The sequence below is a fragment of the Massilia putida genome (assembly GCF_001941825.1).
Lineage (GTDB): Bacteria > Pseudomonadota > Gammaproteobacteria > Burkholderiales > Burkholderiaceae_D > Telluria > Telluria putida.
On the sequence record NZ_CP019038.1, the window covers coordinates 1,150,423 to 1,208,093 of the forward strand.

45 protein-coding genes, 3 pseudogenes and 1 other annotated feature (2 of these 49 only partly in view) are annotated in these 57,671 nt (G+C 59.8%); of the genes and pseudogenes, 20 read left to right on the forward strand and 28 right to left on the reverse strand.

Features of this window, described 5'->3' with window-relative positions:
* On the reverse strand, positions 1–1,276 hold the 5' portion of the coding sequence (locus BVG12_RS07385; protein WP_075791872.1) for an EAL domain-containing protein. The gene continues 1,997 nt to the left of window position 1, outside the view; the window shows 1,276 of its 3,273 coding nt (coding positions 1–1,276); its start codon is at positions 1,274–1,276; its stop codon lies beyond the left edge, outside the window.
* A 270-nt stretch (positions 1,277–1,546) separates the two neighbouring features.
* Between BVG12_RS07385 and BVG12_RS07390 the strand changes: the two genes are divergently transcribed.
* From BVG12_RS07390 to BVG12_RS07400, 3 genes are read left to right on the forward strand one after another with little or no spacing between them, the layout of a single operon-like run.
* A complete protein-coding gene (locus BVG12_RS07390; protein ID WP_075791873.1) occupies positions 1,547–2,377 on the forward strand; it encodes an alpha/beta hydrolase in 831 nt (276 codons plus the stop codon).
* Between the two features lie 2 nt (positions 2,378–2,379).
* Positions 2,380–2,619, forward strand: a complete 240-nt coding sequence (locus tag BVG12_RS07395) for an acyl carrier protein (RefSeq protein WP_075791874.1) — start codon at positions 2,380–2,382, stop codon at positions 2,617–2,619.
* The gene (locus tag BVG12_RS07400) at positions 2,616–3,824 is read left to right on the forward strand and encodes a beta-ketoacyl-[acyl-carrier-protein] synthase family protein (RefSeq protein WP_075791875.1); all 1,209 of its coding nucleotides are present in this window, start codon (positions 2,616–2,618) and stop codon (positions 3,822–3,824) included. Before BVG12_RS07395 ends, BVG12_RS07400 begins: the two co-directional genes overlap by 4 nt.
* 152 nt (positions 3,825–3,976) lie before the next feature.
* Here BVG12_RS07400 and BVG12_RS35775 read toward each other — a convergent pair whose 3' ends face one another.
* The 4 genes from BVG12_RS35775 to BVG12_RS07420 form a co-directional block, all read right to left on the reverse strand.
* Entirely contained in the window at positions 3,977–4,216 is a 240-nt protein-coding gene (locus tag BVG12_RS35775) for a hypothetical protein (RefSeq protein ID WP_370662827.1), read from the reverse strand.
* A 154-nt stretch (positions 4,217–4,370) separates the two neighbouring features.
* Complete coding sequence (locus BVG12_RS07410) at positions 4,371–4,991, reverse strand: TadE/TadG family type IV pilus assembly protein (RefSeq protein ID WP_229503831.1); 621 nt, start codon at positions 4,989–4,991, stop codon at positions 4,371–4,373.
* Positions 4,978–5,457 carry a TadE/TadG family type IV pilus assembly protein gene (locus BVG12_RS07415; RefSeq protein WP_075791877.1) on the reverse strand — a complete coding sequence of 160 codons (480 nt, stop codon included), beginning with the start codon at positions 5,455–5,457 and terminating at the stop codon, positions 4,978–4,980. Before BVG12_RS07415 ends, BVG12_RS07410 begins: the two co-directional genes overlap by 14 nt.
* A complete protein-coding gene (locus BVG12_RS07420) occupies positions 5,454–6,863 on the reverse strand; it encodes a pilus assembly protein TadG-related protein (protein WP_229503832.1) in 1,410 nt (469 codons plus the stop codon). Before BVG12_RS07420 ends, BVG12_RS07415 begins: the two co-directional genes overlap by 4 nt.
* Before the next feature lie 958 nt (positions 6,864–7,821).
* Here BVG12_RS07420 and BVG12_RS07425 point away from each other — a divergent pair.
* The 5 genes from BVG12_RS07425 (at position 7,822) to BVG12_RS07445 (ending at position 14,868) form a co-directional block, all read left to right on the forward strand.
* Complete coding sequence (locus tag BVG12_RS07425; protein WP_083684737.1) at positions 7,822–9,009, forward strand: ATP-binding protein; 1,188 nt, start codon at positions 7,822–7,824, stop codon at positions 9,007–9,009.
* A gap of 160 nt (positions 9,010–9,169) precedes the next feature.
* Entirely contained in the window at positions 9,170–10,699 is a 1,530-nt protein-coding gene (istA, locus tag BVG12_RS07430; RefSeq protein WP_075791334.1) for an IS21 family transposase, read from the forward strand.
* Positions 10,700–10,788: 89 nt separating this feature from the next.
* Positions 10,789–11,541 (forward strand): IS21-like element helper ATPase IstB, encoded by a 753-nt coding sequence (gene istB / locus BVG12_RS07435; protein WP_075791880.1) that lies wholly within the window; start codon positions 10,789–10,791, stop codon positions 11,539–11,541.
* 81 nt (positions 11,542–11,622) lie between these two features.
* Positions 11,623–12,726, forward strand: coding sequence for an MFS transporter (locus BVG12_RS07440; RefSeq protein WP_267877478.1), 1,104 nt, complete (start codon positions 11,623–11,625; stop codon positions 12,724–12,726).
* Positions 12,727–13,503: 777 nt separating this feature from the next.
* The gene (locus BVG12_RS07445; RefSeq protein WP_075791882.1) at positions 13,504–14,868 is read left to right on the forward strand and encodes a porin; all 1,365 of its coding nucleotides are present in this window, start codon (positions 13,504–13,506) and stop codon (positions 14,866–14,868) included.
* 922 nt (positions 14,869–15,790) lie between these two features.
* Here BVG12_RS07445 and BVG12_RS07455 read toward each other — a convergent pair.
* The gene (locus BVG12_RS07455; RefSeq protein WP_075791884.1) at positions 15,791–16,072 is read right to left on the reverse strand and encodes a hypothetical protein; all 282 of its coding nucleotides are present in this window, start codon (positions 16,070–16,072) and stop codon (positions 15,791–15,793) included.
* A gap of 384 nt (positions 16,073–16,456) precedes the next feature.
* Here BVG12_RS07455 and BVG12_RS07460 point away from each other — a divergent pair, with 384 nt between their 5' ends.
* Together BVG12_RS07460 and BVG12_RS07465 are read left to right on the forward strand one after the other, a co-directional pair.
* Complete coding sequence (locus tag BVG12_RS07460; protein WP_075791885.1) at positions 16,457–17,038, forward strand: IlvD/Edd family dehydratase; 582 nt, start codon at positions 16,457–16,459, stop codon at positions 17,036–17,038.
* 21 nt (positions 17,039–17,059) lie between these two features.
* Entirely contained in the window at positions 17,060–18,493 is a 1,434-nt protein-coding gene (locus BVG12_RS07465) for a sugar porter family MFS transporter (protein WP_075791886.1), read from the forward strand.
* 472 nt (positions 18,494–18,965) lie between these two features.
* Here the strand turns inward: BVG12_RS07465 and BVG12_RS07470 are convergent, their stop codons facing one another.
* Positions 18,966–19,916, reverse strand: a complete 951-nt coding sequence (locus tag BVG12_RS07470; RefSeq protein WP_075791887.1) for an extracellular catalytic domain type 1 short-chain-length polyhydroxyalkanoate depolymerase — start codon at positions 19,914–19,916, stop codon at positions 18,966–18,968.
* A 105-nt stretch (positions 19,917–20,021) separates the two neighbouring features.
* On the opposite strand from BVG12_RS07470, the gene BVG12_RS07475 reads away from it, so the two are divergent.
* Positions 20,022–20,327 carry a hypothetical protein gene (locus BVG12_RS07475; protein ID WP_075791888.1) on the forward strand — a complete coding sequence of 102 codons (306 nt, stop codon included), beginning with the start codon at positions 20,022–20,024 and terminating at the stop codon, positions 20,325–20,327.
* 243 nt (positions 20,328–20,570) lie between these two features.
* Here the strand turns inward: BVG12_RS07475 and BVG12_RS07480 are convergent, their stop codons facing one another.
* The 6 genes and pseudogenes from BVG12_RS07480 to BVG12_RS07505 form a co-directional block, all read right to left on the reverse strand.
* Positions 20,571–20,918 (reverse strand): hypothetical protein, encoded by a 348-nt coding sequence (locus tag BVG12_RS07480; RefSeq protein ID WP_169926779.1) that lies wholly within the window; start codon positions 20,916–20,918, stop codon positions 20,571–20,573.
* A 233-nt stretch (positions 20,919–21,151) separates the two neighbouring features.
* Positions 21,152–21,238: pseudogene (locus BVG12_RS35780) on the reverse strand (IS3 family transposase); the annotation flags it as partial.
* A 53-nt stretch (positions 21,239–21,291) separates the two neighbouring features.
* Positions 21,292–21,536 (reverse strand): annotated as a pseudogene (locus BVG12_RS07490) (transposase); the annotation flags it as partial.
* Positions 21,537–22,144: 608 nt separating this feature from the next.
* A complete protein-coding gene (locus tag BVG12_RS07495; RefSeq protein WP_075791891.1) occupies positions 22,145–23,140 on the reverse strand; it encodes an MBL fold metallo-hydrolase in 996 nt (331 codons plus the stop codon).
* Positions 23,141–23,169: 29 nt separating this feature from the next.
* The gene (locus BVG12_RS07500; protein WP_075791892.1) at positions 23,170–24,168 is read right to left on the reverse strand and encodes an MBL fold metallo-hydrolase; all 999 of its coding nucleotides are present in this window, start codon (positions 24,166–24,168) and stop codon (positions 23,170–23,172) included.
* A gap of 24 nt (positions 24,169–24,192) precedes the next feature.
* Entirely contained in the window at positions 24,193–25,302 is a 1,110-nt protein-coding gene (locus tag BVG12_RS07505; RefSeq protein WP_075791893.1) for a porin, read from the reverse strand.
* A 110-nt stretch (positions 25,303–25,412) separates the two neighbouring features.
* Between BVG12_RS07505 and BVG12_RS07510 the strand changes: the two genes are divergently transcribed.
* The 3 genes from BVG12_RS07510 (at position 25,413) to BVG12_RS07525 (ending at position 29,690) form a co-directional block, all read left to right on the forward strand.
* Complete coding sequence (locus tag BVG12_RS07510; protein ID WP_156895568.1) at positions 25,413–27,293, forward strand: ATP-binding protein; 1,881 nt, start codon at positions 25,413–25,415, stop codon at positions 27,291–27,293.
* Positions 27,290–27,886: a response regulator transcription factor gene (locus BVG12_RS07515; RefSeq protein ID WP_075791895.1), complete on the forward strand. Its 597-nt coding sequence runs from the start codon at positions 27,290–27,292 to the stop codon at positions 27,884–27,886. Before BVG12_RS07510 ends, BVG12_RS07515 begins: the two co-directional genes overlap by 4 nt.
* Before the next feature lie 653 nt (positions 27,887–28,539).
* Positions 28,540–29,690, forward strand: a protein-coding gene (locus tag BVG12_RS07525) for an IS3 family transposase (protein ID WP_156895569.1) whose coding sequence is annotated in 2 segments (ribosomal slippage) — positions 28,540–28,804 and positions 28,804–29,690 — 1,152 coding nt in all. Because the reading frame shifts where the segments join, the coding sequence is not laid out codon by codon here.
* Between the two features lie 324 nt (positions 29,691–30,014).
* Here the strand turns inward: BVG12_RS07525 and BVG12_RS07530 are convergent.
* From BVG12_RS07530 to BVG12_RS07545, 3 genes and pseudogenes are all read right to left on the reverse strand, one after another.
* The gene (locus BVG12_RS07530) at positions 30,015–30,311 is read right to left on the reverse strand and encodes a hypothetical protein (protein ID WP_075791898.1); all 297 of its coding nucleotides are present in this window, start codon (positions 30,309–30,311) and stop codon (positions 30,015–30,017) included.
* A gap of 527 nt (positions 30,312–30,838) precedes the next feature.
* Positions 30,839–32,037, reverse strand: a protein-coding gene (locus BVG12_RS07535) for an IS3 family transposase (protein WP_156895493.1) whose coding sequence is annotated in 2 segments (ribosomal slippage) — positions 30,839–31,746 and positions 31,746–32,037 — 1,200 coding nt in all. Because the reading frame shifts where the segments join, the coding sequence is not laid out codon by codon here.
* Positions 31,640–31,756, reverse strand: a sequence feature (AL1L pseudoknot). (Overlaps the previous gene by 117 nt.)
* Positions 32,038–32,068: 31 nt before the next feature.
* Positions 32,069–32,296 (reverse strand): annotated as a pseudogene (locus tag BVG12_RS07545) (IS30 family transposase); the annotation flags it as partial.
* Positions 32,297–32,449: 153 nt separating this feature from the next.
* Between BVG12_RS07545 and BVG12_RS07555 the strand changes: the two are divergent.
* Positions 32,450–33,546 (forward strand): IS3 family transposase gene (locus BVG12_RS07555; protein WP_156895539.1). Its coding sequence is split into 2 segments (ribosomal slippage): positions 32,450–32,702 and positions 32,702–33,546, totalling 1,098 coding nucleotides; the frame shifts between segments, so codons are not numbered across the junction.
* Between the two features lie 386 nt (positions 33,547–33,932).
* Here BVG12_RS07555 and BVG12_RS33880 read toward each other — a convergent pair.
* Positions 33,933–34,274 carry a hypothetical protein gene (locus tag BVG12_RS33880; RefSeq protein WP_156895570.1) on the reverse strand — a complete coding sequence of 114 codons (342 nt, stop codon included), beginning with the start codon at positions 34,272–34,274 and terminating at the stop codon, positions 33,933–33,935.
* 231 nt (positions 34,275–34,505) lie between these two features.
* Here BVG12_RS33880 and BVG12_RS07560 point away from each other — a divergent pair, with 231 nt between their 5' ends.
* Positions 34,506–36,224: a DUF1800 domain-containing protein gene (locus BVG12_RS07560; RefSeq protein WP_083684746.1), complete on the forward strand. Its 1,719-nt coding sequence runs from the start codon at positions 34,506–34,508 to the stop codon at positions 36,222–36,224.
* Positions 36,225–36,235: 11 nt separating this feature from the next.
* Positions 36,236–37,621, forward strand: coding sequence for a DUF1501 domain-containing protein (locus BVG12_RS07565; protein WP_075791899.1), 1,386 nt, complete (start codon positions 36,236–36,238; stop codon positions 37,619–37,621).
* Positions 37,622–37,835: 214 nt separating this feature from the next.
* Here BVG12_RS07565 and BVG12_RS07570 read toward each other — a convergent pair whose 3' ends face one another.
* Positions 37,836–38,831, reverse strand: coding sequence for an alpha/beta fold hydrolase (locus BVG12_RS07570; RefSeq protein WP_075796250.1), 996 nt, complete (start codon positions 38,829–38,831; stop codon positions 37,836–37,838).
* A 134-nt stretch (positions 38,832–38,965) separates the two neighbouring features.
* Between BVG12_RS07570 and BVG12_RS07575 the strand changes: the two genes are divergently transcribed.
* Positions 38,966–39,355, forward strand: coding sequence for an Rrf2 family transcriptional regulator (locus BVG12_RS07575; protein WP_307189106.1), 390 nt, complete (start codon positions 38,966–38,968; stop codon positions 39,353–39,355).
* A 321-nt stretch (positions 39,356–39,676) separates the two neighbouring features.
* Here the strand turns inward: BVG12_RS07575 and BVG12_RS07580 are convergent, their stop codons facing one another.
* The 9 genes from BVG12_RS07580 to BVG12_RS07615 form a co-directional block, all read right to left on the reverse strand.
* Positions 39,677–40,927, reverse strand: coding sequence for an IS256 family transposase (locus BVG12_RS07580; protein WP_075791135.1), 1,251 nt, complete (start codon positions 40,925–40,927; stop codon positions 39,677–39,679).
* A gap of 179 nt (positions 40,928–41,106) precedes the next feature.
* Positions 41,107–42,129, reverse strand: a complete 1,023-nt coding sequence (locus BVG12_RS07585) for an IS110 family RNA-guided transposase (RefSeq protein ID WP_075791901.1) — start codon at positions 42,127–42,129, stop codon at positions 41,107–41,109.
* A gap of 111 nt (positions 42,130–42,240) precedes the next feature.
* Positions 42,241–43,389: an IS5 family transposase gene (locus BVG12_RS07590; RefSeq protein WP_075791902.1), complete on the reverse strand. Its 1,149-nt coding sequence runs from the start codon at positions 43,387–43,389 to the stop codon at positions 42,241–42,243.
* A 64-nt stretch (positions 43,390–43,453) separates the two neighbouring features.
* Positions 43,454–45,595: a peptidase domain-containing ABC transporter gene (locus BVG12_RS07595; RefSeq protein ID WP_075791903.1), complete on the reverse strand. Its 2,142-nt coding sequence runs from the start codon at positions 45,593–45,595 to the stop codon at positions 43,454–43,456.
* A 19-nt stretch (positions 45,596–45,614) separates the two neighbouring features.
* Positions 45,615–46,754 (reverse strand): HlyD family secretion protein, encoded by a 1,140-nt coding sequence (locus BVG12_RS07600; RefSeq protein ID WP_229503833.1) that lies wholly within the window; start codon positions 46,752–46,754, stop codon positions 45,615–45,617.
* Positions 46,755–47,416: 662 nt separating this feature from the next.
* Positions 47,417–48,799 carry a hypothetical protein gene (locus tag BVG12_RS33885; protein WP_156895571.1) on the reverse strand — a complete coding sequence of 461 codons (1,383 nt, stop codon included), beginning with the start codon at positions 48,797–48,799 and terminating at the stop codon, positions 47,417–47,419.
* Positions 48,799–49,536, reverse strand: a complete 738-nt coding sequence (locus BVG12_RS07605) for an ABC transporter ATP-binding protein (RefSeq protein WP_229503834.1) — start codon at positions 49,534–49,536, stop codon at positions 48,799–48,801. The genes BVG12_RS33885 and BVG12_RS07605 overlap by 1 nt, the downstream gene beginning before the upstream one ends.
* Before the next feature lie 61 nt (positions 49,537–49,597).
* On the reverse strand, positions 49,598–49,777 hold the full coding sequence (locus BVG12_RS07610) for a hypothetical protein (RefSeq protein ID WP_075791905.1): 180 nt from the start codon (positions 49,775–49,777) through the stop codon (positions 49,598–49,600).
* Positions 49,778–50,085: 308 nt separating this feature from the next.
* Positions 50,086–51,236, reverse strand: a protein-coding gene (locus BVG12_RS07615) for an IS3 family transposase (RefSeq protein ID WP_156895572.1) whose coding sequence is annotated in 2 segments (ribosomal slippage) — positions 50,086–50,972 and positions 50,972–51,236 — 1,152 coding nt in all. Because the reading frame shifts where the segments join, the coding sequence is not laid out codon by codon here.
* Positions 51,237–52,081: 845 nt separating this feature from the next.
* Here BVG12_RS07615 and BVG12_RS33425 point away from each other — a divergent pair.
* Positions 52,082–54,352: an AAA family ATPase gene (locus BVG12_RS33425; RefSeq protein ID WP_156895573.1), complete on the forward strand. Its 2,271-nt coding sequence runs from the start codon at positions 52,082–52,084 to the stop codon at positions 54,350–54,352.
* A gap of 1 nt (position 54,353) precedes the next feature.
* A complete protein-coding gene (locus BVG12_RS07635; RefSeq protein ID WP_075791907.1) occupies positions 54,354–55,469 on the forward strand; it encodes an HNH endonuclease family protein in 1,116 nt (371 codons plus the stop codon).
* A gap of 671 nt (positions 55,470–56,140) precedes the next feature.
* Here the strand turns inward: BVG12_RS07635 and guaA are convergent.
* Positions 56,141–57,671, reverse strand: the 3' portion of a protein-coding gene (guaA, locus tag BVG12_RS07645) for a glutamine-hydrolyzing GMP synthase (RefSeq protein WP_075791909.1). It continues 80 nt past the right edge of the window; only the last 1,531 of its 1,611 coding nucleotides appear in the window; the start codon falls outside the window, past its right edge; it ends in the stop codon at positions 56,141–56,143.

Genomic DNA, 57,671 nt, shown 5'->3' on the forward strand with positions numbered 1-57,671 from the left:
TCTGCGCCAGCGTGCTCATTTCCTTGAGCAGCCGGTCCTGCTCGCGGATCTTCCGTTCATGCGCCTTGCGGTCGGTGATGTCGCGCGCCACGCCGAGCACGCCCAGCACGGTACCGTCCGGCTTGATGATCGGCGTCTTGAGGGTTTCGAACACGCGCGAGTCCGGCATGCCGGGCGCGATCACCCGGTCCTCGACCATGATCGGACGTTTGGCCTGCAATGCGGCCTCGTCGTCGTGCCGGTAGCCCTCCGCGAATGCCGGACCGAACAGATCGATGTCGGTCTTGCCGATGATGTCGCCGCGCGGCCGTCCGAGCACCGCCGCCGTCTGCGCGTTGCAGGCTTGGTAGACACCGGCGGTATCCTTCAGCCAGATCAGGTCCGGGCTGCTTTCCACCAGCGTGTGCAACAGGGTCTTCTCGCGTTCCAGTTCCGCGGTGCGCATCCGTACCGCGCGCCGCACCGACGCCAGCCAGACCAGCAGCAGCGCCACCAGTCCGCCGAGCGCCAGCATGACGTCGCCCATGCGCTGGGAGTAGCGCGCAAATTGCAGCGGCCGGCCCATCCACTTCGCGCGCAGGGCATCCATCTCGGCCGGCGTGATCTGCGCCATGCCGTGCTCGACCAGCGCGAGCGTGGCCGTATCCCCTTTTCTGACCGCGCGGCGCAGTTCGCTGCGCGTGACTTCGAACGCCCTCACATACCGGCGATGCAGGCCGAGCCGGTACAACTGGTACTCGGCCGTGTTTTCGTCGATGCAGAGCAGCTTGACGCTGTGGTTCGCAACGGCGGCGAACAGCGCGCGGACGGTCGGGAAATAGCGCACGCCCGTGACGCCGGCGCGCTGCAGGCGTTCGCCACAGGCGTCGCTGGCCTGCACCGCCACTTCGAAACCCTTCAGGCTTTCCAGGTCGTGAATGCCGCCGATCGACGCATCCGCATAGATCGACGTGTGGAGTGTGGCGTAAGGCCTGGAAAAATCAAAATGGGAAACGCGCGACTCGGTGAGGAAAATATCATCGACCACGTCCGCCTCGCCCCGCTCCAGCAGCGGCTGGGCGTCCGGCCAGTCGACCCCGCGCAGTACGACCTGCACACCCGTCTTTTGCTGCCACAAGCGCCACAGGTCGACCGAATAGCCTTCCAGTTCGCCGCTGGAGTTGCGGAGTGCGAAAGGTGGATAATTCTGGTCCACCACCACGCGCAATGGTGCCGCCGATGCGAGAACGGGCAGGATGAGCAGGACTGCCAGCAGGGCACGGACGAACGCGAACATATCGCCTCTATGACAAACCGGATAGCAGGCGATATGCGCCGCTACACCAGTTGCAATATGAAGATATCACAATACCTCTTGCACCGAATAACATGTCGTGCCCACGTGCACGTCACTCGGAAAAGCGTCCCGAACGGTCCTGCGCCGCCTCCCAACATTACAGAAATGTAATGATAAAGCGAACAAGTGTGTAATTCATGCGCTACGTGATCTGCGATACTGTATGAACAAATGTTGGCATCTGGCCAACACGATATAAAGCCTCATTGCATGAGATCGCCGCACAATCCTTCGCTTGCCAAAATCCTGCTGTTTCACGGTTTGCTGTCGTCGCCGCAAGAGTTCGGGCTGATCGCGCCTTCGATACGTAGCAAAGGTCTGTCACATGAAGCGGTGACGGTTCCCGGTTACACGCTCGCCGGTGGCCTTGCGCCCGATTGGCGGCGCTGGCGTGCGGCAGGGGCCGACGTCATCGACACCCGGGCGCCCGGCGACGCACCGGTGATAGTCGGCGGGCTGTGCATGGGCGGCGTGCTGGCCGCTGCGCTGGCGCTCCAGGCGCCCGACCGGGTCGCGGGGCTGGTCTTGATGTCGCCCAGCTTCGACTTCGACGGGTGGGGCCTGTCGCCCGTTCGTCACTTGCGCCACATCGGCTACTGGACCGGCCTTGACCGTTTTTTCTCCGTGGCCGAGCGTGACCCGTACGGTGTGAAGAACGCGCGCATCCGCGAGTGGATCGCGCGGGAACTGCGTGAACGGAGCCAATCGGCCGCGGGCCCCGCGCGCGTGCCGCTACGCGCATTGCGCGAGGCCGAGCGCATGATGAAGGACGTCAGGGCGCGCTTGCACGAGCTGACCTGTCCGATATTGATGATCCATGCGCGCGAGGACGAAATCAGCAGCCTCGGCAGTGTTGTGCGCCTGTTCGACGCATTGCCGCAGGTCGACAAGGAACTGGTCGTCCTGGAAAACAGTTATCACATGATCACGATCGACAATGAGCGTCAGCAAATCCCCGCGCTGCTCGACCGCTTTTGCCGGCGTATCTCGGCCGGCGCCGTTGCGCCGGACCGTAACGTCATAGCATCCCTTCCAATTTGAATATGAAGACCATAGAACAACTCACGCAGCTGCTTCACGACAAGTTCGACATCGACACGGCGTCGCTGCAGCCCGACCTTCCGCTGGCCGAATATGGGCTGGACTCGCTGGCGCTGGCTGAACTCCTGTTCACGATCGAGGAAGAATTCGATGTCAAGTTTCCGGATCGGCCGGAGAACATCAATACGCTGACAGAACTTGCGGCGGCAATCGACGAACTGCGCTTGCCCCAACAAGCATGAAGCGCAGGGTCGCGATCACCGGTATCGGACTGGTCTCGCCACACGGCGATACCCCGATGGATGTGTTCGACGCCTTGCTTGCCGGCCGCTCGGCGGTCACCCTGTGGAATGAAGGGGACGCCCCGGCGGCCGCCGTGGCACGGGCGCCGTTCGACGCGGCACGCTGGTTCACGCGACTCCAGCTGGCAGGCGTGGACAGGGTCAGCCAGATCGCCGTCGCGGCCGCGCAGATGGCCCGCGAGGACGCGGGCATCGGTGTCCTGGACGCGTCGACCGGCGTGTATGTCGGCACCGGCATGGGTGGCGCCACGGCGGTCGAAGAGTCGTACCGCGGTCATTATGGATCCGGACGGGTGCCGCCCCTGTCCGTGCCCGCCTTCATGCCGAACGCGCCCGCGGCGCACGTGGCCATGCGCGAAAAGCTGCACGGTCCGGTGTACACCTACTCCATCGCCTGCGCGTCGTCCGCCGTGGCGCTTGCCGAAGCGGCCAAGGCGGTGGCGTATGGCGAGATCGATTGCGCGCTTGCCGGCGGCAGCGAAGCGTTGCTGGTGCCGGGCGCGATACGTGCCTGGCACGCCTTGCAGACCCTGGCGCGCGTCGACGACGAACCTTGGCGGGCGAGCCGTCCCTTCAGCGCCGACCGGACCGGCCTCGTCCTCGGCGAGGGCGCGGCGTTCGTGGTGCTCGAGGCCTACGACGCCGCACTTGCCCGGGGCGCACGCATCTATGCCGAATTCGCCGGGAGCGGGGTGTCGTGCGACGCGACCCACCTCACCAAACCCGACGCCGCCGGGCAAGTCAGCGCCCTGACGACCGCTTTGCGCAACAGCGGCCTGACGCCCGGCGATATCGGCTACTGCAATGCGCACGGCACCGCCACGCGCATCGGCGACACCGTGGAATGCGCGGCGCTGGAACGCGTCTGGGGCGAAGCGCTCGGCCAGCTGGCGGTGAGCTCGACGAAGTCCATGCATGGCCACCTGCTGGGCGCGGCGGGCGCGCTCGAGGCGGTCGTCACCATCCTGGCGATCTACCGTGGCGCCATTCCGCCCAATATGCATTGCGACCGGCAGGACGCCGACTGCAAGGTCGCGCTCGTGCGCGATCCCGGCCACGCGGCGCCGGCGCTGCATGCCGCGATCAGCAACTCGTTCGCGTTTGGCGGAACGAACACGACGTTGGTGTTCAAGCGGGCCGGGTAGCGCGGAAGCGCGTCGCCGTCGCGTCAAGTACACCGCGCCGGATACCAGGCCGACGCGTGCGCGGGATCGAGCAGCTGGCACCGGCCCGGCCTGCCGGCCGTGCCGGCCGTGCCGGCGTCCGGCATGGCCTGCTTTTTGTCCAGGATGACGGGTCAGATGGTCGTGTAGTAGACGTTGAGGGCGACGAACGCCTTCTGTTCCAGCGGCACGTTCGCTTCAAAAAAAATCGCGTCCACCGGGCAGACTTCCACGCAATCGGCATGTTTGCAGTTGATGCAGCTTTCGGTGACCACGTACGTCATTACGTTGCTTCCGTCCGCGATCGAACCGGCCAACATCTCGAGGTAGCGGATCATCTGGCGCTGGGCGCGCCGCGCCGCCTCCGCGGGCACGGCTTCGTCGTCATGGAGCAGTACGTGGGAACGCGCGAAACCGGCTGCCAGAAAATACGCACCGGCGTTGATGTCGTTCCTGAGCTTCGGCCGTGACGTGCGCCGCCCCGGGATGAGGCCGATGTGCCGGCCCGCCCCGTCAAGTGGCGATGAATCAAGGACACCCGCAAGTATCCGGAGGCAGTCCGCCAGGCAGCCCTAATGTCTCGGCGTTGACGATGGTCGTCGACTCGGGCAGGCCAAAGGAGAGTGGGATCATCGAGACCAGCGACTGATAGGGAACCGGCGTACACGTCTGGCTTCCGTCCGGCTGGCATATACGAGCCCGCACGAGGCGGATACAGTTACTGCCGTATGGATCTTTCAGGCAATTCGCATAATTTGCTGCCGGACTACTTGGCAGCGAGCCCGTCGGGATTGGCGACATCGTCAACGTGGTTCCGCTCTTTTGAATCGACATATAGTCGATCTTGACGTAATCGTCGGTCACCGGCTGAGCGAACATGAGCAGTCCCGACGATTCCCGGAACACCGCCTGCTGGCGTACCAATTGCATTGCCGAAGTACTGCTGAAATCTGCCGTTGCCGCCAGCGCCGCCCCGCGCCGCGTCACCTCCTGCAAGGTATTGCAGATGTACATCGCGCGCGCAATTTCAACGATGCCGAAGACAAACAGGAAAAAGAGCACGGCGACCAGCGCAAATTCGACCGCTGCGACGCCCTGCTCCCTAGATCGTGCCATCCGGACACGGAACAGTGATTTATTTGCCCGCATAGCTCATCGTCGTGTCGGCAGTCAGGTTCACGCCTTGGCCATTGGTGAAGTCGTCCGTGAACGCGCTGAAGATCCTGTCGCTGATTCTTAGCCGTACCTGAACGCGCACCGTCTGCGGAACGGCCCACCCGCACTGGGACAGATCGCATTGGACGACGATCGACCATGCATCGAACATTGGCTCGGTTTGGGCGATCTCGGCGTCCGCGATGGACTTGGCGAGGATGGCGACCGGTGCGTCACCGCCGGCCGTGACTTGTGTCGTCATCTCGATGCGGGACGCCGTGGCGAGGAAGCGTGTCGCGTCATGGGCCGCCTTCTGGGCCACGCTGTAGAACCAGAAGATCTCGGCAAAAAACAGGGGCACAGCCAGAAATAGAATCAGGATTGTGAGGGAAACTGCCATCTCCACGGCAACACTCCCTCGCTCGGCGTAGCGCCGCGGGACAATGAATAAGGTTCTCATGGGAAGAGCTTTACTTGAGCGCGCAAGGTTTGTTCGTCGACCAGGCCGGCGAACTCGGCGTATAGGTGAGTGCTGTCCGCAGGCACGGTCATGAAGAAGCGTCCGATGCCGCTCACGGTCGCCGAGTTGCCCGAGACCGGGCAGGCAAGCAGCGGAACATTCAGTACCCGCCGATCCGCCAGCCCCGGGTGGGATGGCGATTTCGTATATCCGGTCTTGAAGTACGGGGGCATCGATGGATAGGAACTCGCCGCACTCGGCTGTCCAGGGTTGTACAGGGTCTTCCAGCTCGCCGCACTAAAGACCGTGTAGCCCCCCGGTGGCGGCGAGGCGGCATAGTTGACCGCCTTCGCGTACGACCAGAGCACGCCATATTGGCCCGCCGTCGTTCCGTTCGGCGACGGGTCCGGGCCTGCTACTGTCCAGCGCTTGTTGTCGACCGTGGAAAGCGCCGCGGTCTGACCACTCGGTATCGCCGACATCCACGTGACCGTGTTAAACGTGTAGGCCTTGATATTCGTGTCGGGCGGCGCGGAGTCCGGGCTGCACGGGGCGGTCGCCGCGTTGTATGAGTCGAACCGCGAATTCAGGTGCTGGTACAGGTCGACCAGCGGGAACGGCGACGAGACGCTGACGGCCCCGCCCGTCACTCGTGCGACGGCCATCGTTCCAGTGCAGACAAAAGGCGCGACAGTTGCAATATCGTTCGCAGCGTTTCCTGTTGCGCCCGGACCCAGAAGCGGGTTGACCAGGAACGTCCGCCCAGAGCTCGTAGCCTGGGGATTCAGTTGCATGAGATCGTAAGCGACGCCCCGTCGGAAGCCGTACTCTTCGAGTTCGCCACTACGGTTCCGGCTGGCTTCAGGGCGCATGGTGCAAATTCCCAGCGGCGCCGCCGCGATCCCCACACGTCCAGCGACGGCGCGTGCGCTGACAGAAACTGTCGCCAGGGACGTCGAGACAACCCGCATGAACAGCGTCCGCACTTGCCCGTACGCCGGATCAAGCCCTCCTGTATCGACTTTCACGTAGAGGAGACCATTCGGACCGGATTTTGCTGCCGCGCTGGCGTATGGGATCCATGGCCCGCCGGGAGACCTGCCGAACTCGATCGCGCTATCGGCCCAAGTCATGCTTTGCTTCCCGTATTGATAAGTCAGTTCGCTCGGCGCGGATGCGTTAAACCTGGCCGACGCCTTCTGTTCGGCCCTGTTAATCCCGGCCGGCGTGCCATCGAGTTCGTACGCGGCGGCCACGGCAGCAGTATCGGCCACCGTCTGGAGCTCCATCTTGCGGTTGTAGACCTGGGAAAGCTCCAGTGCCAAGCCGCAGAACCCACAGATGATGATCAAGGCGCCGGCGAGCATTATCGCAATGGCGCCGCTGTCGCGTCCCAGCCGTTGCAAACCTCTTCGGCCGGTAACACATATGCGCGGGCCGAATGTGTTTGTCCTCATGCCGCCTCCCGTGAAAGCTGGTCTGGCTTTAACGCACTTGTCAGAACGATTCTAGCTATGGTTTATCCGGGTTAATTGATTTTGAATAATTTTCGGAAGCATTTTATGGTTGAGCCAAGGACTGACATTGCAGCGGACCGCTGACGAGTTCATGGTGCATTTGAACAGCGCGGAGCAATGACGGCAGCGCGGGATAAGCTTGGACTACCCCGGTCGTAATGGAAGGCCGGCATACCGGCCGGCCAAGAAAGTGGACGTCGCAGCAGAAACGATCTCGGCCCCAGTACCATTCGCGATACCATGCTGAATTCTCGATTCTCGACCCGGCAATCGGAGGCGTTCGAAGGTCACTTTCCTTAAGCGCGTACGTCGTCTCCATCTTGAGCCTTTACCGAAAGAGTGTCGTCCAGGGATGGCAAGACAGATGGAGGCGAGGACTGGATCGAACCCGCACGAACGGCATTGCAGCCATTTCAGCATCTAAGAGTTTGCGAGCAGCTTGAAATCACGCGTTGCACCACATGAGTTCGCTTTAACCCGCGTCCACGATAGCCAGGGCAGTTCAAGTCGACCGGCGCGGTGAATATCGAGATGTTCTACGATCCCGAGCGCCCGATCCCGAGCGCCGGCACAGCTTCAGCAACGGTATGGAACTCGCCGACTACGCAAGACAATATTTTCAACGGCTGTCGAGTCTCTAGAAAGGCCGTGGAGATCCATAGCAGCAATGCCTATCATTTGCGAATTTGGCCCCGGCCGACTCCACTGATGCCAGACGTGGTCTCAGTTAGGAATCAGGCACAAAGTGTCGTATTATCGTCGGCACATTAGCCGCATTGCGATGCCGGTTGAATGGTAACGAAACCGTCATTGGCCGCGTCCCGCAAGGTCACCCGACAGGTTTGTCATGGAAGCGCCCCGCCCTAACGAAATCCCCCCGGCAGATGGCGTGCACTCGGCCTTGATTCCGGACGACGTCGCTGGCGAATCCCTCGAAAGCGTTCTGCGCGAGCGCCGCCTGGACGTGCCGACCTGCCTGCGCCTGGGCAGTGAACTGGCCCGATGGTTGGATGATTTGCACAGTAAGCACCTCATTCACCGCGATCTTCGCCCCGCGAATGTCGTGCTCGACACGCGGCACGAACTACGCTTGCTCCGAGTGAACGGAGATTTGTCTGGGACTGACGCAACAGCCCGGCCGAGCGGCGATTTGCCGCGCGACTGGGCTTACGCGTCGCCCGAGCAAACCGGACGCCTGAATCGCGTATTGGATTACCGCACCGATTTCTACTCGTTGGGGATCGTGCTGTACCGGATGCTTACCGGCCAACTGCCATTTGCCGCAGGCGATCCCGTGGAATGGACGCATTGCCACATCGCATGCAGCCCGCCGGCACCGCAGAGCATCGCGCCGGAAGTCCCGCGAATCGTGGCAGACATCGTGCTGCGGTTGCTCGCCAAGTTGCCGGAAGACCGCTACCAAAGTGCGCACGGGCTACGAGCCGATCTCGACCGTTGTCTGGCGCAATGGCAGACGACGGGGCGGATCGAGCCGTTCCCGCTCGGCTTGGACGACGTATCGGAGCGTTTTCTCATCCCCCATAAATTGTACGGGCGTGACCAGGAGCTGGCGACGCTGTTGGATGCGTTTGACCGCATGGCGACTGGCGGCGTACCAGCGCTGGTGAGCGTGGCGGGATATTCGGGAATCGGTAAGTCGGCATTGGTGCACGAGTTGCAAAGGCCGATCGTGCGCGCCAACGGCTATTTCATTGCCGGGAAGTTCGACCAGCACCAGCGCGACATTCCATACGCTACCGTTACCCAGGCGTTCCGGACCCTGGTTCAGCAGCTGCTGACAGAAAGCGAAGAGCGCATCGCAGACTGGCGCCAGCGGATTGCCGAAGCGGTCGGCAGCAACGGCCAGCTTATCGTGGATGTGCTGCCCCAGGTCGAGCTGATTATCGGAAAACAGGCGCCGGTCCCGCCACTGCCGCCGACCGAGGCGCAACACCGGTTCCGGATGGTGTTCCGACAATTCATTGCGTATTCCAGACCAAACTGGACACCCATTCCACGGCAAACTGGACACTGATTCCGCGGCAAACTGGACACCCGTTCCAGCGCAAACTGGACACTGATTCCGCTCCAAACTGGACAGTTTGAAGCGGGCCGAAGGGGCTGGCGGCAAGGGATAACTGTGGCACTCTCGCGGATTTTTCCGGGAGGGTTGCTTGACCAACAAAAGGTTATCCATGCGCAAAATCCATGAAGTCCTGCGGCTGCATTTCGAGCACGGCCGCTCCAAGCGGGAGATCGCCCGCATCATCAACGCCTCGCCGACCACCGTGTCGGACTACCTGGCCCGCGCCAAGGTGGCAGGCTTGCCGTATCCGATGCCGGCGGATCTTGACGACGCCGCGCTTGAGTGGCGGCTGTTTCCGCCGAGCGAGCCATCGTCAGTGAAGCGTCCGGCGCCGAACTGGCTGACGGTGCACAACGAGCTGCGCCGCAAGGGCGTCACGCTCGAGCTGCTGTGGCAGGAGTACAAGGTCGAGCAGGCCGACGGCCTGCAGTACAGCGCCTTCTGCGACCACTACCGCCGCTGGCGCCAGCAGCTGACGCTGTCGATGCGCCAGACCCACACGCCGGGCGAACGGCTGTTCGTCGACTATGCCGGCCAGACCGTCGGCGTCACCGACGGCGCCACCGGCGAAATCCGCGACGCGCAGATCTTTGTCGCCGTACTGGGCGCGTCGAACTACACCTATCTCGAAGCCACCTGGAGCCAGCAGCTGCCTGACTGGATTGGCAGCCACGTGCGCGCGCTCGAGTTCTTCGGCGGCTGCACGGAGCTGTGGGTACCGGACAACCTGCGCAGCGGCGTGACCAAGGCGTCGCGCTACGAGCCGGACCTCAACCCGACCTACCACGACCTGGCGGAGCACTACGGCGTGGCCGTGCTGCCGGCACGTGCCCGACGTCCGAAAGATAAAGCGAAGGTCGAGAACGGCGTGCTGGTGATCACCCGTTGGGTGCTGGCGCGGCTGCGCCACCAGCGCTTCTTCAGCCTCAACGAGCTCAATCGCGCACTGCGGACCCTGCTGGCCGATGTGAACCAGCGGCCCTTCAAGAAGCTGCCGGGCTGCCGCGCCAGCGCCTTTGCGGAGATGGACCAGCCGGCCCTGCGTCCGCTGCCGCAACGGCGCTACGAGTACGCCGAATGGAAGGTGGCCCGGGTGGGCATCGACTATCACGTCGAGATCGACGGGCACTACTACTCGGTACCATGCCAGCACGCGCGCGCCCAGGTGGACGTGCGCGTCACCAAGATGACCGTCGAAATCTTCCAGCGCGGCCAGCGCATCGCCAGCCACGCCTACTGCACCGTCAAGGGCCGCCATACGACGATCGACGCGCACATGCCCGCGGCGCACCGTGAAGTCGCCGGCTGGAACGCCACCACGCTGACGACGCGGGCCGCTGCGATCGGGCCGCGTTGCGCGGTGCTGGTTGAGCGGCTGCTGCATCAGCGGCGTCATCCCCAGCAGGCTTACCGCAGCTGCCTCGGCGTGCTGTCGTTGGGCCAGCGATATGGCGTCGAACGCCTGGAGGCGGCCTGCGCCCACGCCCTCAAGCACGGTGCGGTGAGCTGGAAGAGCGTGCAGGCCATCCTCAAGAACGGACTCGACCAGCAACCGCAGGGCGTGCAGCGCACGCTCGACTTGCCCGAGCACGAGAACCTGCGCGGCGCCGCCTACTACCAATCGCATCAGCTGCACTGACATCGCGAATAAACGATATAAACAATTTATGCATTGAACGCGGAAGCTGCGCCCCCCGGGCGCGCTCTGCAACCATGAAAGGACGTACCATGTTGCATCATCCCACCCACGACAAACTGACGCGCCTGAAGCTGTTTGGAATGGCGCGCGCCTTTGCCGAGCAGAGCGCACTGGACCTGGACCATCTGACTTTCGAAGAGCGTCTCGGCCTGCTGGTAGACCATGAAGTGACCGAGCGCGACGGGAAGGCACTGGCCCTGCGCCTACAGCGCGCCAGGCTCAAACCCAACACAGCCGCCGAGGACATCGACTACCGCCACCCGCGTGGCCTCGACAAGGCGCTGTTTCAGCGCTTGCTGGCCGGGCAATGGCTGACTGACAGGCAGAACGTGCTGCTGACCGGCCCCACCGGCGTGGGCAAGACCTGGCTCGCATGCGCGCTGGCACACCAGGCCTGCCGCCAGGGCTACAGCGCGTACTACGTGCGCTTGCCGCGCCTGCTCGACGAACTGGGCATTGGCCGTGCCGACGGGCGCTATGGCAAGCTGCTCAAGCAACTGGCCAGGATCGACACGCTCGTGATCGACGACTGGGGCCTGGCTGTGCTCGACGATGCCCACCGGCGCGACCTGCTGGAAGTGCTCGACGACCGCCACGGAACCCGCTCGACCATCGTGACCAGCCAGCTGCCCATCGAGCACTGGCATCCCGCCATCGGCGACCCGACCCTGGCCGACGCCATCCTTGACCGGCTCGTCCACAACGCCCACCAGCTCAACTTGAAAGGAGATTTCCTGCGAAAAAAACGGGCCAATTTGACAAGACCAGCTCATCAGGAGTAAAACCCGAACCTCGACCCCGTGCCGTCACGCCCCGAGTGTCCAGTTTGGCCTGGAACAGGTGTCCAGTTTGCGCTGGAATGCGTGTCCAGTTTGCGGCGGAACGGGTGTCCAGTTTCGGCGGAATACGCAATTCTCTGCGGTTTGGCGGACACATATGGGAAACTGTTCTTGGCGCGCTTTTGTGTGGGCGTAAGCGAGGCCTGCGTTCTTCCGGTTGGCTGGTCATTAATAGCCGATTACTTTTCCTCACGGCGCGCTCCACGCGCCTACAGCATATTCACGCTAGGGCCATTGATCGGCGGCGGCTTTTCACTTTTGGCCGGAAGCCTTGTGATCGCATTTGCGGACAAGGTACGGCTTCATTTTCCAACGCTTGAAGCGCTTGCGACGTGGCAACTGGCATTCGTACTCATCGGAGTACCTGGCTTTTTTCTGGCCGCTGTGCTGTTGTTGACGGTGCGCGAACCTACGCGGAGCCTGATGCGCCAGGACACAGCGAACGATCGGCAATTCACGCTCCGTGAAACCGCAGGATTTCTTTGGGCACGTCGCCAATTTTATGGCCGAATTTATCTCGGCGTAGGAATGCTCGCCGTGGTGGTTCTGGGTATGCCTGCGTGGCTGCCATCGTTCCTTATCCGGTTCCATCGGGTTCCTCCTGCTTTGGTCGGATTCCGCCTTGGCGTTCTCGTCGTGACATTTGGAGCGGCCGGCGTACTGATCGGCCCATCGGTGGCGCGCCTGTTGGAAAGCCGGGGCCACAAGGACGCCGGCATCCGCACCGCCGCATTTTCGATGGTCGGCATGTTTCTTTTCTGCGCCGTGATTCCCTTCGCACCTGGACCTGTGGGTGCGCTCGCCGCTACAGCGGGAGCAATTTTCTTTTTCAGCCTTCCGACAGGCGTCATGGCCGCCGCGATGCAATTTGGTACACCGAGGCGTTTGCGTGGAGTAGTGGCATCGCTGTACACCTTCTCGGCACAATTCATTGGCTATGGAATCGGTCCGACCGCAATCGCACTAGTTACCGACAGAGTCTTCGGAGATCCAAAAATGGTCGGCTATTCGATTGGGATAGTGTGCTGTATCGCCTCAGCCATCGCGTCGTGGTTGATGTTTTCAGCGCTACCTCACTATCGGCGACTGCTTGCCGACGAAAGCGCCGCTTTGCCTCCCGGAGCTTGATTGCATCGCCATGGTTTGTCGATGCGGGGCGGTGGTCTTCGTTGTTTGGCTTGCAGGTAGCCAGTAATGCAACCAAGTCTGAACGCCCGCCTTTTGGAATAGCGGATCCGGCTGACGCACCGGCGTTTCGTCGCGAGTAAGTGCCGCGTTACCTGAGCAACTTTCCCGGCAGGTCACTCAGCCGCGGCGAGCCATGCCGATGTGTCCAGGCCACAAGCCCGGCGTAGGGCACGATGCGGCAGAGACATCGCCGATCGCGACTGCGCATCGGCTTCACCACGACCGTTTCCCCGTACAGCACACGTGCCGCGAGCGGATGGGCGGCGTATGAAGTGTGTCGGCCCATCCAACCGCTTGCTGAAATTGCCACTGATCCTGGCTATTTGAAACCATCAGCGGACTTCGAAATGAATTCCGTCCGGGACGGTTGTGCAAGGCGACCGGCCCGGACGACGTCATAGACCGCTGCGACACGGAACCCACTTGAATCGGTGATTAATGAGGAAGCCGAGCCGCCCCTTGGCACAGCGCCAATTACGCCATCGTCGTGACATCGCATATCTGTTCAATAAATGCCTCCCGGTGTTTTACCAATGTACGGAACGATGCGGGGCCGTAAATTGACACTACCACGTCTAAAGGTTGAATCTGTATATAGCCAAAACAGCGGCCCCGGATATTCAAAGCAATGCCCGCCTCGAGAAACAAATCACAGAAGCGGCGCGCTCGAATACCGACTTAAGGCAAAAGAACGACTATCGGCTAATAAGGAAGATAATGGAGACGAAACAAAATATTCAGCTGCGTAAGCATGGATTAGCTTGCGCATTAACTGCAGCCCTTGGAACGGCGATCTGCCTCCCTGCGTTTGCGAGTGATGACGTTGACGCTTTGAAGCGTGAACTGGCTGAGCAACGAAAACTGATCGAGCAGCTCATGGCTCGACAAGGAGTTCTGGCGCCTCCTGCACAGACCAGCAATCATGCGAGCAGAGCACCTGAGGCACAGCCCAGTATCGCTACGACCCCGCCGCCCGGCAATGTGTCGGTGTATGGCACCGGTGACATCGCGATCATGAACGTTGACAGTGGAAACGGAAGGAAAACTACCGTAAATGGCGGAGGCGGTTGGACGGCATCGCGTATTGGCCTGAAAGCCGAACGAAACCTGCGCGGCGGCGGTTTAAAAGCGGTTGTTGTCGCGGAAGCCGGTGTCCAGTTTGACACCGGCGTGGCTGGCGGTGCGGCCCCGACGAACGGGATTGGGTTGACGCCATCATCAAGTGGCTCCCCGGGGAACGGCAGTCAGTTATTCGCCCGTCAAATGTATGCCGGAATAGAGGGTGATTTCGGCGCGTTGACGGCAGGACGGCAATACACCGGCTCATATTTCCTGCTTGCCTTTCTCTCCACTGCGAGAGGCCAAGGTCTTTTGGGAAATCCCGTTGTATATATGTCGCAGGTTGGTGGTATGCCGACCCGTCTGAATAATTCGGTCAAGTACTTATCACCGAACGTAAAAGGGTTCGAACTGAACATCACTGCCACTGCTGGCAGCGAGAACAATGTAAGAAATTCTACGGCAGTGGGCGCAACGACGACCAACAGCTCGGCAGGAAGAGGTTATGACGCTGCCCTTACCTATGGGGCCGGCAAATTCAAGTTCGGAGTAAGCACCTGGAACCTGAACAACTCGAGCTGGGCAACGCTAGTAGAAACAGGGCTGGCGAAGAAAAAAGGTGCACTGGCCGGCGCCAGTTACGATTTCGGCACCCTGAAGCTTTATGGAAATTACACTTCCGGCTCGATTAAAGGTGGAAATTATGAAAAGGTGACGGGAACGCTTTCGAATGCCGACGCTTGGTCTATCGGCATCTTGGTACCATACGGCAAGCACAGCTTCGTGGCGAGATATTCAACACTAAACGATAAATCGCGCCTGAATCAAGATGCCAAGATTTACGGCTTGGGCTATGGCTACACACTGGATGAAAGCACTCAGCTCTACTGGACTTGGGGCAAAGTCCGCAACAGCCACACGGCAGGATATAGCTTGCTGGACGCTGGCAGTCTGGTGCCACAGACTGTGACTGCAGGCTTTAGCCCATCCGGCGCGATGGTGGGTGCCAATATCAACTTCTGATTGCCACATTGTTTGTTATGCTGCTGAAAAGAACTCTGCAGGGACGTTTTTGACGTGCGGACTGTCCTTGACCGTTTTTCGCTATCTTAGATTTTTCAAGGTAAAACGCAGTCAAGGACAGTTTGTGCGGCTTTCTGAGTTCTAAAATTATCAAAGGCCGTTCTGGATGATGCCGGCCGTTTCCGGTCTCGCTCAAAAGTAGCTTGCCAACGACGGTATCAATCCTGAGGGCGATGACCGAGTTACAGTCCGTACCTACCTCGCCCTTCGTATGCAAGAGCCGGCGCGCGAGCCTATTACGACGTCTTTCGCAGGTCCATCGCGTATCCATGCCACACCTTCGGCATGCCGCCAAAACAGAACTGGAAAAAGTCTACAAGCGGATTGTGGGTAACCGGAAGGTACAGCCGACGCTTATGGGCCCTAAGAATGGCCCCGTACAAAAAATTCCTGACAGGCTCGATCCGCTGGATCGCCTCGTCGCCAATATTGTTATCCGCCACGTCGCCTATTTGCCTTGCTCGCGAGCGGCAGGCGTCGGCTTCGGTTCGTCCTTACCCGACCTGACGCACGTGCAGCTACAGCCGGGCGGTTGCGCAACCGGAAGCATGCCTGCGCTGCAACCTGATAGGATCGTGCAGTTGTTCCGCTGGCGGTTGTACGAAGCCTGGCAGCGCTGCACGGAGTCGTGCGTCGTAAAACGTTCGACGGCTCCGCTACCGGCTTCGACCGGCGCTGCTTGCCGCCAGACCTTGCGTCATGCTGTTCGGCCTGGGGCGCCACCAGTGAGCCGACAGCCAGGCACGCGACCAGCAATCGTGTGATCGTGATATTCATAGTTCCCTCCCCTGATGCGATTTGCTTGCTTGAGATAAGCGGGCTGGATAGCGATTAGAGCGAGCGGCCAGCCCTCATGTCATGTTTAGATATCCAGGTAAGTGACCCCTACGCCCAGGACGGGATACACCTGCTGTGCCGGATTGGTGATTGGCGACTTCGTCGGGCCGCTCGGCGTGAACGAGAAGCTGCTGTCGCTTTGCTGGGACGTTACGGTCGACGTGTAGGTATCCACGCTACCGCCGCCCAGCGAAATGAAGCCAAACAGACTGACGTCGAAGGTTGTGTGGGTCTTTTGCCAGGACTGGAATTCGCTGTAATCACCGTTGGTGACCGTGACACTGATCTCGGGGAAACCGCTGATCACGATGGTGGAAGGGTAGCCGAAGTTGTCGGGAAGCGCGCCGCCGATGAATGCAAAGCCGCTCGGCGCCGCACTGCCGGGCTGGGTATTCTTGTACGCCTGCTCGCGAGCGGATGCGGTCTGTATTTGACGGCGTTGGCCTCAGATAGGCGCTTGCCAACGCGGCCTCGTCCACGACACCGGGTGCCCACCGCCGACCGATGCTTTTCCAGACGCATTTTTCTTGGGATTTCCCCGTCATTTTCCTTGGTCAGTCGTTGTCATCACAAGCGAACCTAATACCCCCTCGCAATGCATTTGACACAGGGACAGAAATCGGCCAGACTCCGCTATATGTTAGCGCTATTTGTTTGATGGTATAAAATGTTATAGATCCACGAGATCCCGATGCGCCCCGTCGCTCCCACTGCTTGCCTACCGTACGACCACGCCGGCGCACTGCCGCTGGGCCGCAGCCCGCGTTTCCATCGCGCCGTCTACCGCACCCGCATCGTCGTGCGGGCCCGCCAATTCCACGAAGTCGGCGACTTCGTGCTCGACATTGACGAGAACACGATGCCGATGATCCGCGGCGGCGGCCCGGACTGCTGGCCAGGATCCGCCGATGTGGTGAACATGTGGCCACGCGACGCGCTGATCAAACATGGCACACACAAGCTGCCGACAGTGGGCGATGGCCGCCGGTGCGAAATCTCGGACAGCCCGTCGATCATGAGCGCTTCGTCGGCGAGCGCGGCACGCGGCGGCCATGCCTGGTTTCGCACTGGCGCCCCCGAAAGCATCGACCTGAACACCGGCGGCTGTAACTTGCTGGCGGACGAGGAGCAACTGGCGCGCCGCCGGCAGCAAGGCGTGCCGCCGGCGCCGCCCAGCCAGACGCCCTGGCGGGAAATCTACTGCCACCGTCGGTGGCGTGGCGCAGAATTTGCCGCGCCACAATCACTGAACCGGCGCCCGCCGCAGATGTAATAACAAACCAAGGAGACCTTTATGAACGGCATTGCGCTCGAGAGCACCAATACCATCCAGGAGGCAGAAAACACCCGCCTCATCGTCCTGATCAGCTGCGTTGCCACCATCGGCGGCTTCCTGTTCGGCTTTGACAGCGGCGTCATCAACGGCACCGTCGACGGCCTGAAGCAGGCCTTCCATTCGACCTCCGCCGAGCTAGGATTCGAAGTCGCGTCGATGTTGCTGGGCTGCGCGCTCGGTGCCTTCTGCGCCGGCCGGCTGGGCGACCTCTGGGGACGCCGCACAGTGCTGCTCATCTCGTCCATGATGTTTCTGCTGTCGGCGTTGGGGGCGGGCTTTGCGACGAGCTCGGTCGTCTTCGTCGCCGCCCGCGTGCTGGGCGGGTTTGCGGTCGGCGCGGCCAGCGTGATGTCGCCGGCCTACATCGCCGAGGTGGCCTCGGCCCGCTACCGGGGCCGGCTGGCGACGGTCCAGCAGATCGCCATCATCAGCGGCCTGTTCTGCGCCTTCTTGAGCAATTATGTCCTGGCGCGGGCGGCCGGCGGGTCGACTGGCGCGCTGTGGCTGGGACAAGAGGCTTGGCGCTGGATGTTCTGGATGATGGCGATTCCCTCTGTGCTGTTCCTGCTGCTGCTGCTGACGATCCCGGAAAGCCCGCGCTTTCTCGTCGTAAAGAAGCGCAAGGACGAGGCGCTGGCCGTGCTGGAACGCCTGTACGGCGCGGCCGCGGCCCGCGCGAAGTTCGACGCGATTGATGTTTCGCTGTCGGCAGACCACCACCGTCCGCGCCTGTCGGACTTGGTCAACAAGGCGACGGGCAAGCTGCGCCCGATCGTTTGGGTCGGCATCGGTCTGGCGACGTTCCAGCAGCTGGTCGGCATCAACGTGGTGTTCTATTACGGCGCGGTGCTGTGGCAGGCCGTGGGTTTTTCCGAGAGCGATGCGTTGCTGATCAACGTCCTGTCGGGTGGCCTGAGCATCGGCGCCTGCATCGTCACGGTGTTCCTGATCGACCGCATCGGCCGCAAGCCCCTGCTGTGGATCGGCTCGGCCGGCATGGCGGTGACGCTCGGACTGGTGACGTTCGCCTTCGCCAGCGCCACGCTCGACGCCGGCGGCAAACTGGCCCTGTCCGGCACGATGGGCGTGGTGGCGCTGGCCGCGGCGAATATTTACGTGATCTTCTTCAACCTGTCCTGGGGTCCGGTGATGTGGGTCATGCTGGGCGAGATGTTCCCCAACCAGATCCGCGGTTCCGGCCTCGCGGTCGCCGGTGCGGCCCAATGGACGTCTAATTTCCTGATTACGGTGACCTTCCCGGTGCTGCTCACCGGCATCGGCCTGGCCGGCGCTTACGGCCTGTACACCCTGGCCGCGCTGGTCTCGATCTACTTCGTGCTGCGCTACGTGCATGAAACGCGCGGCAAGGAATTGGAGCAGATGGAAGGCTGAGGGCGCTCGATACCGCCGCTGCTCACCTTTGCCAGCGCGTACTGCCCTGGCCGCCGACAAAAAGGTCGTTGATGATCAAAATCCGCATCATCAACGACCTTTCGTTTTTTGTCGAGACTATGTCACTTCAGGCTTCGTGATTCCCGCTTCCCGTTGCAAATCACCGGATACCATGCCGAATCATCGATCCTGACCCGGCAATAACGGGCATCAGGCAATAGATCTTCACGATCGCGCCCGTCGTCTTCAACTTGCCCGTTTACCTCATGGTACCGTAAGGGATCGCCTGACAGCCCACCGACGCTGGTCCGAGCTGCGGCGGTAATCTGGCGCAGCTCGTCAAATTTCTGAAAAACCGACTCTGACCACGCGCCGCATCGCCGACGGCGCGGCCGTGCCCGCAAACATGTTGCCGGCCAAGAAATTCCTCATCTATCGACCGGACCACGAGCACCGATAATTTTCGCGTGCTCTATCCGCGTGCGCGCTGCAGGAAAAAGCGCAGCATTTCCCTGCTCGCGTTCGGCCCGCCCTCGTCGGTATAGCTGCCGCGCTGCGTGCCCCCGGACCAAGCATGTCCTGCGCCTGCGATGGACCAGTGCTCGGCCAGAATGCGATCACCCTTGCCCATATGGATATATCTGGTGAATGCACGTCCGCCCGCTATGCCGGTTTCCGTCGAAAAGGAACGATGCCCGGGCTCGTTGGATCGTTTGTTTGGATGACCGGCGATATATTGTTGTACAACGCTGAGGCTATTCTTGGGGTGAACCGTCGAGTCTTGGTCACCATGAAAAGCTATCAACGGCATGCTGACTTTACATGTCCCATCTGACAACTCGTCCGCCTCTACGCCATCTTTCATGGCCTGCATAGCACCGTAATGGTCAATCGCGCTCCTGTGCGCCAGTCCGGAATGGCAACCGACTGCGGCGAACAGCTCCGGATAGGTTCTACCGAGAACGACTGCCATTGCCCCGCCTGCAGAGAAGCCAGCAATATACACGCGCGTCTCATCAATCGAGTAGTCGGCATTGATTTCTTGTATAGCGCCGGCAATCAACGCGGGCTCGCCTTGGCCTCGATGGTGATGGCTTTCCTCGAACCAGTTCCAGCACATGGTCCAGTTGGCTTGCACGGACTGTTCAGGGTACAGGACGAAACAATTATGTTGTTCAGCAAGTTCATTCATGCCTGTGCCGACCGCAAAATCACTGGCATTCTGACCGCCACCATGCAGCATAACGACCAAAGGCAATGGTTCACCAACGTATTCAGTGGGGATGAACAGTCTGCACTGCAACGATCCCTCATCGGAGGCAAAACGTCGCGCAATGAAGTTGTCGTCTTCCGGAGAACGCTCGCGAAACGACCAAGGTAATTGAGCAAAACTCGGCCAAGCACCCAGCATGACATTCAGCATTTCTGCCTCCCGGTATCCATTAGGTCTACAATATCTCATATTGTCCGGCCTATGCTGCATCGCAGCATGCAGATACGGCGCCGTCTTCCTGTAGGACAAACGGCCATGGTGGCGCAAGTGATTGACGTCATCATGACAGCGCCCGGCGCACGCAATGGCAACCTTGTCCTGGCGGCCATCGTCACCTGCATATTTCGCCGCCGGGATTTCTCCGGTCGCGAACAGGTCGGCCACGATGCGCCAATCGCCCTTGTATTTCTCCCGGACGAACAGGCTCTTCGTCTTGAACGGCTTTCCTTCGCGGCGCGCGGAACGACACCCTACGTGGCGCTCGCCGTCATCGGAAGCAGCGCCGCGTTCGCATCGGTACAGGAACCGCACGCGATACTGGCCATCTTCATTTCAATTTGAACATCCGTATCCAGCTCGTCCTGGTTTCCTTCCTGCGCCTGAGGGTAATGCATCCGGACCTCGCCCGTACATGCCCGGCCGGGGCCGGCAAGCCATCCGCGTGCGCAGCCATGGCGTTGGTCGCGCTGGCGATATGGTCGTGCAGCCGGTTGCAGTTGCGGGCGCTCATGTATGTGGCGATGGGATTCGCGGCGGCCGCGGTCTGCGACTGGCTGTGGCCGCAGCCGATCTGGCCCGACGACTTTACTGGTCCAGGCTTGCCAACGCCCAGCACTGAGTCCACGAAAAGATCGCATGCCGCTGCTCATCGCTGACGTCTTCCAAGAGGACCGCGCTCAGAAAATCGGCAACGTTTCTGCGAACGGCACGGGGTAGAAAAGCGGCCGTCGCGACCGACGACTCCATGTCCGGATGAACGCTCGACATCATGATTTGTACGACGAGCTCGGCGTGCTCGGTCCATCCGGCACCATCGACGTAGGCCATGAGCGCGACAACGCTTTCCGGCAGATTCATTGGGTCTCGCATGGACGTGCTCTCGTCGGGGATGTCGAAGTCGTCGAGAATACCGCAGTCGTGTAACGACAGCATGAATTCCGGAACATGCAGGCTCGTAAGTGACAGACGTTGCAACGACAATGTGGCGCGCTTGGTACACCGATGAATCGACCGGCTCGGCACATGATCACATCGCCATCGCCGTTTTGTCCTCGGCGCGGATAGCAACGCCTGACAACATCCGCGGGATCACGGCTGAACCAATCCCACTTGTGGACTTCCCCGAGTTCAGTAGACAAATCCCGGCCTCGCATCGAGGCGCACTCAAAGGCCTCCGGGCTGACATGGCCCAGGTGACTATGGCGCCTGGTTCGATTGTAAAAGACCTCGATGTAATCGAAGATATCGGCCCGGTCATGACCCGGGACATTACTCGGGCTCCCTGGCAAAGTACCGTGCGGCCTTACAGCAGATCGCGCTCTTCTTCCAGGCGGCACATCTGAGATCGCAGCCGTAGGATCTCGCTTTTGCTTCGACCAGCTCTGCGCTTTGTTTCTCGTCCTTCGTCGGCATCACGGCCTTGACCCACTTGTACAAGCTGTGAGCCGATACCCCGAACCGGGCCGCAACTTCCGGGACCGGGTAGCCGCGCTCGACTACTTGCCTGACAGCTTCTTCCTTGAATTCTGGCGTGTAACGCTGTGTACTCATTCATTTCTTCGATACTCGATCATAGGTCTGAAATGTCCACCGGAGTCGGGCAAGTCCATGGTGCCAACTAAGGCCAGAGTCTGCCGGCCCAGGAAAGAAAAAGCCCCTGCAATCAGGGGATTGGATTACATCACATGCTCGACTTGCCTGCTATTGCCAGCGTCGAAATCATTCCACTCGATGATCAATGGCTGAGGTAAACCTATGAATTGCCTAGTAGTTTACAGGCACTGTTGGGCCAGTACCATTCACAATGCGACGCAAAGCTCCTCGACACTTCACCCGGCAACAACGGGCACGACCTCGCCTTTACCCTGCTGATCGGACCGGAACTTGCCGCCGCCACGCTCAGTGGCCGACAATCCGCCTGAACGCGCGGCTGCTCGGGCCCCGCCGGCAAGCAGCGTGGCTCCGCCGTGCTGAACGACGTGGCGTGCTGGCGCGTGCGATGTCGCCGACCATGGCCGTGACAGGGCGCACGCTTGCGACGCCGTCCTCGCGCGTGTCGCGTTCTGCTCCTGCGGAAATACATCAAACGCTGCGGCAGACCGTGATTCGGCCGACCGAGCGCTTGAGTGCCTCATGCCGTGAACAATCATACCGCGGCGTCAGAACCGATCGAGGTCGCGCGCTAGCTTGACGGGCCCGCTGAACGCAGGCGCGATCCCGTTCACATAACCGTCGAGATCGGTTTCACCATCCATGCCGGGAACGACATGGGTCAGCACGACCTCGCCGACGTGCGCCGCCGCAGACAGCTTGCCGATTTCCGCCGGCGTCAGGTGATCTTCTTCCATGTGCCTGATCATATTGGGCAGCATCGCCGGCGGCAGGTCGGACGCACGCTTGAGTATCCGCGCCATCTTGTCCAGGTCGATGACTTCGCTGACCAGCACGTCCGCCCCCGCGGCGAGCCTGGCGAGGTTCCTGGACGGTCCCGTGTCGCCGGTGTACACGTACACCTTGTCAGGTGCCTCGATCCTGAACGAATAGGAGCGCGACACCTGGGCAGCCGCGCTGCCCGGCGCGAAATGATAATGGTCGTTGGTCACTGCCAGGACGCGAATGTTCTCGTCCTTGTAGACCACGGTCGGCTGGTCCATCGCCGGCGCCATGTCTGCGGCATGCACGGTCTTCTCGATGGCGATCTTGCCCTCGCCGCCGACGCTGCCGATCGGCGCCAGTTCGGCCGGGCGCGCCGCCTGCGACAGCGCCCGCACCATGTCGACGGTGCCGGGCGGGCCGATCACGGGCAGCACATTGGTCGCATTGAACATCCAGCGGCTGTTCAGCACCTGGCCGAGGTCGGCGTTGTGGTCGATATGGTGATGCGAGATGAAGACCGCGCGCACGTCGGCGAGGGACAGTCGAGCGCCCACCATCTGGCGTTCGACGCCCGAGCCGGTATCGAACAGGTACACGGTCTTGCCGACGACGATGGCGTTGGCGGGTTCCGAGCGCTCGCGCCGGATGACGGGTCCGCCGCCGGTACCGAGGGTGACGAATGCAGAGCGCGCGGCGACCGGGGCCGCGGGTGCGTCCGACGCGTGGAGCGGCACTGCCGCGCAGGCGGCAAGGAGAGTAGCGAGGATGGTGTTTTTCATGATGTCGGCACGATGGGGCGGTCAATGGATCAGAACTGGTCGAGGTCGTGTGCGACGCGCACTTCGCCGGAGAAGGCCGCGCGCGCGCGCGCGACGAGCGCGGGTGCGATCGCGTCGGTCGGTCCGCTGATGGCCAGGTGTGTGAGCACCAGCCGCGCGGCGCCCGCCTGCGCCGCCAGATCGCCGGCCTGCTGCGGCGTCAGGTGCTGGCTTTTCAGGTGGGCGATCAAGCCGGGCCTGGTTTCGGGCGGCATCGGAGAATGTGGTCCGTTGATGTTCGCGATCGTGCCCTCGAGGTCGATCACTTCGCTGACGACCAGGCCGACGCCCTTGAACAGGCGCGCCACCTGCGGACTCACCCCGGTATCGCCCGTATAGCCCACGGCATTCGCACCGGCGTCGAAGCGGTACGACAGCGACTCGGTTCCCACGTCGGCCGGCACGCCCGGACGCTCGTCGAAATGGGAATTACGCACCGAGCGCACGCGCACGCCGTCGACCGTGAGATCGCTGCCGTCGCGCAGGATGACAACGTTCACTACGTCCTGCGGACGCGGATGCGGCTTGCCCCCTTTCAGCGCAATCGCCACCCTGGCGGAGGGCTGCATCGATTCCACGATACCGCTGACGAGGCGGTCGGTGCCCGGCGGTCCGTACACGGTCAGCACGCCTGGCGCATTGGTCATCCAGCGCAGCCCGATCAGGCCCTGCAGGCCACCTATGTGATCCATGTGCAGGTGGCTGATGAACACTTTGTCGACCTGCGCGGCCAGCCGCTTGGCGGCCGCGAGCCGTTCCACGGCGCCGTCGCCGCAGTCGACCAGCCAGTGGTGCGAACCGGCCGACAGCAGGTTCGCCGATTGCGAGCGCTCCGCGTTGGCGACCGGCCCGCCGGCCGTGCCCAACGTCGTCCAGGCGAGGGCCATGGCTGCCGGATCGTCGGCGGCCATGGCGCCCCCGGTCGCCAGCACGGCAAGGAGCGCGACGGCCGTGCGCGACGACTTGTAGTAGGCATCTCGTACGTTCATGTGGTCATACCTTTCATCGATCGTTCAGAATGCGTGGCGCAACCCGAGCGCCAGTCCGTCGACGGCGCCGTTCGCGGGCACGGCGACGCCATCGCGCCCGCTGGGGGACACGGCGATCGGCCTGCCGTTGAAGCCGCCGTTCCGGTCGGTGACCCGGCCGGCGCGGGCATAGGCCGTCGTCCTTTTCGACAGGTTGTAGTCGGCGCCGACGTTGAGATACCGGTTGATGCCCGTCGCCTTGGCGGCGCCGGTCGCGTACACCCGCCCGTTGTCCGCGGCCGCGCCGACCTCGGCGTTCAGCCGCACCGCTGAGGCGATGCGCCAGGCGCCGCCGAGCGCGCCCGCCGTCACCATGGGCGCGCTACCGTTCGGCAGCGTGTTGCGATGGCGCCAGAGAATCGAGCCGAGCTCGAACGCGTCGAACCGGTAGTTGGCCCCGGCCGTAAGGATCCGCTGCAGCGCCTTGCCGCCGGCGGTGAGGTTTTGCCCGCCGCCCTGGTAGGCGAGCACGGCACCGAATCCGGCGCGGCGGTATTGCAGCATGCCGGCGGAGCCATTCCTCGCTGTGCCCGCGCCCACGATCTGGGGGTTCGCCAGATTCGGCGAGAGGGGGGCTTTCTCCCCCAGCGTGGCGGACCATTGCAACGACAGCCCGCCGACGGCCGGCGACACGTAGCTGACCATGTTGTCCAGGCTGGTCTGTTCGACGTTCGCCAACTGCATGACGAGCGCGGGAGAAAACGGCGAGAAATGGTCGGGGTCGTACTGCGCCAGGGCGGTCTGCATGACCGAGAATTGGCGACCCAGGCGCAACTCGCCATAACGTGCCGATGCGATGCTGACCCAGGCCTGGCGTCCGAACAGCCTGCCGTCCGGCGGCAAGCCTCCTGTGTCGACAAAGATCGGGGCTTCGAGGACGAAGCCGGCACGCAGTCCGTCACCGAGCTCCTCCGTGCCGGCGAAGCCGAGGCGCGACGGGACGTGGCCGGTTTTCATGAGATGGGTAAGACTGGTCCCATTGCTGGAACTCAGGTGCTGCAGGCCGGTGTCGAGCACACCGTAGACGTTCACGGACGATTGCGCGTGCACGACCCCGGCGGCGCCCAGGGCCGCCAAAACGAAACGATACTTCAAGGGTTGTCTCCTATGGTTTTTTTAGATTAGGAGACACCATGATCAACAGTAATGACGAGGCCGCCTATTGGCACTTGGTACAATAGCCTCTGACACACACCCGTAGTACCGTGACCTTTTGCCCGCCGGCGCGCCGCTACGACGTCATGATGTTTTCGCCCCGCCACCTCGCCTGCCGCCTGTTCCTGTTCTCCGCCCTGTGTTGCGCGCTGCAGCCGGGCCGCTGCGCCGCGCCGGCACGAATCCTGCTGCTGACATCGAGCGGCACGACGGCTCCGTGGGCGCTGCAAATGGGAGAAGCGTTGCGCGGCGAGCTGCTGCGGCACCATCCGTCCGCCGAACTCGATCTCGAGGTGATGCAGCAGCCGGTCCCCGCGACGCCACGAATGCCCTTGCCGACCTGGCTGCTCGACAAGTACGCGGGCCGCAGGTACGACGCGATCGTGCCGCTGGTCCCCGATCAGTTGCTGGTCGCGGTCGCGCTGCGCGACCGCCTGTGGCAACAGGCGGCCGTCGTCGCACCGGAGCTCGACGCGACGCGGGCCGCCGCACTGGCGGGCATGCCCCGCATCAGTGGACTGCTCAGGCAAGATCCCGTCGCGCGCAATCTGGCGCTGATGTTCGCGCTGTCGCCACATGCCCGGCACATCGCCGTCGCGAGTGCCCGAATCGACGGCGACCCGATCCGTCCGAACTGGCGCGCTGCGCTCCGACCCTGGCTCCGGCGCGCCGACCTGGTCGACCTGAGTGGACTGGTCCCGGACGACTTGTTGCGGCGCGCCGCCGCCCTGTCTCCCGATACCGTGCTTTACCTCGCCGCCCCCGCCACGGCAAACACCTCCGCCGTCATGACGGCCCACGACATGTTGCGCGCCATCGCGCCCGCCACCCGCGCCCGCATCTTTATCGACGTGAGCACGCTGCTGGGCGTTGGCGCCATCGGCGGCTGGGTTGACTCGCCCGTCGAGCATGCGCATGACATCGCGTCGCAATTGAACCGCGTCCTGGCCGGCGTGCCCCCGGCCGCGATCGGTTTCGAGCCGCATAGCCCGCCTCGCTTGCAGTTCGACTGGCGCGCGCTGCGCCGGGCCGGCATCGACGCGAACGAGCTACCGGCGGGAAGCGAGATCCTGTTCCAGCCGCCGGGACTCTGGGAGGCTTACCGCGACACGGTGCTGGCGGCAGGACTCGTGCTCGTCATGCAGAGCATCCTGATCGGCGCCCTGCTGCTGGAGCGCCGGCGCCGCAAGCACGCCGAACGCCAGACGCGCCAGCATCTCGGCGAACTGGCGCGCCTGGACCGGGTAGGCGCGGTCGGCGTGCTGTCCGCCGCGCTCGCGCACGAGATCAACCAGCCGCTCGGCGCGATCCTCAGCAACGCCGAAACCGCCGAGCTGCTGCTCACGGCCCCGTCGCCACCGCGCGAACAACTGCGCGAACTGCTGGATGCAATCCGCGCGGACAACCAGCGCGCCGCCGACGTGCTGGTCCGCTTGCGCGGCTGGATCGCCGACAGCGCAGCCCAGCAGGAACGTCTCGCCCTGAATCCTTTGCTGCACGAGGTCGCGCGCATCCTGCGCGTCGAAGTGCACATGCGCCGCGCGGTGCTGCTACTGGATCTGACGGAGCCGCTGCCGGACGTCTTTGCCGATAACGTCCAGATCCAGCAGGTGACCGTCAACCTCGTGCTGAACGCGCTTGACGCCCTGGAACAGATCGCACCGGACCAGCGTCGGATCATGGTCAGCAGCAAACGCAACGCCGCTGGCGATGTCGACGTCTGCGTCGCCGACAACGGCCCTGGCTTGTCCGGCGCCGCGGCGCATCGGCTGTTCGAACCCTTTTTCAGTACCAAGCCGGATGGACTTGGGGTCGGCCTGTCGATCAGCCGGAGCATCCTGGCGCGCCACGGCGGCACGCTGCGGGCGGAGCCGGCGCCCGGCGGCGGTGCCCTGTTCCGCTTCACCCTGCCCGCACTGGAGACGCCATGACACACGTCCTGCACCTGGTCGACGACGACACCGGGTTCCGCACCGCACTGGCGCGACTGCTGCGCACGATCGGGCACACGGTGCGGGAATACGAGAGCGCCGAGGCCTTTCTCGCAGCAGGTGCGCCGGCGCCCGGCTGCCTGCTGCTCGACGTCCACATGCCCGGCCTCTCCGGCATCGAACTTCAGGAACACCTGACGGCCCACGCGTCACGCGTCCCGATCATCTTCATCACCGGCCAAGGTGACATTCCGATGAGCGTCCGTGCGATCAAGGCCGGCGCCGAGGATTTCCTGACCAAGCCAGTCGGCCGGGCAGCGCTCGAGGAAGCGATCGCGCGCGCCCTCGAGCGCGTCGTCCGGACCGGGGCCGAGGTGGCGCTGCAGGAGGCGCGCACGCGGCAACTAGCCCTGCTGAGCAATCGGGAGCGGGAAGTCGCGGCATTGCTCGCCGAAGGATGGCTGAACAAAAAAGTGGCCGCCGCCCTCGGCACGACGGAGCGCACGATCAAGGCGCACCGGGCCAGCATCATGGAAAAGTTGGGTATCCGGTCGGTCGTGGAACTGGCACGGCTGCTCGACCCGCGACAGTGAGCGAACGTCCGGCCAAGACGACGCCGCGTCGCGACAGGGCGGTGTCGCGTTACCGGCCGGGACAGCTGTCGTTCCCCGGATGTGCGGAATGCACGCCGGGTTCTCGATCAATGCGGAAGCGCAGATCTACCGATATCGTAGAGCGCGGTTGGCGCGCAACCCATCTACACGGCTTGCAGTCCACTGCATAACTGCTTCGGCGCCATAACACAGACTGCACTGTTGGCACGATAGCGTGCGATTCTCGGTAACGGTCATCATCCCTGATCTGCTCAAATTGCGGACCTTGAGCAGGCTTAAAACAGATCCGGACAAACGATTTATGCTGCGTAAAAAGGCTCGCCTAAGCGAGCCTTTTCAAATCATAAGAGTATAGTTTTCTATGCGAAATCTTACCCACTCGATGATCAATGGCTGAGCTAAGCCTATGAATCGACTAGCATTTTTACGGCACTTCAGCTCAGTACCATTCACGATACCATGCCGAATACATAGTTCGCTGAACTGGCAACACCAACCATTAGCTGGTTTTTACCCTACCACGACCACCTTCCCCGCCGTTAGACCCTACGTACATGGTATCGTGAACAATTGGCCTGCTGCCGATTCCACAGACACCAAGTTAAGGTGGAAAATGGGGTCAGGAGGAATCAATGGCAGCAGCAAGAAGGCAGTTCAGCCGAGAGTTCAAACTTGAGGCGGTGAAGTTGGTCGAAGAACGCGGGGTATCGGTACGCCAAGCTGCTCAAGACCTGGACGTGCACGAAAACGTCCTACGCAAATGGGTACGCGAATTGCGCGAGCAACCCGAGGAAGCATTCCCTGGCAACGGCAAGATGACGGCCCAGGATGCTGAGATTGCGCGGTTGCGCAAAGAAGTCACCAAGCTCAAGATGGAGCGAGACCTGTTGAAAAAAGCCGCGGCCTACTTCGCGAAGGAGTCGATTTGAAGTTCGGCTTCATCGCGAAGCACCGAGGAGTCTGGCCGGTCAATTTGATGTGCGAGGCGCTCGGTGTCTCGAGGGGCGGCTTCTATGGCTGGCTGACGCGTCCGCCGAGCCGGCGCAGCAGGCAAGACAAAAAGCTGGGTGTCCAGGTACGGCAAAGCTTCCTGCGCAGTGACCGGACCTACGGAGCAAGGCGAGTCTGGCGCGACGTTCTTGAGCAAGGCTTGCAGTGTGGGCTGCATCGTATCGAGCGTCTGATGCGAGACCAGGCGTTGCGCGCCCGGCCTCGACGCCGAGGTCTGCCCAAGGACCGCGGAGCGCGCAGCTCCGCGGCAGAGAACCTGCTCGATCGGCAGTTCCAGGCCGAGGCGCCAAATCAGAAATGGGTCGCCGACTTTACGTATATTTGGACTGCCGAGGGATGGCTATACGTTGCCGCCGTGCTGGACCTTTATTCGCGTCGTATCGTTGGCTGGTCGATGCAAGACAGCATGACTTCGCAACTTGTCGTCGATGTGCTGATGATGGCTGTCTGGCGTCGAGGTAAGCCAACTGCGTTGCTCCACCATTCGGATCAGGGCAGCCAATACACCAGCGAGCACTTCCAACAACTGCTCAAGGAACAGGGCATTACCTGCAGCATGAGCCGGGCCGGCGAAGTCTGGGACAACTCGGCAATGGAGAGCTTCTTCAGCTCGCTCAAGACTGAACGAACAGCACGAAAGGTGTACCGTACCCGTGCCCAGGCGCGCTCAGACGTGTTCGACTACATCGAACGCTTCTACAATACTACGCGGCGACATTCGACGCTGGGATACGTCAGCCCAATGCAGTTTGAAGAAGCTAGAAAAGCTTAAAGCGGTGTCACCCGAATCGGCAGCAGGCCACTTGTTCGTATCCGTTTTTCGTGGATTCCCATGACGAACAAAGGACGGCAATCATCGGTTCTTGAACGTCTGAGATCGCTGCAATCAGGTCTTCAAAAGTCGCCAACAGCTTGTCATATCTCGTTATCGAACGGGCCATTTCAGTCTCTGGTGGTTGATGGCGAAGGTCTGCTCCTGGCCGATCTCGGCCGATCGAGCCAGCATATGTTGCGACAACGAAAGTTTCATGGCCTGTCCCGACAGTCCAGACCCGACCTCCTTCCGACAGCAGGGCCCGAATGTATGGATGCTCGCTTACTCTCTGAACCTTTTCTGCAAGCCTAGAAGGACAAGTGCGGCATCGAGCCGCCGACGGGCCGCCCATACCTCCAGCATATTGACCACCGACCAGCCCGTGACCAAACCGAGCAAAATCTTGACCCATTCGGGTGCCTGAAAACTCGCCGCATTGTTGAAAAACATAACAACCGTTATAGGCAACAGTAAGCTCAGGAGCCTGACAGTCGCGGACGCAGGCTGATCTAGGATAGCCTGGGCCTTCGCACGTAGAATTTCATTTTTTAGAATTGAAGCTGCAATTTCTTCATGCATAGAGGGAGCTTGGTATAGGAAAGTTGGTAGTCGGATATAGCCGCTGTTGGCCGAACTCGGCCGTTCATTGTACGGCAGCAGTCGACCCGAAGCAGACATCGGCGATCTTTCAACTTCATATGCGGTTTCTCTTCAAGGAAGAAGACCTTGAACAACGCAACCAGTCGTCGAGAGTTCGCAGCAGGAACGCTCTATTACGCTTCACGACGGCTTGCCTGGGAATTCTGGCGAGGAAGTAGTGCAAGTATCCGTTTGAAAGCGCTAGCTGCCGTTCGGATACCCGGTCGCCAATGACACGGGCTCGTAGCGCCATTAAGTACGTGGTGTTCCAAGCCCACACCGTTCCGCCGTGAACCTCCACCGAGAAATACGCGTCCTCAGGCCAATGGATGACGGAAACGCTGCTACCGCATCTGGTACAGGCTCCCTTGCCCGGCAAGGTTCCTTCAATCGGTGATGAACCGCCCCGGGAATAGTGGAGGCTGGTTGGTTTAAGTTAATGCGGTTTCATCGGCAGCGATCTTGAGCTACCGATAGTAGTTTGCCTCAGCTTCCGCGGGCGGGATATAGCCGATTGGTTCCATCAACCGGTGGTGGTTGAACCAGGCCACCCATTCCAAGGTTGCCAGCTCGACAGATTCCCGAGTTTTCCAGGTTCGGCGGTGAATCAATTCCGTCTTGTACAAGCCGTTGATCGTCTCAGCCAGTGCGTTGTCGTAGCTGTCTCCCCGATTGCCGACCGACGGTTCGATACCTGCTTCGGCCAGGCGTTCGCTGTAGCGAATGCTGAGATATTGCGAGCCCCTATCGGAATGATGGATTAAAGTTCCATTTTCACCGGGCTGGCGAGCATACAATGCCTGTTCAAGCGCATCCAGAACGAAATCAGTGGTCATCGACGAACTGACCCGCCAGCCGACAATGCGCCGGGCGAAAACGTCCACCACGAAGGCTACGTACAGCCAGCCCTGCCACGTCGAAACGTATGTAAAGTCCGACACCCACAGCTGATTTGGACGGTCAGCCCTAAACTGCCGATTCACCCGATCCAGCGGACGTGGGGCGGCAGAATCGGGAATCGTTGTCCGGACTCGCTTGCCGCGCACAGCACCTTGCAAACCCAGCCGCTTCATCAAGCGCTCGACCGTGCAGCGAGCGATGGCGATGCGTTCCCGGTTCATCTGCTTCCAGACCTTGTCGGCTCCGTAGACCTTCATGTTGGCCTGCCAGACCCGGCTGATTTCCGGACACAGAATCTCATCGCGCTTCGCCCGCGCGCATCGCTTCGACGAATCACGAAGCTGTGCCGCATGGCGCCGATAACCCGACGGGGCAATCCGCAAGACCTTGCAGATCGGCTCGACCCCGAAGGTGTCGCGATGCTGATCGATAAAGGCCTTCAGGACTTCAAACGGCGGTCGAGCTCCGCCTGGGCGAAAAACGCGCTTGCCAGCTTCAGGATTTCGTTCGCCCGCCGCAGCTCTTTGTTCTCGCGCTCCAGGGCTTTGAGTCGCTCACGCTCCTCTGTTGTCACTCCTGCGCGCTCTCCCTGGTCAATCTGGTCGCGCTTGACCCATTCATGCAGCGTTTGTGGCGTGCAGCCGATCATCCCTGCAATTGACTCGACCGCCGCCCACAGCGAAGGATGCTCATTACGCTGCTCCCGTACCAGACGGACTGCGCGCTCCCGGACTTCCGGCGAAAATTTGCTTGGCTTCTTGTTCATAGCTCCATTCTCTCAAGAGTTGGAGCCTCCATCAAATCCGGGGCGGTTCAGTCGACGCAACACAGTCATGGAATCGTTGTGCTGGCGTTTGATAGTTGAGGGTTTTCCGTGGACGCTCGTTTAGCCGCCTGGCTACCTCGTCCAAATTCTCCTGGGAATACGTAGACAGGTCTATCCCTTTGGGGAAATACTGACGTAGCAGCCCGTTCGTATTTTCATTTGACCCGCGTTGCCAAGGATGATGGGGATCGCAGAAATGCTTCTTTCGAAACGCGCTCGCCTCATTCATTGCCACCGCGTTTTAGGACAGCCCTCACCTGCAACCCTGTGTCCGTTGATCTGCCCCGGCAAAACTGGACAACTTCCTGGATGAGTTTTGGTCCAACTTTTTCCTTCGAGAAGGAGTGCGGCCATGAAACGGAAACGGTACTCAGCAGAGCAGATTGTCTCGATTCTCCGGCAGGCAGAGCTGGGGATGGCAGTAGGTGATATCGTGCGCCAGCTTGGCATTTCGGAGCAGACGTTCTATCGCTGGAAGAAGCAGTACGCGGGCATGCAGGTCGAAGGTGTGCGCGAGCTGAAGATCCTGCAGGAAGAAAACGCGCGGTTGAAAAAGCTGGTCGCCGAGCTGAGCCTGGACAAGGCGATCCTGCAGGACGTCGCCTCAAAAAAGTGGAACGGCCCGCGCTGAAAAGGGAAGTGGTGAAGTACATCGTGAGCCACTACGGCCTGAAGCTAGCGCGGGCCTGCAGACTGATGAAACAGGTGCGCAGCACACAATACCTGCACAGTCGGAAGGATCCGAAGCTGCCGTTGCGGCAGCGTTTGAAAGAGCTGGCACAGGTGCGCCTGAGGTGGGGCTACCGGCGCCTGCACATCCTCCTGAAGCGCGAAGGTTTCCAGCTTGGTGTCAACCAGACCTATCGCTGGTATCGCCTTGAAGAGCTGCAACTGCGGTCCTGGCGCAAAAAGCGCAGCAAGACGACCATGCTCCGGCAGGCGCGCATGCAGGCGCTCCACATCAACGACGCCTGGAGCATGGACTTCGTAGCCGACCAATTGGCCGACGGGACAAAGATCCGGCTGCTGACGATCATCGATATCTACAGTCGGGAATCGCTGGCGATCGTCGTCGGTCATCGCCTGCGCGGCGACGATGTCGTCGCGGCGCTTAACCGCATTGCCGAAAGACGTCCGGCACCGAAATGTCTGTTCGTCGACAACGGCAGCGAGTTCTCGGGACAATTGCTCGACCTATGGGCGTACCACCACCAGACGAAAATCGACTTCAGCCGGCCCGGCAAGCCAACCGATAACTGTTTCATCGAGACATTCAATGGATCGCTACGCGACGAATGCCTGAACATTCATTGGTTCGCTTCACTGACCGAGACTCAGGCCGTCGTGGAAGCCTGGCGCCGGGACTACAATGAGAGCCGTCCTCACACAGCTCTCAAAAACCTGACACCGGCCGCTTTCGCCCGGGAGACCGGGGCTGGAGGTGCATAAAAACGGATCTCAACAGACCAAAATTTTGTCTTCAAAGTGTCCAGGGAATCCAAGCGGATCACACAACCGCTAGCCAGCCCCTGATTGTGGAGCGTTTTTCGGTTGCAGACATTCAGAAATTGGCGGTCACAGATTGGTAAAACGTCATGCGCTGCTCGACGCCTCAGTCTCGGAGAGGCTCTGGCGGCGGCGATCGTCTGCTCGTTGACATTCTTGTATTTCTGAGCCTCGTGGAGAAGCCTGACATCTGCTCCACGCGTGACTGCGGAGCGAAACGCCTGCAGAACAGGCAGATAATGGAATTCGTAGAATGCGCCCCGCAGGCCAAAGCCCTCGGCAGCACAACCAATAAAACCTGTAATGGCCTCGTACACGTTACGCGATGGTCAGCGCATCTGCTCGGATTCCGGATCATCTTGGTCCGGTGCAGCATCCCTTGCCGCTATCGAAGCGCACTGGCCGAGTAAACCATTTATATGATTTACTTGATTTATGAGAAAACTCCGCTTGCCGCTGATTCGTTCGAAGGGTGAACTCATGTTTTGCGGCCCGCACGGCGACATGGCTGGGCGTCCGACGATGCGGTTGGGGTGCGCGTCACGCTCAGGAAAAACCTTGAACACCTGGCCCGTTTCGGATTTCGCGCTGCCGAAAATTCTGGTATATCGATGGGCGACTCCCCCGGATTTATCTGCCTTGCGCTCGTGATCGATCGGCTCGCCGCTCAAGCCCCCTTGGCTACGACCGTAGGATGCCTCAACGTTGCCGTGGACCGGAGCTCCTGTCGCCGCTACCCTGCATATCCACTTTGGCACTTCGATGCCGTTTCATGAAGGATGCGTCCATCCCATTAAAGCCCACACAGTGTCGTTTTCGCGCACGGGCAAGACGCTGCCCGTTGCCACCGGCTACATATTGACTTAGAATTTCCTTAGGGCAATTTTTAGACCGGTGGGGTTATGTCTGAGACCGATGTCCCGCAACACTCCGAACAGATCAACCAGCCCGATGCACGGTCCGGCGGTACGCACACGCTGCCGGCGGTCGCGGCGCTGGGTGCTTTGTCGCTGGCGGGTTGCGGCGCGGGCAGCGACACCGAGCCACGTGAAACGGTCCTCGCTGCGGAGGTGACGAGTGTCGCCAAGACGGCGATGACCGATGCCGCGGCCGCGCGCTTCCTCGCGCAGGCGTCGATGGGCGCGACGCGCGAGCAGATCAAGCGCGTGCAAACGCTGGGCTACGCCGGCTGGCTCGACGAGCAGTACGCGCTGCCGGCCTCGCCGTCGCGCTGGGATGCGCTGGTCGCCGGCGGGTTCAACGCGGCAGCGAACAAGAATTCCGAGGACGGCTTCGATGCCTGCGCCTGGCGCAAGCTGCTGGCCGCGCCCGATACGCTGCGCCAGCGCGTCACCCTGGCACTGTCTGAAATCCTCGTGATCGGCATCGACGGCCTCGTCGGCGGCGGTTGGCGCCAGTTCACGGCCGCGGCCTACCTCGACCTGCTCGAAGCGAATGCATTCGGCAATTACCGCGGCCTGATGCAAGCCGTGTCGCTGAGCACGGCGATGGGTGAATACCTGACCTTTCGCGGCAACGTCAAGTTCAATCCCAAGACCGGCGCCTTGCCCGACGAGAACTATGCGCGCGAGCTGATGCAGCTGTTCACCATCGGACTCGTGCAGTTAAACCCCGACGGCACGCCGAAATTGGTGCACGGCAAGCCCCAGGAAACCTATGGCCTGGACGACATCACGGGCTTGGCGCGGGTATTCACGGGCTGGGACTACGACCTGTCCGGCACGAGCACCGCCACGCCGGATTTCAAGCGCCGCCCCATGGTCCAGGTCGCGGCGCGCCACGAGACCGGCGCCAAGACCTTCCTCGGGACCACCATCGCGGCCGGCGGCACGGGCGCGAGCGACATGAAGGCGGCGCTCGACACCCTGTTCGCGCACCCGAACGTCGGTCCTTTCATCGGCCGCCAGCTGATCCAGCGGTTGGTCTGCAGCAACCCGTCGCCAGCGTACGTCGCGCGGGTGGCGGCCGCGTTCGACAACGACGGCAACCGGGTCCGCGGCAACCTGAGGGCGGTACTCAAGGCGATCCTGCTGGACGACGAGGCGCGCAGCGCGACGGCCGCCGCCGCGCCCGGCGCCGGCAAGCAGCGCGAGCCGATCCTGCGCCTCGCCGCGTGGGCGCGTGCGTTCAAGGCGAACTCGCCCAGTAGCGCCTGGGCCATCGGCAACACGTCGGACCCGGCCACGCGCCTCGGCCAGAGTCCCCTGCGCTCGCCGAGCGTGTTCAACTTCTTCCGGCCCGGCTACGTACCGCCCGGCAGCGCGATCGCGGGCGCGGGCCTCGTCGCGCCGGAGTTCCAGCTGACGAACGAATCGAGCACGGTCGGCTACCTGAATTTCATGCAGACGGTCGTCAGCAAGGGCATCGGCGACGTCAAGGCCGATTACACCGCCCTGCTACCGCTGGCGAACGATGCCGGCGCGCTGCTCGCGGAGCTGAACACGGTGCTCGCGGCCGGACAGCTGAGCGGACCGACCTTGAACCTGCTGCGTCCGGCCATCAACTCGCTGCCGGCGAACAGCGACGCGGCGCGCCTGAACCGCATCTACGCCGCCGTGCTGCTGGTGCTGGCGGCGCCCGAATTCATCATCCTGCACTAAAAGGAACCGCGATGACCACCGATGCTTCTCGCCGCGCCTTTCTGCGCCGCGCGGGCGCCCTGTCGCTGGCCGGCAGCGCCGCGCCGTGGGCGCTCAACCTCGCGGCCATGGCGGAAGCCGCGGCCGCCAACGCGAGCGACTACAAGGCCCTCGTCTGCATCTTCCTCTACGGCGGCAACGATTACGCGAACACGCTCGTGCCGTACGACAGCGCGAATTATGCGGCCTACCAGCAGCTGCGTCCCACCCTCGCGTACGCGCGCTCGGCGCTGGCCGGCACCGCGCTGACGCCGGCGCAAGTGCCGCTGGACCGCAACGGCATGCAGCACGCCTACGCGCTGGCGCCGGAGCTGGGCAAGCTGGCGCCGCTGTTCGACGCCGGCCAACTGGGCGTCGTCCTGAACGTCGGCCCGCTCGTGCAGCCGACCACGAAGCTCCAGTACCAGAATCGGTCGGCGCCGCTGCCGCCCAAGCTGTTCTCGCACAACGACCAGCAATCGATCTGGCAATCGTCCGCCCCCGAAGGTGCGGGTTCCGGCTGGGGCGGACGCATGGGCGATCTGTTCGAAGCGGGCAACGGCAACGCGACCTTCACGTGCGTGAACGTGTCGGGCAACGCCGTCTACCTCGCCGGCAGGCAGGCGGTGCAATACCAGGTATCGCCGGGCGGTGCGGCCGCGATCAACGCGCTCGCCAAGCCGCTGTTCGGCTCGACCGCGTGCAGCGACGCGCTGCGCGCGCTGATCACGCAGCCGCGCACGCAGCTGCTGGAAGCGGAGTACAACCGCGTCACGAGCCGCGCCATCACCGCCAACAACGCACTCAGCGCGGCGCTCGCCGGCGGCCCCGCCATCACCACGCCGTTCGCCGCCGGAAATGCGCTGGCCGCGCAACTCAAAATGGTGGCGCGCATGATCTCGGTCGCCCCCGCGCTGGGCATCAAGCGCCAGGTCTTCTTCGTGTCGATGGGCGGCTTCGACACGCACGACGGCCTGTTGACCGTCCACCCGAAACTGCTGACCGGCGTGGCCGACGCGATGGCCGCGTTCCACGCCGCGACACAGGAACTGCGCGTCGCCAACGCCGTCACGTCGTTCACCGCGTCGGACTTCGGTCGCACGCTGACCGGCAACAACGACGGTTCCGACCACGGCTGGGGCAGCATGCACTTCGTGCTGGGCGGCGCCGTCAAGGGCAAGACGTTCTACGGCACGGCACCCGTTGTCGCCAGCGACGGCCCGGACGACGTCGGCCAGGGCCGTTTGCTGCCGACCACCTCGGTCGACCAGTATGCGGCTACGCTGGGCCGCTGGCTGGGCATCGCGGACGCCGACCTGCTGCAACTGCTGCCCAACCTGGCCAATTTCAGCCAACGCAACCTCGGCTTCATGGCTTGACGGCGTCGCGCCGGAGTCAGGCCGGCAGCGTAGCGGTGATCGCTCCCTCCACATTCAGTACCTCTAAACAAATCTATGGCCCCCCTCCTTTTGCCAGCTGCTTTTCCTTGTCTATGATGTGAGTAGGCTTGCTCAAATCTATCCGGCGTTTGATGGCGACTTGCTCCGCACCTCGATGAGAGTGGCGCCTGTTGGCCCTAAAAATCGCGGCGGCTTAAGCCATTAGATGCTTACTGTCGTCCAACGTCGGCATAAACGACAGGATCAACGCATTAACCGCATCAGCGTGTTCTTGCTGTATCCAATGTCCTGCATCGTCGATGGTGACGCACCGGCGCAGACGCGGAGCTAGTTTGGCCATGTCAGCAATGATTCTATCCATTCCAGGGATCGATAGTCCCACATCGCGTGAGCCAATGGCGAAAAGCGCCGGCACTTCGACGCGCATTCCTTCAAGACTGGCTTGCAACTGCCAGTTGCGATCCAGGTTGCGATAGTAGTTAAGCCCACCATGGAAGCCGCTCCGCGCGAAAGCAGTAACGTACGCGTTGAGGTCGGCACTGGACAGCCATGAAGGCAGCGTAGCTGGCTCAGGAAGGTCTTGTAGCATTCCGCGTTCGGGCACAACCATACCGAAAGGATTGGGCGTACCGTCTCCAGGTTGGCGCCGTCCTGCCTCGCCCGATGCCGCGTGGTAAATCCTGCGTAACGTGGTTGGCACGTCGCGTTCGAGTTCCCGCTCGGCTAGCCCAGGCTCCTGGAAATACAGGGCGTAGAACAGCGCCTCTTTCGTGCGTGGAAACATCTGTGTAGGAGGCATAGGGGCACGAGCCATCAAAGGCACGCCAAAAGCGACGACGCCGCGAATGCGGTCTGGGCGCATGAGTGACATTTGCCAAGCGACCGAGGCGCCCCAATCGTTGCCTACGATTACGGTACGTTGGATCGAGAGAGCGTCCATCAGGCCGACTAGGTCGCCAACAAGATGAAATATCGTGTACGCATCGGTCGCTTCCGGGCAAGACGACTCGCCATAACCACGCAGGTCTGGGGCAATGACGCGGTAGCCAGCTGCAGCAAGCGCGGGCACTTGCTTGTGCCATGACTTCGACGTTTCGGGAAAGCCATGGCAAAGTAGTATCGCTGGGCCTTCGCCAGCTTCGAGATACGATAACGTGATTCCGTTCACATCAACTGATTTGCGTTGCATATCATCCTCCTGACCTAGAATTCGTAACATCATATGTTGCGCATTTCGAGCGGTCAAGTAGCGTAACATGTAGTGTTACGGGTCTAAAATAACAACGCGAGGTGCGAATGAGACACGACGGTAGGCTGTCGCGCATGCTTCATGTGCTGATACATATGGACAAAAGGGGTGGTAAGACTACTTCCGAGACGATTGCCCTGATGCTGGGCACCAACCCCGTCGTTGTTCGTCGCACTATGGCGCCGTTGAAGCAGGCCGGACTTGTGACCTCTGATGGTGGAGCAGGCGGTGGGTGGGCGCTTGCTCGTGCTATCGACGATGTAACGATCCGCGATGTCTATGAAGCGCTCGGCTCGCCTTCAGCGTTAGCGATCGATGTAGCAATCGATCACAAGACCTGTCCGGTAGAGCAAACCGTAGTCGCTAAACTGGGCGCCGTATTCCAAGATACGGAGAAGTTCATGCTTGAGCGGATGCAAGATGTGACACTTGGAACGCTGGCCGAAGATGTCGACCATATTTAGCCAGACCAGCTGCAGACCGCAGAAAGTAAACGTCTGCTATGGGTTGCGCATTCAATCGGTCGGCACGGCTCAGTGTACTCGGCGGTTGCCTGCTGAGCAACTAGAGGGTTTTGTTAGGCGTACATGGACGCCCCCGGTTTGCCAAGCATTCAATTCATGACGGCATGAAGGTAAAGATTGCACTCGTACATTCGGACTTTATATGCGACGATTTGTCGCGGTCCCTGATGGGATGTGCTGGTCGGTGCCCCCTCGCTCTAACGCACTTCATGTGCCAGCCTAACAGGGGGTGTACCAGATTCTGTGTAAACGATTCTTCGTTTAAGTCTGCGGCACCCGGTCTTCAAACTGGATGGCGAAGCGGTTTAACGCAGCTTTCCAGTCCCGTATCGGCATCGTCCACTTCTTGCTGATGTTGTTCAGGGCAAGATAAAACAGCTTGCTGACAGCTTCATCGGTCGGAAAGGAACTGCGGGCCTTGGTCACTTTTCGCAGGCTCATGTTAATCGATTCAATAGCGTTCGTGGTGTATATCACCTTTCGGATTTCCGGCGGGTAGTCGAAGAACGGTATGACGCGCGCCCAGTTACGGCGCCAGGACTGACTTATCGGTTTATACTGTTTATCCCATTTATCTTCGAATTCGGCAAGCCTGAGTTCAGCCTCGTCGGTAGTGGCTGCACTGTAAATCAACTTCAGATCGGCGGCGACTTCCTTCTGCGCTTTCCAGGGCACGAAATTCAGGCTGTTGCGCACCATGTGAACGATGCACAGCTGAACCGAGGTCTGCGGGTAGACCGCCTCGATGGCGTCCGGGAAGCCTTTCAGGCCGTCGACGCAGGCGATGAATATGTCCTGCACGCCACGATTTTTTAGCTCGGTCACGACCTGCAGCCAGAACTTCGCGCCTTCAGTTTGGGAGATCCACAGGCCCAGCACCTCCTTGTGGCCATCCATGTTGACGCCGATGGCCAGGTAGACCGCCTTGGTACGCACCGCGCCGTTGTCGCGCACCTTGACGTGAATGCAGTCGAGATAGAGGATCGGGTACACGGCGTCGAGCGGGCGGGCCTGCCAGAGCTTCACATCCTCGCTGACAGCGTCCGTGACGTTGGAAATGAGGGTCGGTGACACCTCGGTGCCGTACATCTCTTCCAGATGGCTTTGGATCTCCCGCACGCTCAGGCCACGCGCGTAGAGCGAGATGATTTTGTCGTCGAAGCCGGTCCAGCGTGTCTGATGCTTGACGACGATCTGCGGCTCGAACGTGCCCTGGCGGTCGCGAGGAACGTCAAGCGGCAGCGCGCCGAAATCGCCCTTGAGCGTCTTGATGCTATGGCCGTTGCGGGTGTTGGCAGTGCTGTTGGTCACCTCGCCGCTTTTGTCGTGGCCCAGGTGGTCGGTCATCTCGACTTCCAGCGCGCGCTCGACCAGCATCTTGGTGAGCTGCTTGAGCAGCCCATTTTCGCCGATCAGGTCCTCGGGCTTCTGGTAGTTTGCCAGCAGGCCGTCGGCAAGTTTGAGCAGTTCCGGATCGGGCTTGGCCCGCTTGTTACGCTTTACAACGGTCATCGTTTCTCCTAATGGCGGCAGTGTCCTGCCAAATGACCGTTTACACAATATTATTTACACCCTCGCCTAACAGCGGGCTTTGCCAACCACGGTCTTACCTATCTGCCATCACTGCATGATTGCCTGTGCAATCGGTGGAATGAACAACCTCGTATTGCCATTACCTCTGCCCGATCCGATTACGCAGCAACGTAATCGGATCGGAAGTCCCTGTCGTGTACCAACAGCGCCCACGCGATGCGCGCGTTCTTGTTCGCCAGTGCGACTGCTGCTACGTTCTTGTTGCGTCGGCCAAGCAGGTTGGCCAGCCATCCCTGTACATTGATCTTCCGTTCGAGTTGCCGAATGACCGCTCGAGCACCGTGGATGAGCAGCGTGCGCAGATACGTATCACCACGCTTGCTGATCCCCTGCAAATTCGTCTTTCCTCCGGACGAGTTTTGCTTAGGCACCAGCCCCAACCATGCGGCCAACTGCCGGCCGTTCTCAAAATTCTTCGCATCGCCAACCGAAGCGACCAAAGCACTGGCCGTGATCGGACCAATCCCCGGAATTCTCTCCAGCTTGCGCGACAGGGTATTGGCGCGATGCCAGTATTGGATTTGGTGTTCCACTTCATTCACTTGCCGGTCCAGGTCCTTGAAGTGTTCAAGCAAACGTAGCACAAGCTCTTGGAATGGCCCCGGCAGCTCGTCCTTTGCTTCATCGAGCAACGCCGGTACGCGGCTGGTGATGTGTCCAATCCCTTGAGGCACGATCAAGCCGAATTCGCTCAATAAACCACGGATCTGATTGGCTTGCGCTGTCCTCGCCTTGATCCATCCCTGCCGTACCCGATGCAGCGCCAGTACCGCCTGCTGCTCAACATTTTTGACCGGCACGAACCGCATGTTAGGCCGCTGCACCGCCTCGCAAATCGCTTCCGCATCCGCAGCGTCGTGCTTGTTCGTTTTCACGTAGGGCTTTACGAACTGAGGTGCCATCAGCTTCACCGTGTGCCCAAACGTTTGCAGCCTTCTTGCCCAGTAATGAGCGCTGCCGCAGGCTTCCATCCCGATCAGACAGGCTGGTAGAGTGGCGAAAAACTCCGCCATCTGGCCGCGCTTGAGCTGCTTCCTCAACATAACCTTTCCATGCTGATTTATCGCGTGAACCTGGAACACACTCTTTGCCAGATCGATGCCAACTGTCGTAATCTCCATGATGACGTCCCCCTCGATTCAAGTGGTTGCTCGATACATCCACTTTGGCACATCGATGCCGTTACCGGGCGGGGGCGTCCATTCCATTGTACTAACAGGGCGTAGACGAAATCAACTTTGATAAGCGAGTCTGTTGAGTAGCATACGTGCCTCGGCCAGCCATACCCAGGCGGCCGAGATATCCAGCTTGCGGTCGTGGTGCATCACTGTACGGCGCCAGCGTTCGGTCCACGCGTGAGTTCGTTCGACGACCCAGCGCATTGGCAGGACCACGAATCCTGCATTGATAACTGCGGCTGGCTCAGGTGCCGTCTTGGGATCATGCAGCGTTCCGATCGTGCTGTTACCTGGACGACGAACGACTTCGACACCAATATGATGCGCCTGCTCGATGTCATGCGCGCATTTCCCGCCATACGCGCCGTCGGTGTAAAGCCGTTCTAGCCGAGGGCTCTTGGCGCACGCTTGCGCAACCACGGCTGCGGCAGCATCCCTGTCCTGCACGCTCGCAGCGGTTACCGTGACTGCGATGAGCAGCCCCATCGTATCAACGACGAGATTGCGCTTTCGCCCCTTGACCTTCTTACCCGCATCGAATCCGCTTTCGCCACCTTGCGGCGAGGCGCGAGTGGACTGTGCATCGATCACCGCGGCGCTTGGGGTGCTCGCACGCCCCATGCGCGCGCGCCATTGTTCACGTAGTCGGTCCTGCATTTGCTCGAATACGCCCGCATCAACCCAGCGCGAAAACGCCTTGTAGACCGCCTGCCAAGGCGGGAACGTCTCGGGTAACAGTCGCCAAGCGCAGCCCGTGCGCAGCACATACGAGCATGCATTCACGAGATCGCGGCGGCTGTAATGCACAGGCGTCCCTCGTTGTCCGGGTACGCGCTCGAACAAATCAGCGACCAGTTCCCATTCAGCATCTGTCAGGTTGGTGCTGTACGGCGATATGTCCTCGCGTCGGTGCGCTGCCGTGTAGCCATATCGCTTGGCGCCCTCGGCTCGCTCTGCATACGCTCGACGCACTGGCTTGAGCCGTACGATCCCTTGCGCACGTAGCGCACGGCGAACCGTTGCATCGCATACGCGTAATCCACAACGGTGGTATAGCTCGTCGGCAATCTCTTTCAGGCTGGCCTGAGCGCGCTGCTTCACGATATCGTGCAAAACCGCGATATGCTCAGGCTTCAATGCCGGTGGCCTTCCCCCGACGTTGCTTGACGACTCAACGCCGTCGAGTGGATGTTTCGTTGCCATGGCATGCTCCTTCCACATCGAGACAGCATGCCACAGCTACGTTATTGATTTTGTCTACACCCTCTTAAGTGGTGGCTACAGTCTGCTGCGCCGGAACGACGTCCTGAACAATCGTACCTCGATGCATCACGATAATGCGTTGTGCCATCGAAATCGTTTCTGGCCTGTGTGCAACGATGATACGGGTAAAAGCTAGCTGCTTAATTGCCATGTTAACTTCATACTCGTTGCGTACATCTAAATGACTGGTTGCCTCGTCCAAGACGAGCAATTTAGGGTTTTTATATAATGCACGTGCTAGCAAAATGCGCTGCTTTTGGCCGCCAGAAAGGCCGGTACCGATGTCTCCTACCAAAGTATTATATCCCATAGGCATAGATGCGATGTCTGTATGCACTGACGCAAGCTTGGCGCATGCCTCGATTTCATTCTGTCTCGGCGTCGGGTCAAAGAAACTAATATTGTCACCAACAGAGCCTGAAAATAACGAATCTTCCTGCATGACCGTACCAATCAATTTACGGTAATTTGATAGGCCAAGCTGTTCTATCTTAATGCCACCAATTCGAATCTCCCCTTCGGACGGTTTGAGCAACCCAAGAAGTAATTTGATCAATGTCGTCTTTCCGCTCCCCGAAGATCCAGTAACGGCAATCGATTGTCCCGCGGGAATGGAAAGATTGAGTTCCTTAAGTATGTATGGCTCATTATCTGCGTAGCGGAACGAAAGGTTCCAAATCTCCAACGACGGCGCGATACTCTCGACGTCGACTTCCGCGTCGACCGTGTCTTGTTCTGGCTCTGCGAGCAAAATATCCGCAAGTCGTTCCCCATGGAGCTTCATCATCCGTAGTTCGAAAATTTTATCGATCAGGCTCGAAATACGCTGGCTGAACTGGTCTTTGTAGCTAATAAACGCAAACAGCATGCCCACCGAAAATTCGTTGCTGAGCACCGCAAGCGCTGCGAGCCATATAACTATCACGCGCTCAGCATTGAATAGAAATGCATTTGCCGTTTGGTAGGATACCGATAATTTCGCGATTTGCAAATCCGCATTAAACTGGTCTGCCAATATGTTCATCCAACCGGTGCGCCGCTCGTCCGCGCGGTGGTATAAACGCACGCTTTGAATGCCGCGTACTGATTCAAGAAAGTGCGTTTGTTGTTTGGCCGCATGGATGATCTGCTCGGCAGTAGCTGAACGTAACGCACGAAAAACCGACCATCGCAACAAAATATATAACACCACTGCTAGACACGCCACACCGGCCAACTTCACGCTGTAAAATAACATCATTGCCAGCGTACCCAATACTAGTACGCCATCGATAATGCCCTCGACAAATTGAGTTGTCAGACTTCGTTGAATTGTTTGGATCGAGCCAAACCGTGAAACGATATCACCACTATGTCGATTGCCGAAGTATGACAATGGCAGCTTCATCAAATGGGTAAAGGCGTTGCCGAACCATTGGAAGTTTAGACTGGTAGACAATACTGTGGTAATCCACGAACGCACTGCCGTGATAGCTGTCTGCACACAAACCAGTGCGAGAAAGCCCAAACCCAAGACTGTGATCAGGTCGCGGTCTGAACTTAACAATGCCTCATCGACCATCCACTGCAGATAAAACGGGGCTATTAGCAGACAAACTTGCAATGCCAAGCCCAGTAGTAATATTTGACTCAACCCATGCTTCAAACCTACAACGCGTCCCATCAGCGACAATAAGGTGAAACTTTGCACCTCTTTTTGTTTGCTGAATTGTCGTGCTGGTGCTAGCTCCAGCGCGACACCGGTAAAGTGTTTCGCACACTCATCCAACGATAGCTTACGCTCCCCCACTGCAGGGTCGTGGATTACTACACGCCCAGCTGAAACAGCTCTCAATACGACGAAGTGATTAAGATCCCAGTGTAGTATGCACGGCAGTGTCAGATCCTGCAGGTGCTCCATGTCCAATTTTAACGGCCGCGAACTCAGAGACAAGCCATCTGCGATGGCGATCAGTCCTTTGAGTGTAAGCCCTTTGAGGGACACCGAGAACCGCCTACGCATACTCGTGATGTCGATTTGGTGCCCCCAGTAGCTTGCGACCATACAAAGGCAGGCCAGACCGCATTCGGCTGCCTCGGTCTGAAGCAAAACGGGCAAACGACGCTGTCGCCAGAAAGTAAATTGTGGAGAAGCTAAGGGTTTCATTGCAGAACTATCAGAAAGATTAAATACGGCCGGAAATACTAAATAGTGGTTCTAGGATCCATTCGTACAAGTGGCGGCGCTCGAGAACAATGCTTGCGTCCAACAACATACCCGATTTGAGAGGCATATCTGTGCCGTATGCTTTGACGGTCTGCTTATCGATCTTTAACCGAATACGATACAAGGGCTCGGCTGTCGAACCTGGTGGCAAGGTAGCACCAGGAAGCGTCATTTCTTCCGGACGCAGAGACGTGTTGGCTACCTCCGTTACGGTAGCGCTATGCTGACCAAATTTTTGATAGGGGTAGGCCTGGTACCGTAATAGCACTTGCATCCCGGGCTTCACAAAGCCGACCGAGCGTGATGGGGCATATATTTCAGCCTCCAACAATGAGTGTGCTGGGAGTACCGATGCAATAGACTGAGATGGTGACACGGTTTGGCCCATCTCCGCAGTAATCGCGGTCACTACGCCAGCCCCAGGGCTGCGGACTAAAATCTCGCGCTTTGCTTCGCTATCGGTTAACTCCTCTTCGACCATTGCTATATTGCGCTGCAGCGCAGCGGCATCACGTGCAGCTTGCACGCTCAAGTTACGCAATTCAGCATCGGTCGAATCGACATCGCGTTGACTATTAGCCTTGGCCCGTAACAAATCACTTACGCGCTGACGCTGGTCCAGCAAATCCGCCTGTTTGTCCTGCGATTGGGCGGCCGATATATAATGTAAAGCTTGCAAACCGCTATACCGCTTCCACGCTTGCTCTGACAGCGACACACGCTGTTTCTGTAGTGTGATCTGGTCGTCCAGGTGATGAAGATCGCCCGTAATATCGACCATCCGCCTACGTAGGGCCTCGGCGTGCTGACGAGTTTGCAACTCAAGTTGTTGGAGTTCCGTACGGTAACTGTCGCGCCGCGACGCCAACAAAGATGAAATTGTTTTTTGTGCGTCTCCGGCAATCGCACTGCGTTCACCGCTCAGCACGAACAAGACATCTCCCGCAGCGACAAGCTGGCCTTCCCGAACACGTTTTTCCTTGACGGTTCCAGTTTGTGTCGGGACTACTCGAATGACACCGGAAACTGGCAAGAGTATCCCTTGGCATTGGGCTTTCCTCGTTGTCATAAAACAGAAGAAAAAGACCAAGATCGCCAATGCAATTGTCAGGAATAACCCCGTCAAGAACTGAAAGGTGAGACGTTGGCTTAATATTACGGCTCCGTACTGACGAACCGCGGCATGCTCGACGGCTTGCTGCCGGAATAAGGGCCGGGCGGTTGGGGGAACTACTGGGGGACGAGTTGTCACGTTAAACCTAGTCAATATTGGATGTAGTGCGCTATATAGCTAATTGGGTTTAACTACGATCGACAGCTGCTAATTCAGGAACCTAAGATGTCTAACGAAGGTCGTTTTTACCAGAGCGACTTCACACACCAGCTAAGCATTGATAAAGAGGAATTAAAATATATGACAATAGATCACTGCAAGGACAATTAAAATAAAACCGAAATATCATCATGGCCGAAATTATTTTCAGCAACCGATGAATATGACCCGCATCGTCGAATTTCCAGAAAGATCCCCGCCACAAGTCGTTCTAAGAAATAGAAATAAAAGATTATTCGCAGACCTAAAGTCAAATCCCAGCCCCCTAGCTGCACGTCAATCCCACAAATTGAATGCACTGGCAAACACGACCAAGCCAAGCGGAGTGCGAAGCTTGGATCCGTTTACAACTGAGCAATGCGTCGAGTTTTAAGCATTTATATTAAATCGCGGAACCCAAGCGAATGAAAACGCAAGACTTTAGAAGATTAGATAAACATCTTTTCGGAAAAATAAAAAAATAGAGAGGCAGCCAGTATTATCAATCCTTGTGCAAAAATCACTGGTATTGGCTGACGATCGGATTCAGACAACCCTGCAAGCAGAGAGGATCTCTTCGATAGGTGAACATTAGCTAAAACCGATAAAATAATGGCAGCAACACAAGTCACGGCGACCTTAGCACTATATATTTTGTCCAGCTGAAAGATCGCAAACGTTCCAATGATCGTTGCTATCGCAGGAAAAATCGACGCGATTAGCGCCTTATAGATTTTCAATTTACGTGCGTTAGTTGGCGACATATTCAATAAATCACCAGCCTTTTCGACTCTCGCTATTAACCAACTCATATCGTTAGCCAAGAGAGTGCAGACAAGCATTAACGCGGGACCTAGAAAACTCACCCTAAGGCCATTTCTAGAAAAAAAGGTCAGCGCAATGGCAATGGCGACAAAGATCCGCAAGAACTGAACAAACACGCCAGGATTTCTCAAGACGAGTCTTAGCTCTTTTTTAAAGACTATAAGAAAAAAAGATGCAGAAAAACTCGTGGCCTTTCCGGAAGTTCTGGACTCATATTTTTGCCCCAATGGCCTACTTAGACTCCTGAAGGGTGTGGCGGAAAACTTCGCCGCGACAAGTGGACTTACAATTGCTATGGTGAGAAGAAAAAATGTGGGAACAGGTTTTCCCGACACCCCTGCACCAATCCATCTTAAACATGCCCCCAACTTCCCTTGATACAACCCGAATAGCGAGCTTGGGTCGATTTTTCCAAAGTTGAACGCTAAAAAGAAGAGAATGGTGCAAACGAGACCGACCACTCGCGCACCAGAAATGACAAAACTGCTCCGCAGGAAGGAGTGAAATACGACCAGCAGAGAAACGCAAAACGATGAAGTGATTATTGCTAACGAAAGGATGAAGGGATAAATTAGAAAGCCGCCGAGATAGCCGTGCAGTATGGCGGCATTAAAAAACGGAGTTATAATTAACAGCGGAAACAAACTCGACCTTAAAGCGAGCGCGTAGATCCGCGCCATTAAATACGCTCGCATTGAGAATGGAGAAGTTAATATAAGCGTTAGCGATGGAGCAGCCAGGATAACTTCTCTCGTTGCAGGAATTAGTGATGTTATCAAGAAGCCTATCGCAATTAGGGTTATAATTGCATGCACTAGTTGGTTTTGAAAGAGCTGTATCGGAGCAGAAAACCACATGAATGCACCGACACACAATATTACATATATTGAAAGGAATGTGATTGGACTCAGGACCCTTGAGAAGGCCCCGAATGCAATAGCTTGTCCGCGGGCGGCCAAACGCAATTCTGCTTTAAGTATCCATAATGACTTGGCAAAAAACTTCATCAATACTCCACCATTTTCAAGAAGAGATCTTCGAGAGTATTTGAGTTCGTTTTTTGCAACAGGTATTCGATCGGCCCGTCTGCTACTATTCGTCCGCCATCGATAATTGCCACTTTGTCCGCCAGTTTTTCCGCGACCTCTAAAATATGTGTGGTTAAGATAATGGCAACTCCCTCGCTGGCTTTCTTTCGTAGTACATCCTTGACTTTCTTTGCCGCGAGTGCATCAAGTCCAGTTAATGGCTCGTCTAAAATAATGATAGACGGCTTATGGATCAGGCCGCCTGCCAGTGCGAGCTTTTGTTTCATCCCACGCGAGAAGTTTTTTATGAGTTTGCCTCGGTGCTCCCACAAATCCAACTGCAGTAGAAGGAAATCCGCCTCCTCAGCGGCAAATTTGCGGTCTACGTCCCAGAGTCCAGCAACGAACTCAAGATATTCTAAGGGCTTCAGCAAGTCGTAGAGAAGTGGATCGTCGGGCAAAAAAGCAATATGTGCTCGCGCAAACTGAGACTCATTAGCTATATCGCGCCCATGGACAAGAATCTTCCCTTGGTCAGGACTCTCTAATCCAGCTAGCATTCTCAGCGAAGTTGTTTTCCCGGCGCCATTTTTCCCAAGTAGCACATACAACTGCCCTTGCTCCACTCTTAAAGACAATGCGTCAACTGCCGGTACGTTTGCAAACGTTTTAGTAACTTCGAAAAACTCAACTGCTGGTTTGTTTGCCACTAACACTGTTTTTTCCTTCTATTAGCGGACCTGAAGCGCGGCGCCACGCATCAGGTCCAAAGAGCTCTTAGCTCTGGTAATAACCTACAAACATCATTGCACCGCCAATCAGCAGACCAAACGCACCAGTTGCCGGGCCACCTGCGAAACCGATGCCGATAACAGCCATACCACCGGCAGTGAAGTCACTCATACCGCCGCTGACTGCTTCGATTTCTTCCAGGCTCAGTTCTTGAACAGCGTTCATATCATTTCCTTTTAATAGTGAAGTATGAAACCACAACGCTATAATAAATTTGCAGTTAAGCAACATTTATTTCGTAGCTGAGTCTGATTATACTCGCGCGAAGTGGATGAAAATACGTTAAATGTCACGACACGGGTTTATGGGAAGAAATCACGAACAGATGTGATCCTTGATACATATCTACAACAAACGCGCTAAGCCACGCTGGAGCGGAAGCACGCAATGCGAACTACTTGTTGGGGCAGTACGGTTCGAACTCCACTGCCCGCCCGTCTCACTGGCCTGCTGCCGATTCGGATGACACCGCTTTAAGCTTTTTTAGCTTCTTCAAACTGTACCGGACTAACGTATCCCAAGGTCGAATGACGCCGCGTAGGATTGTAGAAGCGTTCGATGTAGTCGAACACGTCTGAGCGAGCCTGGGTACGGGTACGGTACACCTTTCGTGCCGTTCGTTCGGTCTTGAGCGAGCTGAAGAAGCTTTCCATTGCCGAGTTGTCCCAGACTTCGCCAGCCCGGCTCATGCTGCAGGTAATGCCCTGTTCATTGAGCAGTTGCTGGAAGTGTTCGCTGGTGTATTGGCTGCCCTGGTCCGAATGATGCAACAACGCGCTTGGCTTACCCCGACGCCAGACACCCATCATCAGCGCATCGACGACAAGTTGCGAAGTCATGCTGTCCTGCATCGACCAGCCAACGATACGGCGCGAATAAAGGTCCAGCACGGCGGCAACGTATAGCCATCCCTCGGCAGTCCAGATATACGTGAAGTCGGCGACCCATTTCTGGTTCGGCGCCTCGGCCTGGAACTGCCGATCGAGTAGGTTCTCTGCTACCGCACTGCGCGCTCCACGGTCCTTGGGCAGACCTCGGCGTCGAGGCCGGGCGCGCAACGCCTGGTCCCGCATCAGACGTTCGATACGATGTAGCCCACATGGCAGGCCTTGCTCAAGGACGTCGCGCCAGACTCGCCTTGCTCCATATGTCCGGTCACTGCGCAGGAAGCTTTGCCGTACTTGCACACCCAGCTTTTCGTCTTGCTTGCTACGACGGCTCAGCGGACGCGTCAGCCAAGCATAGAAGCCACCCCTCGAGACACCGAGCGCCTCGCACATCAAATTGACCGGCCAGACTCCTCGGTGCTTCGCGATGAAGCCGAATTTCAAATCGACTCCTTCGCGAAATAGGCTGCGGCTTTTTTCAACAGGTCGCGCTCCATCTTGAGCTTGGTGACTTCCTTGCGCAGCCGCGCAATCTCAGCATCCTGGGCCGTCATCTTGCCATTGCCAGGAAATGCTTCCTCGGGTTGCTCGCGAAGTTCGCGCACCCATTTGCGCAGGACGTTTTCGTGCACGTCCAGGTCTTGAGCGGCCTGGCGTACCGATACCCCGCGTTCCTCCACCAACTTTACCGCCTCAAGTTTGAACTCTCGGCTGAACTGCCTTCTTGCTGCTGCCATTGATTCCTCCTGACCCCATTTTCCACCTTAACTTGGTGTCTGTGGAATCGGCAGCAGGCCACACCGAGCAATTCTAATTACCGAGCTTGAGTGAGCTCAACGATGGAATAGTTGCCAGCGTTAACCTGTAAAAAGCCCGCAAAGAGAAGACGGGCTTTTCGAAGCTTCGATATTTAGTTTCCCGCAGGAAACTTACTCCCACTCCAGCATCAATGGCTGGGCTAAGCCGTTGAATCAACGAGAATTTTTAAACCCTTGGGCTACGTTACCATCATCGATACCATGACGAACGCGCCAGAAGCTTAGATGCCTTGACAGGTCCGTACTGCCGATGGCTGCGCTCTTCCACCCGCTACACGGCAGCGATCTTGAATTCCTCTGTGAACTGTTTGCCACTCAGCTTCCAGCGAAGGGCTGGCCGTGGATCAAGCGGGCGAGCGCGGCCGACATGAACTGGTGAGTGCGGTCAGCGGTGGGCTTGGCCCACGTCACGTCCAACTGGAGTGCACCGTGACCTGCCACGCGATGGCCTGCGCGATTAATGGTCATCGGCGCATACACGACATAGTCCAGCCCTTGCGCTCACGCCGGTTCGACGCTTCGACCCGGGCCCAGCCAAACACCACGCGCAGTAATACAGCAGGCCTGACACAAGCAGTATCACCACAAAGCTGCTCTCATAGCCGCTGATGCCCTGCGTCGCTGGGGGGACGCTGTCGGTGCAGGCGGGGCGTCAGGTGGCGATCGCGCGGCTTGACATGCTGGCAACCTAGTGGAACCATGACGTTTCCATACCGCACTAGAGGCGTTTGCGGCCTCGGCCGTCCTTAACCAGCGAGACCATTTTGCAACGATTTGATCGCCGCCGAGTTCCCGTCCCCGACGTGTTCGGCAGCCCACGAGCCCAGCGCTACCGCAACGACCTGGCGCACTTTTTCCTGACCGATCCGGAAAAACGGGCCCAGACCCGCGCCCCGGCGCCTGGCAGTTGGCTGTATGCGCGTGAGGTGCACGCCTCCTTGAAGCAGCTGTTCAACGGCAAGTGCGCATACTGCGAACTACGCATCTCCACGGAGATGGACCATTTCCGCCCCACCGCCGAGGCGGCGCCCCGGGCCGATGCGGCGACGTCCCACCTGTACTACGCTTGGCTGGCAGGCGCCTGGGATAACCTATATCCCGCCTGCCCCAGCTGCAACCGCATGAAGAGCAATTTCTTTCCAGTGGACGGCAAGCGCATGGGGCTACCGTCTGCGGCTCGGCTCAAGGAGTACGTGGCGCGCCACGATGGCGCGTGGGGCCGTCTCGGCAAGGAGGACAACCTTCTGCTTGATCCATGCCGGGACAGAGACTTTCACGAACATCTAGGGGCGACACCGCATGGCGAACTGGTAGAACGCAGCAAATATGGTCTTCACACGATTAAGACCTTCGGCTTGAACCGCCCGGATCTCGTTAGCCGCCGGGCCGATAGCGTAACCAAGTATGCGACCGCACTGCGCAACACCTCGGGATCGGATTTGGCGCGTTTCGAACGGCGTTCGGAAGTACTCGACTTTCAACAGCTGGAATTCGGCGGGTTCTGGTACCTGCTCGTGCGCGACATGGCAGCCAAGCTCATGGACGAGGACGAGCGGGCGACCATGCTCACACCCGAAAACATCCGCGTGTTCCTCATGGATCGACCGAAACGGGACTACTTGCTGCTGTTCGCGCGCGAGCATGGCGCACGCGTGGTCCGGAAAACACCGACCAGCGCGACCCGGCCTGCACCGCCGGCCCCGGCTCCCCCGGTGAGCGTCCCGCGACGCATCCAGCGCGTCCAGATCAGGAATTTCAAAGCCCTCGACAGCATAGACCTGAATTTGCGGCCAGACCCTGCCGACGCACCCCGCGAACCCGCCCTGCTGATTCTGGGCGAGAACGCCGCTGGGAAGAGCTCGATTCTGGAAGCGGTAGCGCTGGCGTTGTGCGACACGGAGGAGCGCGGCGCGCTGAAGCTCGCCTCCCACGAGCTGATGCTGAACGAGGAATGCATGGGCGGTCCGGAGGACGTCCTGCGCCCAGCGATGGTGTCCGTCGAGTTCGACAGCGGCGACGCGATCACGTTCGAGGCGCAGCGCAAAGGTTTGTCTATCGACAGCTCCTCTCCCGGCATGCCCGTCTTCGCGTACGGCGCGTTTCGCCAGTACTGCGCCAACGAAGAACCATCGAGCGGGGCGAGGCGCATCGTCTCCCTGTTCGACCCGCGCGCCATCCAAGCCAATCCGGAGCGCTGGCTGCTCGGCCTCTCCAAAGACGACTTCTACCAAGTGGCGCGCGCGCTGCGCGAGATCTTTTCGATCCAGCAGGAGTTCGAACTTATCGAGCGCCAGCCGAAGAAGGGTCGCTGCGTGCTGGTCGGCGGTCCGACGAAGAATGCCGGCAGGACGCCCTTGTCGCAGGCCTCCTCGGGCTTTCGTTCAATCCTCGGCATGATCTGCGAAGTGATGCAGGGACTTTTGGAGAAGAAGGCCGAGGACGACAGGCCGAGCCTGGCAACGGCACGCGCCGTCGTGCTGATCGACGAGGTCGAGGCCCATCTACACCCGCGCTGGAAGATGCAGATCATGGCCGGATTGCGCCGGGCGCTGCCCAAGGTTACGTTCATCGCGACTACCCACGACCCGCTCTGCCTGCGCGGCATGGAACAAGGCGAGGCTGTCGTGGTGCGCCGCGTACGCCGTACCGACATGCGCCACCGCGTTCCCGAACACGTCGAGCTGCTGGAAGCCTTGCCGAACCTGACGCAGCTGAGTGTTGAACAGTTGCTGACCTCGGACTTCTTCGGCCTGTTCTCCACCGAAGACCCTGAACTGGAACGCACGCTGGACGAGTACGCCAACCTGCTGACGCAAGGACAGCACACCCGCCTGGCAGTCAAGGCCCGCAGGGTATTGGCACCACTCGAACTGGCGCTGGCCGGCCTGCCCATCGGCGGCACGGCGGCCGAACAGCTCATCGAGCAAACGATCCTGGAATACCTCGTCAACCGCCGCGGCGCCTCGCTGGCCAGGCTGGACGCGCTGACCAGGGCGGCCAAGCAATCCATCGTCAAGGCGCTGGAGGGCATCTGACATGCGCAAGGTCACCCGCAGCCTCCCCGCACCACGCTCGCTCGACAAAGCCAGCGTGCCGCGCACGAAAAAGGCCAAGGGCGGCGCTGCGCCGGCCGCCCCGGCGGTGCCGGCCACTCCTATGAATGAATTGGACCGGGCAAAAAAACACTTCCTGGCCCCACTCCCCGCCAGCGGCAAGCGGCCCGCGTTCGCGTTCAAAGCTTATAAGGCGGACGACGTCCGCACCCAGCTGTTCAAGGACTTCCACGACAAATGCGCGTACTGCGAAAGCCGCTACGCGCCCACCTCGCCCGTCGATATCGAGCACTTTCGACCCAAGGGCCGGGTCAAGAACACGAAGGGCGACGGCTACTGGTGGCTGGCCATGGCCTGGGACAACCTGCTGCCGGCCTGCATTGAATGCAATCGTCACCGCAGGCACCCGACCCCTACGCCGCCGACCAAGGCCGGCAAGACGGCCAAGCGGCTGGGACTGGACGAACGGAAAGGCGTGTTCACCTCGTCAAATGTGCTCACGACCGGCAAGCAGGACGCGTTTCCTATCACCGGCACGCGGCTCGCGGCGCTCACTTACAACTACCAGGCGGAAGGCCCACTGCTGCTCGATCCCTGCCGCGACGAACCGGACCGGCACCTGCACTTTCACATCGATCCCACTGCGCCGCTGGGCTTGGTGCTGCCGAAAGCCACACGGACGCGGACTACGCTCGCGCACCTGACGCCGGTCCCGGACAGCAAGACAGTGGCTGCGATCCGCAAGCACGCGGCCAGCGTCCAGGCGAGCGAGCGCGGCGCCGTCTCCATCCAGACCTATGGCTTGAACCGCCTGCAGTTGGTACGGGAGCGCACGCGCGTCTTGCGGCGCTTGGAATTCTACGAGCAGCTGCTGATCGAAACCGCAGGGATCATCCAGGATCTGCAGGCGCCCACCGCCAACCGTGACGCCCGCAAGCGCAGCGAGCGGGCCATCGCGGGCCTGCAGAAAATGCAGGCGATGATCGCCAGCCAGATCCGCGAACTGGCCCACGAGAACGCGCCTTACTCCGTCATGGTCAAGGCATGGGCGGAAGACTTCCGGCGCCGGGCGGCTCTCATGCCGGCAATGGGTCCGTAAGCCGCCCACGCTGCATTCCAGTCGCTCGACTCGACCGCCTGTCGCACCGACAGAAATCGGGGCTGTACGATCTCATGCAGCCGTTGCCGACTGCCCCGGGAAAAAGTACGAACATCTTCCTGCCTCTGCCACCTGGACGCAGCCAATGCGGGATCTCTGCGTACGTAAGCAAGAGCCAACAGGAGACTGGCGTCTATTTCGCGATAGGGTCGGACTACGAATATGCGGCCGAGATCATGGACGCGCTTGCATTGGAGAAGAATGATTTGGAAGCCGAGATCGGTATCACGCTTCAATGGGGAGCCGCGTGAACACTTTACTACATCGGGTTCTCACTTACATACACATCGCTCGACGAAGCGGCTGAAAGGGGGTGCGTGCTCGGTGCCTTGGTGGCGATAACGAATCGATTCGTGAACGCTTTTCGGCCGCGCATGGAAAAGCTGGGCCAGGGTGACTTCGCATGACCGCCCTATCACTTCGCTACCGCAATGGGATTCACAACGGTCTCCAACCACTAACCCCATACTCGGTCGGGACGGCACACAATTTTAATTACCGAGCTTGAGTGAGCTCAACAATGAAGTAGTTGCGTGAGTTATCCTGTAAAAAAGCCCGCCAACACAAGACGGGCTCTTAAAAGCTTCGAAATTTAGTTTCCCTTAGGAAACTCACTCCCACTCGATCGTCGCCGGCGGCTTACCCGAAATGTCATACACGACACGATTGATACCGCGCACCTCGTTGATGATGCGATTCGATACCTTCCCGAGCAACTCGTGCGGCAGATGCGCCCACTGCGCCGTCATGAAGTCCAGCGTCTGCACGGCGCGCAGCGCCACGACGTATTCGTAGGTGCGGCCGTCGCCCATCACGCCCACCGATTTCACCGGCAGGAACACCGCAAACGCCTGCGAAGTCGCTTCGTACCAGTTCACCGGCGCCTTGCCCGCGTCGATGCCCGGCACGCGCGGCGATTCGAACGGCGTCTTGCGCAGTTCTTCGATGAAGATCGCGTCCGCTTCGCGCAGCAGGTCGGCGAATTCGCGCTTCACTTCGCCGAGGATGCGCACGCCCAGGCCCGGGCCCGGGAACGGGTGGCGGTACACCATGTCGTGCGGCAAGCCCAGGGCGACGCCCAGCTTGCGCACTTCGTCCTTGAACAGTTCGCGCAACGGCTCCAGCAGCTTCAGGTTCAGCGTTTCCGGCAGGCCGCCCACGTTGTGGTGGCTCTTGATCGTCTGGCCCTTCTTGCCCTTGCCGGCCGATTCGATCACGTCCGGGTAGATCGTGCCCTGCGCCAGCCAGCGGGCGCTCGTCAGTTGCTTGGCCTGTTCCTGGAACACTTCGACGAATTCGCGGCCGATGATCTTGCGCTTCTGCTCCGGGTCGTTGACGCCGGCCAGGTGGCCCATGAACTGGTCGGACGCGTCGATGCGCAGCACCTTCACGCCGAGGTTCTTGGAGAACATGTCCATGACCATCTTGCCCTCGTCCTTGCGCAGCAGGCCGTGGTCGACGAAGACGCAGGTCAGCTGGTCGCCGATGGCGCGGTGGATCAGCGCTGCGGCCACGCTCGAGTCGACGCCGCCGGACAGGCCCAGGATCACTTCATCGCTGCCGACCTGGGCGCGGATCTTCTCGACCGCCTCGCCGATATAGTCCGGCATGTTCCAGTCGCTCTTGCAGCCGCAGATCTCGTGCACGAAGCGGCCGATGATGGCTTCGCCCTGCGTCGTGTGCGTCACTTCCGGGTGGAATTGCAGCGCGTAGAAACGGCGCTCTTCGTCGGCCATGGCGGCGATCGGGCAGGAATCCGTTGAGCCCATCAGCTTGAAGCCCTGCGGCATCTCGAGGACCTTATCGCCATGGCTCATCCAGACCTTGAGCATGCCATGGCCTTCGTCGGTGACGAAGTCGTTGATGCCGTTCAGCAGTTTCGTGTGGCCGCGGGCGCGCACTTCGGCGTAACCGAATTCGCGGACTTTGCCGTTCTCGACCTTGCCGCCCAGTTGCGCGGCCATCGTCTGCATGCCGTAGCAGATGCCCAGCACGGGCACGCCGAGCTCAAAGACGGCTTGCGGGGCGCGCGGCGAATCGCCTTCGAGCGTCGAGTTGTGGCTGCCGGACAGGATCACGCCGGAGGCGCCGTAGTTGCGCACGAAGTCGTCGCCGATGTCGTACGGGAAGACCTCGGAGAAT

What these genes read in the sequence shown, in the direction of transcription:
- BVG12_RS07530 (WP_075791898.1), bottom strand. Translation starts at nt 30,311, where the DNA reads ATGCATGAAGAAATTGCAGCTTCAATTCTAAAAAATGAAATTCTACGT.
- BVG12_RS07515 (WP_075791895.1), top strand. Translation starts at nt 27,290, where the DNA reads ATGACACACGTCCTGCACCTGGTCGACGACGACACCGGGTTCCGCACC.
- BVG12_RS07575 (WP_307189106.1), top strand. Translation starts at nt 38,966, where the DNA reads ATGCTTCATGTGCTGATACATATGGACAAAAGGGGTGGTAAGACTACT.
- BVG12_RS07410 (WP_229503831.1), bottom strand. Translation starts at nt 4,991, where the DNA reads ATGCGGGCAAATAAATCACTGTTCCGTGTCCGGATGGCACGATCTAGG.
- BVG12_RS07500 (WP_075791892.1), bottom strand. Translation starts at nt 24,168, where the DNA reads ATGAACGTACGAGATGCCTACTACAAGTCGTCGCGCACGGCCGTCGCG.
- BVG12_RS07495 (WP_075791891.1), bottom strand. Translation starts at nt 23,140, where the DNA reads ATGAAAAACACCATCCTCGCTACTCTCCTTGCCGCCTGCGCGGCAGTG.
- BVG12_RS07445 (WP_075791882.1), top strand. Translation starts at nt 13,504, where the DNA reads ATGGAGACGAAACAAAATATTCAGCTGCGTAAGCATGGATTAGCTTGC.
- BVG12_RS07460 (WP_075791885.1), top strand. Translation starts at nt 16,457, where the DNA reads ATGCGCCCCGTCGCTCCCACTGCTTGCCTACCGTACGACCACGCCGGC.
- BVG12_RS07395 (WP_075791874.1), top strand. Translation starts at nt 2,380, where the DNA reads ATGAAGACCATAGAACAACTCACGCAGCTGCTTCACGACAAGTTCGAC.
- BVG12_RS07565 (WP_075791899.1), top strand. Translation starts at nt 36,236, where the DNA reads ATGACCACCGATGCTTCTCGCCGCGCCTTTCTGCGCCGCGCGGGCGCC.
- istB (WP_075791880.1), top strand. Translation starts at nt 10,789, where the DNA reads ATGTTGCATCATCCCACCCACGACAAACTGACGCGCCTGAAGCTGTTT.
- BVG12_RS07570 (WP_075796250.1), bottom strand. Translation starts at nt 38,831, where the DNA reads ATGCAACGCAAATCAGTTGATGTGAACGGAATCACGTTATCGTATCTC.
- BVG12_RS07590 (WP_075791902.1), bottom strand. Translation starts at nt 43,389, where the DNA reads ATGGCAACGAAACATCCACTCGACGGCGTTGAGTCGTCAAGCAACGTC.
- BVG12_RS07560 (WP_083684746.1), top strand. Translation starts at nt 34,506, where the DNA reads ATGTCTGAGACCGATGTCCCGCAACACTCCGAACAGATCAACCAGCCC.
- BVG12_RS07580 (WP_075791135.1), bottom strand. Translation starts at nt 40,927, where the DNA reads ATGACCGTTGTAAAGCGTAACAAGCGGGCCAAGCCCGATCCGGAACTG.
- BVG12_RS07465 (WP_075791886.1), top strand. Translation starts at nt 17,060, where the DNA reads ATGAACGGCATTGCGCTCGAGAGCACCAATACCATCCAGGAGGCAGAA.
- BVG12_RS07475 (WP_075791888.1), top strand. Translation starts at nt 20,022, where the DNA reads ATGGTGGCGCAAGTGATTGACGTCATCATGACAGCGCCCGGCGCACGC.
- BVG12_RS07425 (WP_083684737.1), top strand. Translation starts at nt 7,822, where the DNA reads ATGGAAGCGCCCCGCCCTAACGAAATCCCCCCGGCAGATGGCGTGCAC.
- BVG12_RS33885 (WP_156895571.1), bottom strand. Translation starts at nt 48,799, where the DNA reads ATGAAGTTTTTTGCCAAGTCATTATGGATACTTAAAGCAGAATTGCGT.
- BVG12_RS07635 (WP_075791907.1), top strand. Translation starts at nt 54,354, where the DNA reads ATGCGCAAGGTCACCCGCAGCCTCCCCGCACCACGCTCGCTCGACAAA.
- BVG12_RS07585 (WP_075791901.1), bottom strand. Translation starts at nt 42,129, where the DNA reads ATGGAGATTACGACAGTTGGCATCGATCTGGCAAAGAGTGTGTTCCAG.
- istA (WP_075791334.1), top strand. Translation starts at nt 9,170, where the DNA reads ATGCGCAAAATCCATGAAGTCCTGCGGCTGCATTTCGAGCACGGCCGC.
- BVG12_RS07400 (WP_075791875.1), top strand. Translation starts at nt 2,616, where the DNA reads ATGAAGCGCAGGGTCGCGATCACCGGTATCGGACTGGTCTCGCCACAC.
- BVG12_RS07610 (WP_075791905.1), bottom strand. Translation starts at nt 49,777, where the DNA reads ATGAACGCTGTTCAAGAACTGAGCCTGGAAGAAATCGAAGCAGTCAGC.
- BVG12_RS07415 (WP_075791877.1), bottom strand. Translation starts at nt 5,457, where the DNA reads ATGAGAACCTTATTCATTGTCCCGCGGCGCTACGCCGAGCGAGGGAGT.
- BVG12_RS07480 (WP_169926779.1), bottom strand. Translation starts at nt 20,918, where the DNA reads ATGCTGTCGTTACACGACTGCGGTATTCTCGACGACTTCGACATCCCC.
- BVG12_RS07595 (WP_075791903.1), bottom strand. Translation starts at nt 45,595, where the DNA reads ATGAAACCCTTAGCTTCTCCACAATTTACTTTCTGGCGACAGCGTCGT.
- BVG12_RS07390 (WP_075791873.1), top strand. Translation starts at nt 1,547, where the DNA reads ATGAGATCGCCGCACAATCCTTCGCTTGCCAAAATCCTGCTGTTTCAC.
- BVG12_RS07470 (WP_075791887.1), bottom strand. Translation starts at nt 19,916, where the DNA reads ATGCTGAATGTCATGCTGGGTGCTTGGCCGAGTTTTGCTCAATTACCT.